This window comes from Acinetobacter sp. 226, from assembly GCF_048147925.1.
GTDB lineage: Bacteria > Pseudomonadota > Gammaproteobacteria > Pseudomonadales > Moraxellaceae > Acinetobacter > Acinetobacter pecorum.
This window is the reverse complement of sequence record NZ_JAYWYX010000012.1, coordinates 1-57,671: the sequence shown is the minus strand read 5'-3', so window position 1 is coordinate 57,671 and position 57,671 is coordinate 1. Positions and strand designations below refer to the sequence as shown.

The following is a 57,671-nucleotide window of genomic DNA, read 5'->3' as shown; positions in this document are numbered from 1 at the left end:
CACCTTATATCTGATCTATATTGTAGATGCACAGCAGCATCTACTGGGTGTAATTTCCTTGCGGCAGATTATCCAGGCAGCGCCGGATGCCACGATTGCCGAAGTCATGACTACGGACGTGGTTGTATGCCACAGTCGATGAAGACCAGGAACAGGTCGCCCGTACCTTGGCCTATTATGATTTTATTGCCTTACCGGTAGTCGATGCTACACAGAAGCTGGTCGGCATTATTACCTATGATGATGCCATGGATATTGCGGAGGCTGAAAGTACCGAGGATATTTTAAAATCTGGTGCCGTCACACCTTTGAATGAACTCAGTCTGAAAACTGCACCGATTTTTAGCCTGTATCAGAAACGGGTATTCTGGCTGGTAATACTGGTTTTCGGGAGTTTATTGTCTGGAATCGGGATTGCGCATTTTGAGGAGATTATCGCCTCCCATATTGTGCTGGTATTTTTCCTGCCTCTACTGGTCGGCAGTGGGGGAAATGCAGGTTCGCAGTCCGCTACCTTGATGGTACGTGCCCTGGCCACAGGCGATGTGCAGTTTAAGGACTGGTTTAGTCTGCTTGGACGTGAATCCCTGGTTGCCTTATGTCTGGGAGGCACCATGGCGATTGCCGTATCCATCTTGGGATATATAAGAGGTGACTGGATGGTCGCTGTGGTGCTGGCCTTAAGTATGCTCGGTATTGTGCTGATGGGCTGTTTGATCGGCATGAGCTTGCCATTTATACTCAATAAATTAAAGCTGGATCCGGCCAGTGCATCAGCGCCATTGGTGACTTCAATCTGTGATGCCACTGGTGTGATCATCTATTTATTTATTGCATCTAAATTACTATTTTAATCTGCAACTGGATACACCTTAAATTAAAAAATACTTTATGCTCAATTACATTGGTTTCATTTCTGGAAAAATACATGCCTGATCCTCAACAAAAAACAAAACTAAGCCAGCAAGAAGTGATACGTCTGGAACGTGATCTGGCCAAGTTTGCCAATATGATGGATTCAGTGGTGCGTATTCCGTTTACCAAGCAAGGCGTGGGGGCAGATGCGGCTTTAAGTACGATTCCGGTTGCTGGAGATATTGCCGGTTTTGTGTTGACCTGTTATGCCATTCATAAGGCCAAACAGATCGGGGTACCGAGTGCCAAACTCAATCCGGTCATGAAGCTGGCAGTAATGGATGCAGTGGTTGGATTTATTCCTGTGGCTGGTACCGTCTTTGATATTTTTATCCGGCCGAGTCGCAAGGCGCTGGATGTCGTGCATCTGCATATCCGTGAGGAATATCAGATTAGCAGCGACCGGCATGTGGTACACCCGTTTCTGCATGAAAGTCTGGAACGTAAACAGCAGCAATCTGCTTTCTGGCAGAATCGTGTCGTGGCCTGGATCTGGATTCATATCCCGGATATTTTGGGCACCATATTCCTGATCCTGTTTGTTTTCGCGATCGGATGGGGCATTATGGCGCTGTATCAATGGATCAGCTGATTAAATTGAGCTAAAGAATACGCGAATGAATCCAATAAAAAAGCCTGCAATTACTGCAGGCTTTTTTGAATTAATATGGGTATTACTTGTGCATGTTTTAGATTAAGCACAATCAAGCTGTTGTAATGCAGCGACACGCTGTTCGATGCTTGGATGCGTCTGGAACAATGCAGCAAGGCTAAAACCTTCCTCTTTACCCGCAGAAATCGCAAATGCTTTCATTTCTTTCGGCATGGCATCTGGCATTTCAGATTCTGCCTGTAAGCGTAGTAATGCTGAAATCATGGCCTGTTTACCAGCCAGACGTGCACCGGCTTCATCGGCACGGTATTCACGGTGGCGCGAGAACCACATCACAATAGACGATGCAAGAATACCGAACACGATATCCAGCACAATAGTAATCACGAAATAGGCAATACCTGGGGCTTCACCTTCTTCACGACCAAAGACATTGCGATCAATAAAATCACCTGCGACACGTGCGAAGAACATTACAAAGGCGTTCACCACACCCTGGATCAGGGCAAGAGTCACCATATCGCCATTGGCAACGTGACCGATTTCATGCGCCAATACAGCACGAAGTTCGTCTTTGTTCATACGCTCAAGCAAGCCGGTTGATACCGCAACTAGAGCATCGTTTTTATTCCAGCCAGTGGCAAAGGCATTGGACTGGTAAGAAGGGAAAATACCCACTTCCGGCATTTTAATGCCTGCACGCTGAGAAAGCTGTGCAACTTCATGGAGTAACCAGGCTTCAGCTTGGTTACGAGGAGCATTCGGGTCAATCAGTTCAGTACCCGTGGTTTTTTTCGCCATCCATTTAGACATGAACAGGGAAATGATTGAGCCGACCATACCGAACACAAAACAGATGACCAACAGGTTGCCTAGATTCAAGCCACCTGCGCCATGGTAACTACCGACACCGAAGAGTGACAAGATAATGCCAGCTACAACCAGTACCGCGAGGTTGGTTAGCAAGAACAAACCAATCCGCATCATTGAGAAATCCTCTTATTACAGAAAAATAATCTGATTATTAAATGTAAATCATTGAAATCAATATGAGGCGAAATCGAGAAGAATTCAAGGAAAAAATAGCATTTGGCTACAAAAAATACAGGGTATTTTTTGTTCGAATTGAAACATAGGTGTTTAAAAACAAAGCTGTTTAGAGATTATTCACTCAAATAGATCTTTGCTGATGCCGTTGCGTTTGCAGTGGCATAAGAGCCTGCAGGCGCATCAGTGAAACTGCCATCGGCCTGTGCGATGATCTGACGCTGATACTTGGCAGCCTGAATATTGGCAGCGGTGGTGGAACCCGTGGAGTAATTGTCGGAGCTGGCAATAATACGCCCCTGACTCGACGCAGGGCTAGGTGAAATACTATTGGTACTCAGGCCTTCGGTATACAGATTCTGATAGCGACTGGTCACACGGCGCACATAGTCCTGGGTTTCACGAAAGGGCGGAATACCACCGTATTTGCTGACATTGCCTTCACCGGCATTATAACCAGCCAGTGCCAGACTGGTATTGCCATTAAAACGTTTCAATAACCAGGCCAGATATTTGGCGCCCGCCATAATATTCTGCTGGGGATCATAGGCATTGCTGACATTAAAACGACGGGCAGTGGCCGGCATGAGTTGCATCAAGCCCTGTGCACCGACTGGTGAACGCGCATGTACATTGAAACCAGATTCAGTATGCATCACGGCTTTAATCAAGCCTTCAGAAACGCCATAAGTTTGGGATGCCTGACGGATAATCGAGTCATAGGCATTTTTATTTCTACTATAGCTCGGCAACACGGAAGCTTCACTAGAGCCCCAGTTGCTATAACTGTGAATATTGCTGTCTGGATAATAAGTCTTCTTTTCTACCTGTAAGTGATTATAGCGACTTTTCTTGTTGGTCAATAAAGTACTGCCATTACTGTCACGTAACTGGTAAATCGTTTGACCGGCATAAACAAAATGACAACAACCTGCCAATAGCAAGCTGCTGATCCCATAACGCCCCAAAACATGTACATTTATTTTCATTGTTTATATTAAGTAAACACAATAGAGAAAAATTTAATCAAGAGTTTAACAAAAAATTACGGAATGAAAAGACTTGTGCGCTGCATTTATAAACGAGTTTGTAAATGCAAGTCATTTTTTACATTTTAGCAGTAGAAAAAAAATATGATTTAATTTAAAACCTTAGGCTTGACAGGTTTAAGTTGTTGATTTTTATATATAATTAAATTGATCAAAAAATGATCAATTTAAAGAAAAGCCTTATCTTTTGAGCCGGACAAGTTGTCAAGCCTGTTTCAATCCACAAAGTTATCCACAGCTTTTGTGGACAACTGTGGAAAAGTCCAAAAGATAAGCATTTCGCCTAAAAAGTGAACGCAATCGTTCAATATATCAATCTAAATAAAACATGAAAATGAAATTAATAAGACATTTTCATGAAAATAAATTCTTTTGATGCGATACGGGGCCGAATCGGCTAAAATTGCGCGGTATTTTTATTTATGGGTTAATCTCGTCTATGTACTCGCCAGTTGAGTCCGAACAAGGATTTAATTTCAAACCTGAATTGCCAACAAGCTCAGCCTACTACCGTTTGTTGAAGAAGCTTCGCCGCCAGGTCGGACATGCCATTCGTGATTTCAAGATGATTGAAGAAGGCGATAAGGTCATGGTGTGTATTTCTGGTGGTAAAGACAGTTATACCCTGCTAGATATCCTGCTGCAGTTCAAGCGTATCGCACCGATCAACTTCGATGTGGTGGCCGTCAATCTGGACCAGAAACAGCCAGGTTTTCCGGAAGATGTATTGCCGCGTTATTTAGAAGAAAATAACATTCCTTATTACATTCTGGAAAAAGACACGTACAGCATCACTAAAAAGCTGACACCTGAAGGCAAAACCTATTGCGCCGTCTGTTCGCGTTTGCGTCGTGGTTCTTTATACGGTTTTGCACAAGAAATTGGTGCGACCAAAGTTGCTTTAGGCCATCATCGTGATGATATCTTGGCGACTTTTTTCCTGAACCTGTTCCATGGCGGCAGCTTGAAGGCGATGCCACCGAAACTGCTGTCTTCAGACAAAAAGAATATTCTGATTCGTCCACTGGCATATGTGGAAGAAAAAGACATCATCAAATATGCAGAAATGCGCCAATTTCCAATTATTCCATGTAATTTATGTGGCTCTCAGGATAATCTGCAGCGCGCAATTATCAATGACATGTTACGTGATTGGGATAAAGCACATCCAAAACGTCTACATAGTATTTTTGGTGCCTTGCAAAATGTCTCGCCATCGCAGCTGGTCGATCGTGAATTATTTGATTTTGAAGTGCTGGACAGCCAGCGTGAATTCGACTTCAAAGGCAGTGATTCGACTGAAGAAGCCGTGGAAGGGGAGAATCGCCGGATCAATATGGTCAATCTGGGCTTTGCTGCAGAATAGTTTGAGAATTTGCAGACATTGGCCTACAGGTTGATGTCTGTGCTGTAAATATAAATAAAACAGAACTACAAAAATTGAACGGGGCGTACAAAATTCGTTAGCCTTTGCGCTAATGATCATGATATAACAAAGCACAAGCATAATAGCTTCAACATGATGTCGTCTGGATAGCCGACACAAATGAACAAATAATTTGAGGAAAGATCATGCCTGCTTTTTTAACTGATGATTGGTTTTCAACTGTAGAAACTCTAACAGCGCAAGCTGGCGATTTGAATCTGCCACCGGCTTTGGCGAACCTTGCGATTAATTTGGTTGTAGCAGACACTACAGGTAATACTGAACTCTCTTTAGATGGTGGGGCAATCAAAAAAGGTTTGTCTTCAAACGCCAAAACCACGTTGAATATGGATGGCGAAACCTTACGTAAAGTTTTCCTGGAATTTGACATGGCTGCTGCAATGCAGGCGTTCATGACTGGCAAAATCAAAGTACAGGGTGATATGTCACAATTGATGGCACTTCAAACTGCCAAGCCAAGTCAGGAACAGAAAGACCTGTTCAAGAAAGTGCTTGAAAATACTACGGCTTAATTCTTGCTGGGATTTGCTCGAATAAAGACGAAAAAAGCTTACCCTAAGGTAAGCTTTTTTTATGGCATTGTGATCAATGTGCAGGGTTAACCTAGATATTCACCAATTGCGGTGTGGTCTTGATATGTTCCAGATAAGCACGAATACGAGTTACATATTGTACTGCTTGACGGTAACGACCATTATTGGCTTTATTCTGATCCAGATAGGCATATAGGTTGACCCAGTTATCCGGGTTCTTGCCTTGTGACTGGATACGTTTTTGCAACTGATTCACTGCACCTGGGCCCATATTATAAGCTACTAGTGCAAACCAGTTCCGATCTGGAAATGGAATATGATCATAGCGACTAAGCATTTGATCATAATACTTGGCACCACCCTGAATACTTTGAGCCGGATCAGTACGGTTACTCACGCCCATGGCTTTGGCTGTACTGTTGGTCAGCATCATCAAGCCGCGAACACCTGTTGGAGAAACCGAATTTGGTTTCAGATAAGATTCCTGATAACCAATGGCGGCCAGTAAATGCCAATCCAGATCATATTGCTGTGCGGTCTGTTTAAAGCTAGCTTTATACATCGGCAGTCGGCTGCTCAAGTCACGTTGAATGGTTGTCCAGGATTCCTCTTTCACCACATTCTGATTATAAAATGAAGCAAGCTGCTTGATGGCACCGCTTTGTTTGCCTTTACAGATAAACGCACTGGCAGTCTGGCTTAAAGGATCGGTGGCAGATTTAAATACCAGATTTAAATTGGTATTCAGGCCATTATTTATCAAAATTGACTGATCTCCACACGTGGCTGAAAATGAGGTCAATTTCTTATTTTCAATTGCACTTAAATCGGTCGTGGTCATGGCCAAGTTGGCTTTGCCCTGCGCAACCCACTGTAGGGCGGTCTGATTGTCAGGAACAATCTTAAAATCGAGCTTTACATTCAGGCTGTTGGCATAGTTGCGAACCAGATCATAACCAAAGCCATGCAGATGTTGCCCATCCTGAAATACAGTAGTCGGATTTGCAATCGCAACTACGGTTAACTTATTGCTGTTTACCACATGATCAAACTGGAGTGTGGTCTTACTTGCATTGATACTGTGTAGTGGAATAAATGCAGTGCTCAGTACAAGTACTTTCAAAGGGAGAGAGGAAATTACAGATCTTAGGCAAAGCCTCGACCCAGTGGATGAACTACTGTGCATGTTGTCTCCGCTACAAAGTAATTTATGCCCTAAAAATCACAGCTAAAACAGCCAGAGATTTTAACAGTTTGATAAATTCAATAAGGGTTGGGCAGTCATGACGTCATTCAAAATGACAAGAGATTTAAAGATAATTATGTAGAAAAACTACATAGTTTAAAAAGTAAGCATTTCCGGAAATTGTTGGCATATTAATGATCTGAAAAACGATTGTCAAATTTTGTACACAAGTTATTTTTAAAAATAATTTTAAGATATTGAAATATAATGATTATTTTTTTTGAAATTTGGCATTGTTTTAAAATGGTAAATAAAATAAGCTGTTTGTGAGTTAAAACAGTGAAAATATGATCAGCAAGATGTATGAAATCTAACTTAATTACTCGTGGCGGACACGATAAATTGGTGGCAGAACTTAAGAATCTCTGGCATGAAGAACGTCCGGAAATTACCAAAAAAGTGAATTGGGCAGCCAGTCTCGGTGACCGTTCTGAAAATGCGGATTACCAGTACAACAAGCAACTTTTACGCAAAATTGACCGCCGGGTTCGCTATTTGGGAAAACGTCTGGAAGAGCTGAGAATTGTCGATTTTTCTCCAGAGCAGGCAGGCAAGGTCTATTTTGGCGCCTGGGTGGGCATTGAAAATGAAGAAGGTGAACAAAAGACTTTGCGCATTGTAGGAGTAGATGAAATTTATGATCATCATCCGCAGCATATTTCGATTGATTCGCCGATGGCACGCGCCTTACTGGGCAAGCAGATTGATGATGAGGCCGAGGTGCTGACACCCTCTGGAAAGAAGCTCTGGTTCATTAATTCAATTCGCTATGAAAAGCCAGAAAATTCAGAAGATTAATTGAATTGATTTTATTTTGTGCAGTTGATTCGGTAAAAGCATAAAAATATTTGCCAAGCATGATTTTTGTTTATATTATGTCGGCCATGGAAGCGTGGCAGAGCGGTTTAATGCACCGGTCTTGAAAACCGACGAGGGTGTGAGTCCTCCGTGAGTTCGAATCTCACCGCTTCCGCCAAATTTTAAAAACCCAGTCAATTTGACTGGGTTTTTTTATGTCTTAATATTTTTGATTGTTGATCCAATTGATGCTGAATGTGATTATTTCTCTCATCATTCTCTACTGAGTTAAATACAACTCAAGATCATTTCAAGATTCAAATCTTTGAATGAAAATACTCAGGTTGGCTTTGATTTTGGATGATTTTTAGCTGAATAAACTGCTTTTTATAGAAGTTTCGCTAAATTTTATTGCCAAAAATCTGATTTATTTATATGATGGCGGCCATGGAAGCGTGGCAGAGCGGTTTAATGCACCGGTCTTGAAAACCGACGAGGGTGTGAGTCCTCCGTGAGTTCGAATCTCACCGCTTCCGCCAAATTTTAAAACCCCAGTCGAAAGATTGGGGTTTTTCTTTTTAAGCTGCAAATACTGAATCTTAAATTCCTCAGTTCTGAAATCAAGCTACCAAATCTTGAAAATTGACACATCAGCCAAATATAGAGTCAGAAGCATCAACGCGCTATCATACGCCCAAGCATCATATGGATCTCATTATGAAAATTGTCGCAGATGAAAATCTGGCATTTACCGATTACTTTTTTTCCGAGTTTGGTGATATTCAACATCGTGCAGGACGAACCTTAAGCGCTGATGATGTCAAAGATGCTGATAGCTTGCTGGTACGTTCAGTGACTCAGGTCAATGAAGCACTGCTAAAGAATAGTTCGATCAAATTTGTAGGAAGTGCCACCATCGGCACAGATCATTTGGATATTGCTGCATTAGAACAGCATGGGATTCAATGGAGTAATGCAGCCGGCTGTAATGCGCAAGCAGTGGCTGAATATGTGATTACCGCGTTATTGCAGGTGCGTCCTGAATTAATCGATGCCAATGCGACATTTACCTTGGGTATTGTCGGTTTGGGTAATGTTGGAATCCGACTGGCCTACATGGCGAAGCTCTTGGGCTGGCGCGTGATTGGCTATGATCCTTTGGTGCAAAGAGAGCAGGTTGATCAAGTTGAATTTCATGAATTATTGCAGCAGGCGGATACAATTTCGATTCATGTCCCTTTAACCATAACAGGCGCATATCCAACCTATCATTTATTTAATGCTGCTTCGCTGGCGCACATGCGGCCTGATGCAATCCTGATTAATTCAGCACGTGGGCCAGTCATTGAAGAAGCCGCGCTGATCCAGGATATACAGGCGACACATCGCACCGTGGTTTTGGATGTTTTTGAGCATGAGCCGCTGATTTCAGCAGAACTTCTGGATCTGGTGACTTTGGTCACTCCGCATATTGCCGGCTATAGTCTGGAAGGCAAGGCACGTGGTACCCAGATGATCTACGAAGCTTTTTGTCACACCTTCGGTTTTGCGGCCAATAAACAGTTTGAATCCCAGCTGCCTGTCTGTGAGCAGTTTTTTCAGGGGCAGGATTTAAAAATGGCATTGCAACAGCATTTATCCCAAATTTATGACATTGCTCGTGATGATGCCAATCTACGTGCCTGTCTCAAAGAAGGTAAAGTCGATCAGCAGGCATTTGATCATTTACGTAAAACCTACCCACTACGTCGTGAGTGGGCAGCACATGGTGGGCCGAAGGCATGATGATGACATATCAACCCACTTGTGACCTTCAAGCCATGCATGCGCGTGCGAATTTATATCGTCAAATCCGTCAGTTTTTTGCTGAGCGCGATGTATTAGAAGTCGAAACACCGATTTTATCTCAAGCCGGTGTGACCGATGTGCATTTGACTTCGGTACAGGCCCAGCGTCATGTGCTGGGTAAAGCGCATACACATTATTTGCAGACCTCACCTGAATTTGCCATGAAGCGCTTATTGGCAAGTGGTTCTGGACCCATTTACCAGATCTGTAAAGTTTTCCGTGATGATGAGCATGGGCGTAAGCACAATAGCGAATTCACCATGCTGGAATGGTATCGCCCGGGGCTTAGTTTAAAAGATCTGATGTTTGAAGTATCTGATCTATTGAATGTGACCTTGAAAGTACGTTTTGGCGAAATCCGTCCGACCATTCTGAGTTATAAGCATGCATTTATGGATCGTCTGGATCTCAATCCGCTTCAGGCTACTTTACAGGAACTGAAAGACTGCTGCCGCCGCGTCGGTCTCAATCTGGATATGGGGAATGACCGTCTTGGCTATATTGACCTGTTATTTTCACATATGGTTGAACCGAGTCTGGGTTTTGATACTGCTGTATTCCTGACCGATTTCCCACCTGAAATGGCCTCTCTGGCCAAAACCCGAATTGATGAAGATGGTGAACTGGTCGCCGCACGTTTTGAACTGTATATTGAAGGTTTGGAATTAGCCAATGCTTATGATGAGCTGATTGATGCCGACGTATTGCGTTCACGCTTTGAAGCAGATAATGCTGAACGAGCCAAGCTGGGCTTGCATGTCATGCCGATCGATAAATATCTATTGGCAGCTTTACCGAATATGCCGGAATGTTCAGGAATTGCCCTCGGAATTGACCGTTTGCTGATGATTGCAACCCATCGTATGAAACTGGAACAGGTGATTACTTTCCCGGCAGATATTTCCTAATCAGACGGATTTAATATTTTTCAATTTCTTTTGATAAAGCCAATATCCAGGATTTGGAAAAAGAGAAATAAGCGCAAGAGAAAAGCACCCGAGGGTGCTTTTTTATTATTCAATCGATACAGTTTGTTGTGCTTTGAGCTCACCCAGTGCCTGAATCCGTCGTTCAATCAGCATCTCGCCAATATCTGGTCCCTGAATATCGGCAGGCAGGTCTTGTGCCTTGATGGCACGTACGGTCTGCATGGCATCAAGAATATACTGTGCTTGTGGATAAGCACGATCTTCCAGACCCAGGCGGCCACGTGAATCACATTCACAAGCCTGTACAAAAGCTTCAACACGTTCAGGGCGACGTAATACATCCAGGCGTTGTAATAATCGCCATAAAGTTCCCGGTTTAAGATTGAAGGCCTGATGACATTTCAGATGTTCTTTGCACACCGCCAAAGCCAGTTGCTTGGTATAAGTCGGCACTTTTAAACGCTCACACAGTTCATTCACTGGTTTAATGCCACGTTCTTCATGCATGATATGTCGCGGTAATTCTTCAAGCGGCGTTAAAGCCTTGCCTAAATCATGCACTAAAACGGCAAAACGAACATCCAGGCTGTAGTTTTGACGGCAAGCCTGCTGCAAGGACATCATGGTATGAATGCCACAGTCAATTTCCGGATGATATTCAGGACGTTGCGGAATGCCATATAAGGCATCAATCTCAGGGAATAGCACCTTCAAAGCACCACATTGACGTAATACTTCAAAATACACATCAGCATGACGTTCCGATAATGCACGCGAAGTTTCTTTCCAGACACGTTCAGGTATGAGCGCATTTAATTCGCCAGATTCAGTCAAGCGCTGCATCAATGCCATGGTTTCATCGGCAATCACGAAACCTGCACTGGTATAGCGGGCAGCAAACCGGGCAATCCGCAGTACCCGTAATGGATCTTCAACAAAAGCGTTGGAAACATGGCGTAGAATCCGGTTTTCCAGATCTTGCTGACCACCATAAGGATCATAAATCTGTCCAGCATCATCCATGGCCATGGCATTAATGGTGAGATCACGCCGGATCAGATCCTGCTCTAGCGTAACGCTAACATCGGTATGAAACTCAAAACCATGGTAACCATGCCCAGATTTACGTTCTGTACGCGCCAGTGCATATTCTTCTTTTGTTTGGGGATGTAAAAAAACAGGAAAGTCTTTGCCTACCGGCTGATAGCCTAGCTCAAGCATTTGTGCGGGAGTTGCACCCACGACGACATAATCTTTTTCGTGATAGGGGTGTCCGAGCAAATGATCTCGAACGGCGCCGCCTACTAAATAAACTTGCATGAAAAAACCTCTATTCTTAGAAGCATCATGCTACAGAATAGAGGTTTTCTCAAGTTAAGAAACGAGGCGAATGCGTCGTTATCTTGTCATTGGCTTAAAGTGCATCTTGTTCCGCTTGCTGGATTTCTGCCACAGTGAGCGCAGTCATATTGATCACACGGCGCGTAGTTGCAGTCGGTGTCAAGATGTGTACAGGTTTTGCCGCACCCAGAAGAATTGGTCCAATGGTCACATTGTTGCCTGAAGTTGCTTTTAACAGGTTAAACGAGATATTGGCAGCATCTAGATTCGGCATGATCAGCAGGTTTGCAGAGCCCTTGAAACGTGAATTCGGGAATGCAAACTGACGAATGTTTTCATCCAGTGCTGCATCGCCATGCATTTCACCTTCAACTTCCAGCTCAGGCGCGATTTCAGACAGAATGTCATACACTTTACGCATTTTTTGCGCGCTGGCATCATGCTGGTCTGAACCAAAGCTTGAATGAGAAAGCAGGGCAATACGTGGTGTCATACCAAAACGGCGCACTTCTTCAGCCGCCAGAATGGTCATTTCAGCCAGCTGTTCAGCCGTTGGATTAGTATTGACATAGGTATCGGCGATGAACAGGTTGCGATCTTCGAGCATCAAGGCATTCAAGGTAAAGAAAGTGTTATGACCATCTTTCTTGCCAATGATGTTGCTGACGAAGTCCAGATGAATATCGTAGCTTGAATAAGTACCACACAGCATACCGTCTGCCATGCCATGTTTTACCAACATCGCAGCGATCAGGGTAGAGCGGCGACGTGCTTCACGCTGTGCATATTCAGGCGTTACACCCTTGCGCTGCATGATATTGTAGTAATCATCCGCGAACATTTCATAGTTCGGGTTCTTTTCCTGATCAATGATAGTGATATTTACACCGTCTTCAAGGCGTAAACCCAGTTTCTTGATATTGGCTTCGATGACTGCCGGACGGCCTACCAGAATCGGTTTTGCCAGGCCTTCATCCACAGCAATTTGTGCAGCACGTAATACACGCAGGTCTTCACCTTCAGCATAGGCAATGCGTTTAGGATCAGATTTCGCCTGTTCAAAAATCGGTTTCATGACGAATGCCGAGTTGTAGACAAACTCAGACAGACGTTGACGATACGCCGAGAAATCCTGAATTGGACGAGTCGCAACACCAGAATCCATTGCAGCTTGTGCCACAGCAGGTGCAATCTCCAGAATCAGACGTTGATCCAGTGGACCAGGAATCAGGTATTCGCGGCCAAATGAAGCTGATTTTTCACCATAGGTTGCCGCATCGGCTTCAATATGCGCCATACGTGCAATTGCATGGACACAGGCAATTTTCATGTCTTCATTAATAGTGGTTGCACCCACATCCAGCGCACCACGGAAGATATACGGGAAGCATAGCGCGTTATTCACCTGGTTCGGATAGTCAGAACGGCCAGTCGCCATGATGACATCATCACGAACTTCATGCGCATGTTCAGGCAGAATTTCTGGATCCGGGTTCGCCAATGCAAAGATGATCGGATCTTTTGCCATGACCTTGACCATTTCTTTGGTCAGAATGCCGGCAGCAGAAAGACCGAGGAACATGTCTGCGCCTGCAATCACGTCACCTAGCTGAGTAGCTTCAATGTCTTGCACATAAGCTTTTTTGGATTCATCCAGACCTTCACGATGCGTAGTCAGCAGACCGCGTGAATCGGCAACAATGATGTTCTCTTTATTAGCACCCAGAGCACAAAGCAGATTTAAGCAAGAGAGTGCTGCAGCACCGGCACCTGAAGCTACAATCTTGATCTCTTCAATTTTTTTGCCATTAATTTCCAGGGCGTTAAGTAAAGCAGAACCGACAATGATCGAAGTACCGTGCTGGTCATCATGGAATACAGGAATATTCATGCGTTCACGCAGTTTCTGCTCAATATAGAAGCACTCTGGCGCCTTGATATCTTCCAGGTTAATCCCGCCAAAAGTCGGTTCTAATGCCGCGACAATATCTACAATTTTGTCTGGATCATTTTCAGCAATTTCAATATCGAATACATCCACACCAGCAAATTTTTTGAATAATACGCCTTTACCTTCCATCACCGGTTTAGAAGCCAAAGGGCCAATATTACCCAAGCCCAGCACAGCAGTACCGTTGGTTACTACAGCAACCAGGTTACCCCGTGCTGTATACAATGCAGCAGTTGAAGGGTCGCGTTCAATCTCAAGGCAAGGTGCAGCTACGCCAGGCGAGTAAGCAAGGGCCAAGTCACGTTGGTTGACCAATTGTTTGCTTGGTGTAACGCTGATTTTCCCCGGGGTAGGAAATTCGTGATAGTAAAGGGCCTGTTGCTTTAAAGATTGTTCGTCCATCAGTCTCTCGATCGTTGTAAAGATTACCCAGTCAGTGGGCAAAGAATTTATTTATGTTCCTGAATATACCATTTGTTAACCAGTTCGGACAGACAAAGACGGCCGTTTTTCCAACAAACTTATTGTGGTCAAATATAGACTTAGACTTGATATGTATAAGATTGAGCTGTCTTGTCTTGCACTAAATAAGCGGTTGCTTCTCGTTCAGGCAGGGCTTTGGAAAATAAGAAGCCTTGGGCTATATCACAGTCTAAATCCCGTAAATATTCTAATTGTTCTTCAGTCTCGATCCCTTCTGCAACCACGGTCATACCCATGGCTTTACCCATGGCCACCATAGCACTGACAATTGCTTCATGTTTGTTTTTTCCAATCTTAGAAACAAAACTGCGATCAATTTTTAAGGTATCGATTGGAAAATCAGCAAGATAGGAAAGGGATGAATAGCCTGTACCAAAATCATCCAGCGCAATATGAATATGTCGCTGTTTAATCTCGTTCAGCAGGTTTTTGACTGCTTCTGAATTTTCAATTAACGAAGATTCCGTAATTTCCAGTTCCAGACTGTTACCTGAAATCTGGTGGTCTGCAATGGCCTGATCCAGATCATCCAGCAACTGACCGCGACGCAACTGCTGGGCCACGACATTGACTGATACACAAATATGATTAAAGCCCAGATCATTCCATTGGCGAATCTGTTTAGCAGTCTGCTGAATGACCAGACGGCCAATATCTGAAATCAGGCTGGTTTGTTCGGCTAAAGGAATAAATAAATCGGGTGCAATAATTCCTTTTTCTGGATGGGCCCAGCGAATCAGCGCTTCAAAGCCATAAATGCTGTGATCACTGAAATTGATTTTTGGCTGATAATAGACAATCAGTTCATTATTCTGGATTGCTTTACGCAGATCCCGTTCCAGGAAGATTCCATTTTTCTGCAAGGCATCATTTTCACTTGAATAAAAATGAATGGTATTGCCGCCTAGGTTCTTGGCTTCTTTTAATGCCTGTTCAGCACAGTTATTTAAATAATCCAGCTGGCGGCCATGATCTGGATAAAATGCCACGCCCATAGACAGGGTAATTACATGATCCTGACCGTAAATATTAAACGCTTGGCTAAAGGCTTGGGCAATGCGTTCACAATGGTGCTGAACAGAAGGACGAATATGTGAAATTTCATAGAGAATGGCAAAATCATCACCATTCAGATGGGCAACAAACAATGCTTCTGCATTGGTCATGCGCAGGCGCTGTGCCACCTGACGTAAAAGTTCATCACCGCCATTATTGGACAGGTATTCATTCAACGGCCGGAAACGGTCGATATTAAGTCGAATCACAGCCATCTGCTTAAGAGAGTCTTTTTGTGAAACCAGATATTGGTGCAGCTGATAGTTATAATAGAAACGGTTGGGCAAATCGGTCAAGGTATCGTAATTTTCCAGATAGGACAGGCGCTGTTCCTGTAATTTGCGTTCAGTCAAATCCGATACGATGCCAATGTAATGGGTAATCCGGCCTTCATCATCGGTTACGGCATTGATATGCAGCCATAAGGTTGACTCTTTGCCTGACAGAAATTTTGCGTTGACCTCTCCATCATAAGAGCCAATTTTCTGGATCTGCTTGACGATGCTGGCTTGAAAAGCGCGTTGCTGGGATTTATTTTTCACCGCAATATCAAATAGGGATTTACCAATAATCTGATGCCGCTCAAAACCGCTCAGGTATTCGTAGTGAGGATTCACATCGATATAATCTAAATCAGGATTTAAAATGAAAATCCCTTCTGCGGCCTGTTCCAGTACACTGGCTACCAGCTTTAAACGCTCTTGAGACAGCCGTTCCTGTTGAATATCACGACGGATACCAACCATTCTTAAGGGTTTGTTATTGTTAGGGTCACGGCTGATTACCCGACCAATGTCATGTACCCAGCTCCAGCCACCTTCACTGAGCCTGATCCGGTAGGTAGCATCGTAGCGTTTAGTCTGACCGCGTAGGTGCTGTTTCATATTGCGTTTAAAATGGTCCAGATCATCCGGGTGGATCAGATGCTGTAATTGCAGATGATGATCTTTGGAATCACGCAGAATCTTTTCATCTTTATGATTGGTGAGGGTGATGTTGCGTGCTTGAATATTCCAGTCCCAAGGGCGGATACCGGCAATTTTATGTGCCAGTTCCAGATCTTGCTGCTTATTCTTCAGATCCTGATTGATCTGCTCGATATCATAGGTACGTTCCCGTACTTTCTGTTCCAGCAACTGATTGCTGAGCTGTAATTGAAGTTCAATATCTTTAGATTTATTGACTTCTGTTTTGAGTTGCTGACAAAGTTCATCTGTCCAGTGAATCTGCTGTTCTGCATTTTTTACCAGAATATCATTTTCTACATACAGACGTGATGTACGGCTATGTATGCGGTAACTGCTTGTTGCGCATAGTAAAATCACAATCATGGAAAAATTTAAAGCCAGTGCAAAGAAAGGATTGGAATCACCTGTCGGATAAATTTGCGACAGTAAAAAGGGCAGTAAAGACGGAAAAAATGCCAGACAGAAATAACTCAGTTTCTGGGTTAAATAGGTTAAACCGAAAGCTTGGGTAACAATCAGCAACAAGGCGGATAAGGTCAGTGCTTCAATATCGTTAAAGGCTGGGTTGGCTTGAGGCAAATAATAGTAAATGGTAAAAATACCTGCCGCGATACAGATCCCCACAGCCAGACTTTGAAACTGTAACCAGCGATGCGCATTCTTCTGGTTATAGTGCTCAGGTTTAAAGTACAGCGTACTCGCCAGCCAGCACATGCTGACAAGGAGCTCTGTCAGAATAAACCAGATATTAAAATAGGTATTAGAAGGTCTGTATTGAATGTGATAAATACAAAAAATATAAAGACAGATCACCATTATGCTGAGCAAAAAATAGCGACTATGACGCAGCGTGTTCGCAATCTGAGCATCATGTAGGTGCTGCTGAATATAATCGTCTGGATTATCAACCATGTGAGTCAATGCCTGTATTCATCCTATACGGTTTTCGTCCTTGTGCATTGTTATTATAAAAACCCCCAGGAAATGTGTGAAAATCAATTAATAAGTAGTTGTTATTCTTTAGTCGAGATTAGTTGTCTTAAAAATAAAAATCAACAAAATTAAAGACAAAATTTTACCTACCCGATGAACTAAAGTACATAATTTAAAATAGACAGGGCTACAACAGGGGCAGTTTCAGTACGCAGTACACGCTCGCCTATACACCAGTTACGAAAACCTTTGTGGTTGGCGGTGTTAATTTCCGCTTCACTGAGACCTCCTTCGGGACCAATCAATAAGGCAAGATCCAGGGTCGCATCTGCCAGTACATCTGTTTCATCTTTATTGGGTGCTAAAACCAGTTTGGTGTCTGGCAATTCATTTTCCAGCCATTTTTCCAGGGAAATGGGTGCTAAAATCTTGGGTACAATGTTTAGACCACACTGTTCACAAGCAGCAATAGCAACTCCTTGCCAGTGATCCAGTTTTTTCTGGTCGCGATCATACTTTAAACGCATTTCGCAACGTTCCGAAGTCAACAGCTGAATCTCGGATACGCCCAGTTCGACAGCTTTCTGAATTGCATAATCCATACGGTCGCCTTTGCTCATGACCTGACCGAGCAAAGCCTGAAACTTGGGCGTGCGATTAGCGGGATGGAATGCATTGACCGAGACCGTAGCTGATTTTTTAGCAACTTCAGTAAGGGTCACGTCATATTCGCCACCCTGTCCATTAAACAATGTTGCGGTTTCGCCCACTTGAGCGCGTAATACCTTCACCCAATGATGAAAAACGGTTTCTGTTAACTCGACCGCAGTATCAACATTTAAGTCTGCTTCAATATAAAAACGTGGCATGGGGTGATTACTCTCAGGTGGAACAAAACAGGACTGCATTGCTGTTTTCCCTCTTTGAATTTCTTCCAGAGAAAGAAAGAGTGGGGAAACTCAATGCAGCCTAGAAACTTATGCGAGACCTAAGTCTTTCACAAGCTGGCGTGTAGGATCAGTAGTATTCATGGTGTAAAAGTGCAGGCTTGGCGCCCCACCTGCAAGCAGGCGCTCACAGAATTTCACCACAACTTCATGGCCGAAGGCTTTAATACTGGCCGTGTCATCACCATAGGTAGCCAGTTGTTTACGAATCCAGCGTGGAATTTCAGCACCGGTACCATCAGCAAAACGAATCAGATTACTGGCATTGGTAATTGGCATGATGCCAGGGGCAACCGGAATATCGATTCCTGCTTTCTGGATACGATCTACAAAATAGAAATAAGCATCTGGATTGAAGAAGAACTGGGTTAATGCCGCATTGGCACCCGCATTGACTTTATCAATAAAGTGCTGAATGTCTTTGTCAAAGCTTTCAGCCTGTGGATGCATTTCCGGATAAGCTGCCACTTCAATCTTGAAATGATCACCTGAATGTTCACGGATAAAGCGGACCAGATCCTGTGCATAAGGTAATTCACCCAAACCGACCTGACCAGAAGGCAAGTCACCACGCAGGGCAACAATACGGTCAATACCTTGAGATTTGTACAGGTCTAGAAGTTCTGCAATACGTGCCTTATCATCGCCAATACAAGACAGGTGAGGGGCGACAGGTGCGCCTTTTCCATTAAAGTCATTGATGGTAGACAGGGTGCGTTCACGGGTCGAACCGCCAGCACCATAGGTCACAGAAAAGAATTCTGGATTTAAGAGTTGTAACTCTTGATGTACAAGCTTGAGTTTTTCCGCGCCTACATCAGTTTTGGTTGGGAAGAATTCAAATGAAATTGGAATCTGTTTAGACATGTTCAAATCCTTTTTTTATAAATACTTGTAATTTTGGATTGCCCTCATCCTAACCTTCTCCCAAAGGGAGAAGGGACTTCCATTATGATAGTTAAGGTCTTTAAGGCTTACCCTCTAACTATTTTCACAATAGAAGTTTCCCTCTCCTTTTAGGAGAGGGCTAGGGAGAGGTAAAACAAAAATTAGTATTTATAAGCATCCGACTTGAATGGGCCTTCAACTTGAACGCCCAAGTAATCCGCTTGTTCTTGAGTCAGTTGAGTCAAGACACCACCGAAACCAGCAACCATCGCAGCAGCCACTTCTTCATCTAATTTCTTAGGAAGAAGTTCTACACGAATTTGTGCAGCTTTTTCAGATTCTGGAAGGTCAGCAAATTTCTCAGCGAATAAATGCATTTGGCCCAATACCTGGTTGGCAAATGAACCATCCATAATGCGTGATGGATGACCAGTCGCATTACCAAGGTTTACCAAACGGCCTTCAGAAAGAAGAATCAGGTAATCATTTTCATTTTCTGAACGATACACTTGGTGTACTTGAGGTTTAACTTCAACCCACTTATAGCCACGTAGGTAAGCTGTATCAATTTCAGTATCGAAGTGACCGATATTACATACAACAGCACCCGCTTTTAATGAATCAAGCATTGCTGAATCACAAACGTGGTAGTTACCCGTAGTCGTTACGATCAGGTCAGTGTTTTGAAGAAGATCAATATTGATGTCTTCTTTCTTGCCAGTTTGCACGCCATTTTTGTATGGAGATACAACTTCATAACCGTCCATACATGCTTGCATTGCACAGATTGGGTCAACTTCAGTTACGCGTACAATCATGCCTTCTTGACGAAGGGATTGAGCAGAACCTTTACCTACGTCACCGTAACCGATTACCAGCGCACGACGGCCAGATAAAAGCATATCTGTACCACGTTTGATTGCATCATTTAGTGAATGGCGGCAACCGTATTTGTTGTCGTTTTTAGACTTGGTTACTGAATCGTTTACGTTGATTGCAGGAACTTTTAAAGTGCCATCACGAAGCATTTCGTACAGACGTTGAACACCTGTCGTTGTTTCTTCAGTTACACCGTGAATTTTTGCAATCACTTCTGGGTATTTTTCGTGAACAAGTAGCGTTAAGTCACCGCCATCGTCAAGAATCATGTTGGCATCCCAAGGTTTGCCATTTACATTGATTTGTTGTTCAAGACACCACATGTATTCTTCTTCAGTTTCGCCTTTCCAGGCAAATACAGGAATGCCCGCAGCAGCGATAGCAGCAGCAGCATGGTCTTGAGTAGAGAAAATGTTACATGAAGTCCAGCGAACTTCAGCGCCTAATTCAACCAGTGTTTCAATAAGAACAGCAGTTTGAATGGTCATATGGATACAGCCGAGAATTTTCGCGCCTGCCAGTGGTTTTGCTGCTGAGTAGCGTTTACGCAGACCCATTAGGGCTGGCATTTCAGCTTCAGCAAGTTTAATTTCTTTACGGCCGTAATCAGCAAGTGAAATATCAGCAACTTTGTAATCTGTAAATGAAGCAGTAACCGCGTTCATCAGGATCTCCTAGGAAAAAATAGATTGGATCGTTCTGTTCGCGGATGCCGTTGTTGATCAGAACGAATGTCTGACCGATGGTCGAGCCTAGCGATTTTACATTTAGTGCCTGTAAAACGTCGCAGCATCCCTCGACTAGCGCAGTATTGTACTTGGAATCTAAACATGAGCCAAGTTGAAAAAGATAATATTATTTATTTTCTGTATTTTGAGCTTTTAATTGATCAAAAGCCTATCAATATAAATACGGTAAATTAAATGTTTTCTTTTAAGATTCTTCTGCATCATGTAGGAGGGAGTATGAGAGTTAAATAAAAAGCCTATCATTTGACGGGCTTTTCGTTTTATTTAGCTTCTTGCTCAGCAGCATCCGCTTTTTGGGTCCAGAACTCAGCTAGTTCCTCATCGCCATCTACACCTAAACCATTGGCATAAATAAAAGCAAGATCGCGCATGGCCTGAACTTCACCCCATTCCGCAGCCTGTTTCACTAAAGAAATTGATTTCTCTACATCTTTTTCAATCACATCACCGCGACGGTAGAAACCCGCCAGCTCTAAAGTCGCAGCAGGGTGCTTCTCGATATTGGCCTTGCTTAACCAGTAATAGGCTAACTCAAAGTGAGCTTTGGATTCTTCCGGATCTTCTTCTGCCAATTCTTTGGCATAAACGGTATAACCTTCACCTAACCAGTACATTGCATCCACCAGCCCGCCGTTGGCAGCTTTCAACGCCCATTCTTCAGCAAGAATGATGTCATCATCATGCTCGCTTTGCATATACAGTTCAGCCAGTTCAAATTGCGCTTCAGCATTGCCGGCTAAGGCAAGATTAGTCAAGGCAGCAGGGGGAGAAACACGCTGGGTCATATCAACATCTCAAAAATATTGTGCGTAGACTAAAAGGTTTAAAGCAAAAAAGCCAATCCGAAGGCCAGCTTTTTAAAGAGATTGGTCAATCAAATGATTAGATCAAGCAAATAATCCCTGAGATCGAAGCGATGAACACACAGAACATTACGATCACTTTAATTTTACTTGCCAGATAGCTCAGACTTAAACCGACCACCAGTGCTGCAAAAGTTAGACTACCCAGCCAGTAACTGATCATATTGCTGGCAAATCCTGTTAACAGACACAGAATCAGGGCAATTATGAGCAATACCCAACCCAGAATAGTCGCAAGTTGTGTTTTTTTAGGGTTGAGTTCTGTGTCAAAAATCTGTTTTTGATGTTTGGACATCGACATTGCAAGTGCAAAGAAACCCAGTGAAGTTAAAGCCCAAATCAATAAGAAGAACATCATGCCTGCTTCTCCTTGAGAGCAGCCTTGGCTTTTTTAGAGGGTAAGCCTTTATGGTTTTTCACTTTTTTAAATGAAAACCAGAACAAGATCGCAAGCACCCACATCGCCAGATCAAAAGAAGTAATGACCCATTGACCATGCATAATGGTGTTCCAGATCGCTTGACCACCCGTCATAAAGTTCACAATTGGCAGCAAGGCAAATGCAGCAGTGGCGAGCAGTAATAGTTCCAGCCAGGCCTGATGATGAGTGCGAATCATGGCATACAGTAAAGTCAGCAACCAGACAATAAAGAAGCTACGAATTTCCCAGTTCAGACGCATGTCCATGTCTGCCGGAATAAAACGGTTGGCATAAAAATAGGCAGCACAGGCAATCGGTAAACCAATAATGGCAGCGATATTGGTGACTTCAACCACGCGATAGCCAAAGGATTTATAGCCTTGCTTCTGTTGCTGTGGTGCACGTTTAACACACCATAGAATCAAACCAGTCGCAATCATCAAGGTGCCGACCACACCTGACATGAACAATAACCAGCGTAAAGCCAGATCCACGCCACGTGCTTTATGCAATGTGGTGAATACATTATAAATACCATTTGCAACCGAAGGTGTTTTCAGTGTGGTTTGATCCGACTTTAATTCACCTGTTACGCCATTGAAAGCAAGGCTCGGATAAACATTGCGATAAGCTACGCTGACTCCGTTTAAAGCACGAAGTTCAATTTCAGCTTTTACGGTATTTGGCTGGATGATAGTTATCGTACCCACTGGATTATTTTTCCATTCTTTTTCGGCTATTGCCAAGATCGGAGTCAAATCGGTTAATGGTGCAGGAGGTGCAGCTTGCATTTCATCACGAGAGTGGCGACCTGTACCACGTGCAGACATTTCACCGCGCTCGTCACGATTTTCTCTCTCAGCTTGCGGTCGACGTTCTTTACTCTCACTACGGCCTTCACGGGATTCAGCTTGAATACTGGTGTTCTGAATCAAACTTTTACGTTGATCTTGAAGGAAAGCACCACGATTTTCATAAATCTGGTTTACGCCCCAAGGCATCAGGGTAAAGAGCAATAGTAATAAACCACTGAAGGTAATCATGATATGAAAGGGCAGGGCAAATACCGCAGTAGCATTATGTGCATCCAGCCAGGAACGCTGACCTTTGCCGGGACGAAAAGTAAAAAAATCCTTGAAAATTTTCTTATGGGTAATTACACCGCTGATGATTGCCACCAGCATGAGCAGGGTCGCAATGCCGACAATCCAGCGCCCCCAGATCCTTGGCAAACCATACAATTCAAAATGGAAGCGGTATAGGAAGGAGCCACCGCGTGTTTCACGCGCTTGCAAAACTTCGCCCGTGGCGCTGTCAATCGTCACGCGGGTACCGCCACGACGGGCACGCGGATCTTCGCCGGTACTACGAATAGTCAGGGTGGTGGTATTTTGGCGTGTGGTAGGAAGCTGGATCGCCCAGCTGCCAGCATTCCGATGGTGCTGTTGCAGATAAGCCAGTGCCACACGGGTTTGTTCGATTTGAGTCTTTGGTGGAACTGACTGATGAAATTCTGGTTTCATCCAGACGGTAATTTCGTTCTGGAAAAAACTTAAGGTTCCCGTTAAAAATATCGCATATAAAAGCCAGCCTAAAATCAGACTGGCCCAAGTATGCAACCATGCCATCGACTGGCGCGGCCCTTCGGGTTTTGCATCTATTCTCATTTTAATTTCCTAAAAGCTTATAGGCGATATAGAGCAAAACACCGGGAATCGCGATCCCGAGCGTAGCTTTGAGCGTTTTATTCACCATAAATACCCAAATAAATGCAGCGGTATTCAAGCTAAAGCCAATCAGGGTCGCGGACATGGCAGCACTGCTTCCACTGTCGATAAAAAGTTGGGCAATCACGATCGTTGCCAGTGTAGCCAGTAGATAACCGCCCACACCCGCCAGAATAAAGCGATATAAAATCATCCCACGGTAAGCCTGCATATTGGCTTTGACTTTATTTTTGCTTGATGGTTTCGGTGCAGTGACTGTTTCAGTCGCTATAGCTTGCATATTCGGACTATTCATCATCGAAAATTCTGTCTGTATACTTAAGAAAGTTATTTTATGAGAATGATAACAATTATTGTTTAGATTTTAAATATAGGTTGCTGAACTATTTATATGAAAAATAAGTAAAACTGGAAGTTGGGTTAAAAAGAGAGAAGGGAATAGAGTTAAAATAGATCAAAATATAAGGCTTAAAAATAAAAACAGCGGCTCGAGGGCCGCTGTCTACACTTCATTTATTCACGATTAGTCTTGCTGAATACCTGCAACCACCCAGTCCTGATTTGAACCTGCTGGTTTGGTGAAATGCCAGATTTCTGCGAACGGTTGCGGCAAGCTGTTTAAGTCTTCGCTTACCGTACCGGTAAAGCGTACGCTGACAATATACTGGCCATTGTCAGTCGATGAGTCGACGACCGTCGCATTCAGATTTGAAAACTCGGCAACATCCTGATCCTGATTGCTCATGATGTCGTTATACATTGACTGATAAAGATCAGGAGTCAGATAACGCTGAATTTCAGAAATGTTGCTTGCTGTATTCATGGACTGAATATGGTTAAAACGCTGACGCGCTACACGCAAGAATGCAGCAGGTTCAGTACCATCCGGTAACTGGCTGCCACTTTGGGTATAAGCTGCACCAAAAGGCGCATTATTTACCGGAGCGGAACCAAGCGGAGCATTATTGCTTGACGTTTGACCACCCACGTTCTGGCCAAAAATATTGGTACTGTCACCACCGCGAGGTGCAGTCGGTGCCTGACCAAAAGGTGCTGTATTACCAGCACCGCTATTTGGTGCAAAAGGGTTAGAAGCTACTTTTTTTTTTGCGCTCATTTTACGGAAAATGAAGAAGGCAACAGCAGCAGCAAGAAGGATCCAGATCCAGCCCGGAATACCACCTTTTTCCTCTTCTGCTTGAGCAGCCTGAGCTTCAGATGCTGCTACACTTTGATCATCCGCCAAGGCATTGGCAGCAACTGCACCAATCGCAGCACCGGCTACACCCGCGGCCACCATACCGCCGACACCCGGACCAGATTTTTGCTGGGTTGCAGCACCGGCAACTGGCGCTTGTTGAGCAGGCGCAGTTTGACGAGGTTGTTGATAAGATTGAGTAGGTTGTGCAGAACGTTGCATGCCGTGACTTTTACCGCCACCGGCACGTTTTGCTTCAGCTGCAAAAGGCGCAACCAATAAAACTGCTGTCAAGAGACCTGTGATCAAACCGCGCTGTCGAACTTCCATTCATTTTTCCTATGAGAATAAAACCTGTTTGTACAGTCTATTTATATAGGCTTTGTGTGGAATTTCAATCAAAAATCTGTATTTTTTTGCTCTTTGTACCAAATAGGCCAGTTTACAGTTAGTTGAGTTCATCACTCAGCGCCATCGCCTCGCTTAAGGCTTCATGTAAACGCGCAACTGCAATAATTTGCACGCCTTCAATGGGTTTTTGCGGTGCATTGCCGCGAGGGACAATAATATATTTAAACCCATGTTTAATCGCTTCTTTTAGGCGTTCCTGGCCGTTCGGCACAGGACGAATCTCTCCAGACAGGCCGACTTCACCAAAAACCGCCAGCTGTTGCGGTAAGGCTTTGCCACGAATGCTGGAGGCGCAGGCGAGAAGTACCGCCAGATCCGAACCGGTTTCGGTGATTTTCAACCCACCGACGATATTGACATAAACATCCTGGCCGGAGGTTTGCACACCACCATGCCGATGCATGACTGCAAGGAGCATATTCAAGCGATTCTGATCCAGGCCAAGCGCTACACGTCTTGGTTGGCCATGTGCATCATCGACCAGTGCCTGAACTTCAACTAGGAGCGGGCGCGTACCTTCCCGGCTGATCATAACAATTGAGCCTGGAATGGCTTCATCATAACGGCTTAAAAAGATGGCTGAAGGATTAGATACTTCGCGTAGACCTTTGTCGGTCATGCCGAACACACCGAGTTCATTAACCGCACCAAAACGGTTTTTGACCGCTCGGATCATTCGGTAACGTGAATCCGACTGGCCTTCAAAATACAGCACACAGTCGACCATATGTTCCAGTACACGTGGGCCGGCCAGTGCGCCTTCTTTGGTCACATGACCGACCAGAAACAAAGACGTGCCGCTATTTTTGGCAAAACGGGTCAACAGGGCCGCTGATTCACGAATCTGTGATACACCACCCGGTGCAGACTGCAAGGTTTCGGTATACAAGGTTTGGATCGAGTCCAGGATTGCCACCGCAGGACGTTGCTGGGCCAGCACTTCACAAATACGTTCGACGCAGGTTTCTGCCATGACTTTGAGCTGGTCGGTCGGCAGATCCAGACGCTGGGCACGTAAAGCCACCTGAGACAAGGATTCCTCACCTGTCACATACAGGGCCGGATTTTTGGCAGATGCCATGTGCGTGGCTGTTTGTAGCAAGATGGTAGATTTACCAATCCCGGGATCACCGCCGATCAGGACCACCGAACCGGTCACCAGTCCGCCACCCAAGACCCGGTCAAATTCGCTGATACCCGTCGGAAGACGGGTTTCATGAGAGACTGAGACCTGATTTAAGGTAGTAATGCTAGACGCCTGGCCGGCGTATCCACCACCAATTTTTGGCTGGGCGCGATGCGTCACTGCCGGTGCAATGGCCACCTCAACCAGGCTGTTCCATTCCCCGCATTCAGAACACTGCCCCGACCATTTGGGATGATCGGCACCACATTGTTCACAACGATACACACTTTTTGCTTTAGCCATATTTGAAGATGAAGCGATTGAAATTGAGTGACAGCATAGCGGTGAATGCTATCGAAAACCAAGCCTTTCACCTGAAAAATCATGGTTTTTACGACAAGGTTTGTCGCTTTTATTTATGCTGATTTGAATACTGTGCGGTAACGCCGTCTATAATGCCCGTCTTGTTATGCTGGAATGGAACAGATCTTGTCACAATTGCTGAAATATATTGATGCGATCGCACGTGAAAAAAACCGTGATGTGTTATTTGTGCATTTTGATCATTATATACATCCAGATCGGAACGCAGACTCGGTTCGCCAAATGTTGATCGGCTGGCTAGAGCAACAGGGGATTGCCTATATGCCGTGTTTAGGTCTGGATCAAACCGTCCATAGTGAAATCTACCTGGGTGGGCTTTATCTGGATGTACCTTTTGATCTGCATCATAAAACCTATCAAAAACTGAGTGGATATCTGGAAGATGAACAGGGCAATATGAAAATTGAAGGCATTCAGTTCTTTGTTTTATCTTTAGGACTGGCACTGGAGCTTGAATCTGAGCGGGACAAGCTCGCCTGTAGTGGTTTACGTTGCTAAAATTTCATAATGAAAAATGGGAAAACTGAAGTATAAAAAAGCCACGATTTACGTGGCTTTTTTATATGTGAATTGAGTATTTACACAACTTATCTATTAATACAGCTCACCAGATTTACGTTTTGCAATGAAGTCTTTCGATTCTTTGACAATGACACCAGACAGTAATAATAATGCGATTAAGTTCGGCACCGCCATGAGGCCGTTAAAGGTATCGGCGAATAGCCAGACCAGATCCAGTGTTGCAATGCAGCCGATAAACACTGAGGCAATATAAATAATGCGATAGGGCAAAACGAATTTTTCGCCAAGTAAATAGCTGGTACATTTTTCGCCATAGTAGCTCCAGCCCAAAATGGTGGAATAAGCGAAGAAAATGATCCCGAAAGTAACCACCCAGCCACCAATACCGGGTAGCAGCTTGTCGAATACACCGATGGTCAATACGGCACCGGTTTGGCCTCCGAATGAATTGCCTGCCATGATATAGCCCATGACCAGAACAATACCAGTGATTGAACAGACAATAATAGTGTCAATAAACGTACCGGTCATAGACACTAGACCTTGACGGGCCGGATGATCAGTTTTTGCTGCTGCGGCCGCAATTGGCGCAGAACCCATACCCGCTTCGTTGGAGAATACGCCACGTGCTACACCATAACGAATCGCCGCACCAATTGCACCGCCTACTGCAGCCTCTCCAGTAAAGGCATAGGTAAAGATGATTTTAAGCGCAGGAACGACCAGTTCGAGATTATTAAAAATAATAATTAATCCCCCTGCCACATAGCCTATAGCCATAATAGGAACAATCAGTGATGCTGCTCTGGAAATTGATTTAATCCCGCCCAAAATCACCAGTGCCGAAAAAGCGGTAATAATAATACCTGTCATCCAGGTTTCGATGCCCAAGCTGTTTTGCACTGCCAATGCTACGGTATTGGACTGTACGGAGCTACCAATACCAAAAGAGGCGATTGCCCCGAAAAAAGCAAAAATCAGCGCCAGCCATTTCCATTTCAGTCCGCGTTCGATGTAGTACATCGGGCCACCGGACATTTCACCTTTCTCATTTTTAATTCGGTATTTGACTGCCAGAACACCTTCACCGTATTTGGTCGCCATACCAAAAAGGGCAGTCATCCACATCCAGAACACAGCCCCTGGACCACCAAGAACACAGGCAGTGGCCACGCCGGCAATATTACCGGTACCAATCGTGGCAGAAAGTGCGGTCATGAGTGAAGCAAATTGGGAAATATCACCTGCGTGGTCTGGATGCTTGCCAAAGACCTGTTTAAAAGCCAGTGGCAACATGCGGAACTGCCAGAACAATAAACGGAAGGTGAGGAATACCCCGGTACCGACAATCAGTACCAGCATATAAGGACCCCAGACCCAACCGCTTAAAGTTTCCATTAAACTTTGTAAATTTTGCATAAAATTCTTCTTATTGATCCATGTTTGCGTCGTTCGAGATATTGATTAAAAAGCAATTGCTATGCCAGATGCCTTCATCCTGAGTGCATAAAATGGCTGAATAGTGTTCCATTTTTTACATAATTTTAGGGGTTTGACAAGAAATTACTGAAATCTTGCAGGTCGAAAATAAGGTAGAAATGGGTTTGGAGGGCGATATAAGAAAAATAAATTAACTTCTTCAATTAATCAGGAAATACAAATGATGTGATTTTTATTTTTGTATTCAGCATTTTTTACGTTAATTTGTCGCAAGTAAAATTCGAAGTTGTAATTAATAATGTCAGAAAACTATAACAATTCGTCGGCGGAGCACGATGAATTAAAGCGGAGTCTATCCAACCGGCACCTACAGCTAATTGCCATTGGGGGTGCCATCGGAACCGGCCTATTTATGGGATCGGGTAAAACCATCAGTCTCGCAGGACCTTCGATTCTGGTGATCTATATGATCATCGGTTTTATGGTCTTTCTGGTGATGCGTGCACTGGGCGAACTGTTACTTTCCAATCTGCAATATAAATCATTTATTGATTTTGCCACGGATCTGATTGGGCCTTGGGCCGGATACTTTGTTGGCTGGACCTACTGGCTGTGCTGGATCACCATCGGGATCGCAGATCTGTCCGCCATCATTTACTATCTGCAATTCTTTAATAATGGCTTGCCCTTTAGTCCTGAAGAGGGGGTAATGATCAGTATTGCCTCGATTGTGTTTATCATAGGCCTGAATCTGGTCACGGTAAAACTGTTTGGTGAAATGGAATTCTGGTTTGCCCTGGTCAAGATTATTGCCATTGTGGTGCTGATTGCCGTCGGCCTCTGGATGATCTTTACCGGATTCACTTCTGATGCTGGAACGGTCGCTTCATTTAGTCATATCTGGGATCATGGTGGGATATTCCCTACAGGTGCCATGGGCTTCCTTGCCGGTTTCCAGATTGCCATCTTTGCCTTTGTCGGGGTGGAGCTGGTGGGGACTACTGCGGCTGAAACCAAAGATCCAGAAAAGAACCTGCCAAAAGCGGTGAATTCTATTCCGATCCGTATCATTATTTTCTATGTTTTGGCATTGCTGATTGTGATGTCAGTGACACCCTGGAACCAGATTGACCCGAATGTTTCGCCCTTTGTAAACCTGTTCAGTCAGGCTGGCATTGCAGCGGCTGCGATTATCATGAATCTGGTGGTGTTGTCCTCGGTAATGTCATCAATGAACAGTGGCGTATTCTCGACCAGTCGTATGCTGTTTGGCCTGTCACGTGAAAAGCAGGCACCGGTGGCTTTTGGTCGCCTGAACCGTCGTGCGGTCCCTGCCAACGCCCTGTATTTCTCAGCGGTATGTTTGTTGCTGGGAGCAGCACTGCAGTATTTTGTTCCAAATACTGTCCGGGCATTTACCTTGGCCACGACTTTGTCCACGATTCTGTTTATCTGTGTCTGGATCATTATTATCTGGAGCTATATCGTGTATTACAAAACACGTCCGGAACTGCATGCCAAATCAACCTTTAAGTTGCCGGGCGGTCTGGTGACATGCTGGATGGTAATTATCTTCTTTCTCAGCATGATTGTGGTCTTGGCGCTGGAAGAAGATACCCGCCAGGCCCTAATGGTCAGCCCGATCTGGTTTATTTTGCTAGTCATTGGCTATTTTGGCTTCTATAAACAGAAACATAAATAAACCTTATCAATAAAAACGTCAGCGATCTGCTGGCGTTTTTTTTTGTCTAAAGATACTCTCTAGCGTTTAACGCTTGGGTCATGCCGAATGATCGCGTTATACTTCATCGAAACTATTACATTAGGTGGTCAGATGCGCCAAGTCATTTGCTACATCAGTATCTTAGCGACAGGTCTCGTTCTTGCAGGTTGTGGACAGTCAGGTGCTTTGCACTTGCCAAATGATCCGAATTACGACAAGCGGGCCAAGTATCTGTTATACAAAAATACTGAAAATGAGTCCAAAGCGTCCGATGAAGAACGCGAGATACCCATGCCACAACAGTTTGCTGTGCCTGCCGATTCAGACGTTAAAACCACACCATAACGCTTTCACAGAAAGGATACCTTCATGAGTTTCACCCGCATTAATGGGGTATTGCACGCTGAGCAATGTTCATTACAACAGCTCGCGGAGCAATTTGGCACACCACTCTACGTTTATTCCAAAGCCACTCTGGAAAAACATTTTTTAGATATGGACCGTGCTTTTAACTTTATCGATCATCAAATCTGTTTTGCGGTAAAGTCCAACTCTAATCTTGCGGTATTGAATGTATTGGCAAAGCAAGGTGCAGGTTTTGATATTGTGACCGGTGGTGAATTGGCCCGTGTGCTAAAAGCCGGTGGTGATGCATCGAAAATTGTATTCTCCGGTTTGGGTAAAACTGAAGCAGATATCAAAAAAGCTTTGGAAGTCGGGATTGCGTGTTTCAACGTGGAATCCTATGCCGAGCTGGATCGTATTCAAAAGGTGGCGGCTGAATTGAATGTCAAAGCACCGATTTCATTGCGCGTGAATCCGGATGTGGATGCCAAAACCCATCCTTATATTTCAACCGGCTTAAAAGAAAATAAATTCGGTATTCCATCGGATAGCGTGTTTGAAACCTATCAATATGCGGCGTCATTGCCAAATCTGGATGTGGTCGGAATTGACTGCCATATCGGTTCACAGCTGACCGAAACCCAGCCATTTGTGGATGCACTGGAGCGGGTGATTGTCATGATTGAGCAGTTAAAAGAGCTGGGCATCCATCTTAAACACATTGATATCGGTGGCGGTCTGGGCGTGACGTATAAAGATGAGACCCCGCCGTCGGTTGAAGAATATGCCAACGCACTGCGTCCAGCTTTAGAAAAACTGGGCTTGAAGGTGTATATGGAGCCGGGACGCAGTATTTCTGCCAATGCGGGGGTGCTACTGACCAAAGTGGATCTGCTGAAGCCAACCAGTCACCGCAACTTCGCGATTATTGATGCAGCGATGAATGACCTGATTCGTCCAGCTTTGTATGAAGCATGGATGGACATTCAACCTGTTAGGCCGCGTACTGATGTCGAAAGCAAAGAATGGGATGTTGTGGGTGCCATCTGTGAAACTGGTGATTTCCTGGGTAAAGAGCGCGAGCTTGCGATCAAGGAAAATGATGTGCTGGCAGTGCTTGGTGCGGGTGCATACGGCTTTGTCATGAGTTCAAACTATAACAGCCGTGGCCGTGCTGCTGAGGTGATGGTCGACGCCGATCAGGCGCATCTGATTCGTGAACGTGAAACGATTGAATCCCTCTGGGAACGTGAGCGTTTATTGCCTTAAGGAGTAAATCAGAATGTTATTAGAATTTACCAAGATGCATGGCTTGGGCAATGACTTTATGGTAGTGGACCTGATCAGCCAGCGTGCTTATCTGGATACCCTGACGATTCAACGCCTGGCCAACCGTCACTTTGGGGTTGGTTTTGATCAGTTATTGATCGTTGAGCCGCCTGATATTCCGAGTGCAGACTTTAAATACCGGATTTTTAATGCTGATGGTTCGGAAGTGGAACAATGTGGCAACGGTGTGCGCTGTTTTGCCAAGTTTGTGCATGATCGGCAGTTGACCGCCAAAACCAAAATCAAGGTACAAACCAAGTCAGGTATTGTAGTACCAGAATTGGGCGCGAATGGCTGGGTGCGTGTGAATATGGGCTATCCAAAATTCCTGCCGCAGGAAATTCCATTTGTGGCTGATGCACCGGAAAGCCTGTATGACATCGATCTTGCCGACGGTGAAAAGCTGACGATTGATGTGGTGAATATGGGTAATCCGCATGCGGTGACGATTGTACCGGATGTGATTACTGCAGATGTCGCACGTATTGGTCCGCAGGTCGAGTCCCATGCGCGTTTCCCGGCACGGGTCAATGCCGGATTTATGCAGATTATTGATGAGAAACAGGCACGTTTACGTGTATATGAACGTGGTGTAGGCGAGACCTTGGCCTGTGGTACAGGTGCCTGTGCAGCCGCAGTGTCTGGTATGCGCCGTGGTCTGCTGTCGAGCAAAGTCGAAATCGAACTTGCAGGTGGAAAGTTGCAGATTGAGTGGAAAGAAGGTGATGTGGTCTGGATGACTGGACCAACGGCTACCGTGTATGAAGGTCGTCTGGATTTACGTTATTTCCAGAGCTAGATTTCGTGCCGCTTGAGAAAAAGCACTGTCTGATCGATGGTGCTTTTTTTATGCTAGGATGGGAAAAACCGTAGAATTTGAATGAGATGAATAAGCTTGTTTTCCTGCCAGGTGCTTCAGGAAGCCAGCACTTTTGGCAGCCATTAAGAGCAGCATTAACCGAATATACAGATCAGCAAGTCATTGCCTATCCAGGCTTTGATGGTGTAGCACCAAATTTAGCTATTCAAAACCTGCATGATCTGCAAGAATTCGTGAAAAAGCAAATTGAAGATGATTCCATTCTGATTGCCCAGTCTATGGGCGGGGTCTTGGCCATTGGGTTGGCACTTAAGCATCCACAGAAAGTCAAAGGGTTGGTATTGTTGGCGACATCTGGTGGTCTGAATTTAAAAACATTTCATTGTGCAGACTGGCGAACAGATTATCGTGAACTGTTTAAAACAGCGCCGGACTGGTTTGAACAAGACCAAACTGAATTTAGCCGCCTTCAGCTCGCAAGTCTGGACGTTCCGATCTTGCTGATCTGGGGCGATCATGATCCTTTAAGCACTGTTCAGCTTGGACAATACTTGGCAGGAATTTTTAAAAATGCAAAATTGCATATTATTAAAGGTGGAGATCATTTCTTTGCTAGCACTCATGCAGATCAGGTTGCAATGCTGATTCAAGATTATCTGGAGCAACTCTAAATGGAGCAAGCAGTGATTGTCCCACCTCAACTCTTGCTCAACATGTGGCTGAAAGAACGTGAAATTCAAAACCAGTCCAAACATACCTTGCAAGCTTATGGGCGTGATGTCTCGGATTTTTTAGAGTTTTGCCAGCGTGAACAGCTCAATTTAAACGATGTGGAAGCCACCGATTTACGCCAGTTTCTGGCTGAGAAAGTCGAACAGCATCAACTGAGTCCCAGCAGCATGCAACGTATGCTTTCAGCCATTCGCCAGTTTATGAAATGGGCCGAGCAGGCTCAGCATATGGCTTTTAATCCTGCGGATGATTTTCAGTTAAAACGTCAATCGCGCCCTTTGCCGGGCATGGTGGATATTGAAACCGTTAACCAGATTATTGATCAGCCTGCGCCTGACAATGAAATACAGCAGCAAATGTGGCTCCGGGACAAAGCGATTTTGGAATTGCTTTATTCGAGTGGGTTGCGTCTGGCAGAACTGCAAAGCCTGAGAATTAAAGATATTGATTTCAACCGGCAGTTATTACGCATTACTGGTAAAGGCAATAAGACCCGGATTGTGCCTTTTGGCTCCAAGGCCAAAGACAGCGTGATGGCCTGGTTGCAAGTCTATCCCTTATGGAATGGTGATTTTGTGCCGGAGGCGAACGTATTTATTACCCAGAAAGGCAATCCGCTCGGTGCAAGACAGATTGAGAATCGGGTCAAATTTCAGGCGCAGCGTGCAGGCGTCAATGTGGATCTGCATCCGCATTTGTTAAGACATTGTTTCGCGAGTCACATGTTGTCGAATAGCCGGGACTTACGCGCCGTGCAGGAAATGCTGGGACACTGCAATTTAACCACTACGCAAATTTATACCCATGTCGATTTTGATCATCTGGCTCAAATTTATGATCAGGCTCATCCGCGTGCGCAACATAAAGAAGATTGATCATGTGCCAGGTTTTGAGGAATAGAGATCATAAAAAATGTATTTTTGGCATAAAACTTTCATATATAAACCTTAAAATAGAATTCAACTGAACATTGGCGTTGGGATGGGCATTTCACTATTGTCTTATTCGTTAAATGCGCCATTTCAGGTATAACAATAAATACTATTTAATATTTAAAATGAAATATTACTGAGCAGAGTCTCAGTATTTGACCGATGGGAGGCAATATGGACACACTGGTAATTGCGGACATAGAACAAAAATATGCACAGTTAAGTGAGGCTCAAAAAGAAATGTTTGCCGGTTATGGTTTGCGGCAAATCAAGCATTTTGTGGACATTAGCTTACCCAATCTTGAAGCGACTTTGCCTGAAGGTGCCATTATTCAAGGCATTAATGCCGATGGTAAAGTTCAGGCATTTAACGCGAGCACCGGACAATACTATTTATGGATTTCTGACCTGCAATGGCAATTGTCGAATCGTGCGACCCAGGCAGTCGACTTAAAAGAAGATGCAGTTGCGATTTGGCAAATTTTTGAGTTGGCTAACTATGAACTGGTGGATTTAAGCCATGTACATCGTGATTTTTTGGCACAAGAAACTCATTAAATGTTCCAACAGCTACCATAATATAAAAAATTAAGACTCGGGCTGTATTCTGGTTTTGCTCAAGAGGAGTGGGTTGTCTTTAAGCATATAAGCCCAGGCAACCTCACTTTTATCTTTTAATAAAACTTGCAGCTTAGTTAATTTCAGTCCAGCTCAGGGTTGAAGATACTGTTCAGAATTAAAATTAAACCTATGCCAGCGTCGCTACTTATAATGAATTCTTTTATAGATCTTCTAAAGGCAGCTGGAAACTCTGTTTGATAATCTGGCTGGGTAAATCCGTTTTGACACTGGTAATGCCATTTTTTTTGGTCAGATGGGTCGACTGGAATTTCCGGTAACTTTCCAGATCAGGCACCACGACTTTCAGCATCGCATCACTTTCCCCCAGAATAATGTAGCACTCCATCACTTGCGGCAGTTCTTTCATTGCTTCAATAAAAGTGTCAATGGTTTCGGCATCCTGACCGACCAGCCAGATGCGCGAAAATAGGATCAACTGAAACCCAATTTTTTGTTGATCAACGATAGTGGTGTAATTCTGAATGACACCTGCATCTTCCAGTAATTTTACCCGGCGCAAACAGGATGATGGTGAAAGTCCGATTTCCCGTGCCAGATCATTATTCTGAATACGGCCGTTGGCTTGTAAGTAACGAATGATATTTTTATCAATCCGATCAAGTTTTACCCGCACAGACTTGGTGGATATTTTCATAAATTAGAATAATATTCGAAAAATGAAACTTATTATAGAATAAAAAGAAAGCCAATTTTATAAAAAATCACAGATACTTATTGCATTTTCTGGAGTTTGAAAGGAAAAGGAAATGTCTGTATTTGTACTCTTTGCACTGACCGTGCTTCCCCTGGTTTTTACGCCTGGACCCGATATGTTGTTTATCCTGTCTCAAGTGATGGGTAAAGATGCAAAAGCAGGCATGATGGCAACCGTAGGAGTGTGTTGCGGTTATCTGGTGCATTCGATCCTGGTAGCGCTAGGTATTGCCGCCATCATTGTTTCTTTTCCTGTACTGTTTGAAACCATTCGCTGGCTCGGGATCGCGTATCTGTTGTATCTGGCTTTTGGTTTGCTTAAATCGGTATTCAGTAAAAATGCGCTAAATATTGAGAAAAAAACTTCGCCCAATCCGATTCAAAAAGGATTTTTTACTGCCCTGTTAAATCCAAAAGGCATGCTAATCTATTTTGCAATTTTACCGCAGTTTATTGATAAGTCGGCCAATACAGTGAGCCAGGGTTTGATTCTTTCTTTTATTTTTATCAGTCTTATTTTTGTGGTGTATTGTGGCTTAAGTATTCTATTCAGCAAAATCAGCCAGAAAACTCAAATAGATGAACGTAAACAAAAATGGGTGGATGGAACTTCTGGTGGTTTACTGGCACTTGCAGCAAGCTGGCTCATCATCAATTAATTGGATCCCGAAAAGCATACTGTTCGCAGTATGCTTTTTTATGATTGAGAAAATTTGAAAAGAAGTAATTACTTTTGTCAGAGTCGGATGAATGTACTGGTTTATTATTTATTCAATTTGTCTATATATTGGGTTTAATTCGCTCTCAATAAGATTTCTGTCTAAAGTGACAAAAGCTGACCTATCTATATTCCGGCTGTTTTGCTTCAAGCGCCTTTAAATCAATTTAAATTTAAAATCATCAATCAAAACTTCTGATGTGATTAATCAGATAAAAAAATAATATAAATCAATGGTTAAATTTTAAGTAAATATCGATAAATTTCATTGTAATAAAACGATAACAATTAATTGTGAACGCATCGTTCAGGGAAAATTACGCATTTTTACAGCTCTTTGTTGAATTGTGACTTGACCGAAATGCCGTACACATTGCAAGATAGGGCACCTAAAAAAATTTAAGTGAAGAGTTACACTAACTTTTCTCAACATTTACATTTGCTAAAACAGCCGAGGATTACATGAAGGCTCTTGTTGCTGTAAAACGTGTGGTTGATGCCAACGTTAAAGTTCGTGTTAAACCGGACAACAGTGGTGTTGACTTAACTAACGTTAAAATGTCAATTAATCCATTCTGTGAAATCGCAGTGGAAGAAGCGGTTCGTTTAAAAGAAAAAGGAACTGTTTCAGAAATCATTGTTGTTTCTATTGGTCCTAAAGAAGCTCAAGAACAAATCCGTTCTGCAATGGCGCTTGGTGCTGACCGCGGTATTCTGGTTGAAGCTGATGACAGCCAACTAGGTGCGCTGGAAGTCGCTAAAATTCTGAAAGGCGTTGTTGATGCTGAGCAACCACAATTGATCCTTCTAGGCAAGCAAGCGATTGATGACGACTCTAATCAGGTTGGTCAGATGCTGGGTGCTTTATTGGGTGCAGGTCAGGGTACATTCGCTTCTGAAGTGAAAGTAGACGGCGATAAAGTACAAGTAACACGTGAAATTGACGGTGGTTTACAAACTGTTGAGCTGACACTTCCAGCAATCATTACCACTGACTTGCGTTTGAATGAGCCACGTTATGCGGCACTTCCAAACATCATGAAAGCGCGTAAAAAACCGCTTGATACCAAGTCACCTGCAGATTTCGGTGTAACCACTACAACTAAACTGAAAACAGTGAAAGTTGAATCTCCTGCAGAGCGTAAAGCTGGCGTACAAGTGAAGTCTGTAGACGAACTTGTAGAAAAATTGAAAAACGAAGCGAAAGTGATCTAATACAGAAGGATAAAAATCATGAGTATTTTAGTTATCGCTGAGCACGACAACAAAGCATTAAACGCTGCTACTCTAAACGTTGTTGCTGCGGCGCAAAAAATCGGTGGTGATATCACTGTATTGGTGGCTGGTTCTGGCGCTCAGGCAGTTGCTGACCAGGCGGCTAAAGTTGCAGGCGTAAGCAAAGTATTGCTTGCTGATGATGCGGCTTATGCAAATCAGTTAGCGGAAAACGTAGCAAAACTGATTGCAGAATTGGGCAAAGATTATAGCCATATCCTTGCTGCTTCTACCACGACTGGTAAAAACATTTTGCCGCGTGCTGCTGCGCTTCTTGATGTAAGCATGATTACTGACATCATTGCGGTAGATGGTCCTAAGACTTTTAAACGCCCAATCTATGCCGGTAATGCGATTGCGACTGTAGAATCAGGCGAAAACATCGTATTGGCGACTGTTCGTGGTACGGCATTTGATGCTGTAGCTGCTGAAGGTGGTTCTGCTGCGGTTGAAGCTATTGCTTCTACTGGTGATGCCGGTATTTCTAAGTTTATTAACGAAGAAATCGTAAAATCTGAACGTCCTGAACTGACAGCTGCACGTATTGTCGTTTCTGGTGGTCGTGGTGTAGGTTCTGGCGAAAACTATCACAAAATCCTTGATCCGCTAGCTGACAAGCTTGGTGCTGCTCAAGGCGCGTCACGTGCTGCAGTAGATGCCGGCTTCGTACCAAACGATATGCAAGTGGGTCAAACTGGTAAAATCGTTGCACCTGACCTGTACATCGCTGTCGGTATTTCTGGTGCGATTCAGCATTTGGCTGGTATGAAAGAGTCTAAAGTGATCGTTGCGATCAACAAAGATGAAGAAGCACCAATTAACGCAGTTGCTGACTACTGGTTAGTAGGTGACTTGAATGCTGTTATTCCTGAATTGGTTTCTAAAATCTAATTTCTGAATTAGCTTCAAAAAAACGCTTTTGTGCGAATAGTGAAAGTAATCTTTTACTGTTTTGTGCAAGGGCGTTTTTTATTGATTTTTTAAAAATACTCGGCAGTCGAAACTAGAGTATGTCATTTGGATGAAAAGTGATAAAATCCCGGTTTGATTTTTCTCCTGTTTCTCATCATGTCCTTTTCTAAAACCGCACATATCCTGTTCATTAGTTTCCTGCTGATCGCGCTTTATCTGGGGATCTGTATTCATACCGCCTTGAATGCACCGATTCCGGTGACCCAGTATTTGTTTAGTGAATCAGGTGCTTTTGAAGTTATGAGCCCATGGCTCTGGTACTTGCTGGCAGTGCTATGTTTGCTGAATGTTGAAATCAAGCCTGATACCCGGGTGTTTGCAGCTTTAGCGGCAGTATTGCTGGGGTTACGGGAAATGGATTTTCACAAGCGCCTGTTCGACATCAGCTTCATCAAAACGAATTTCTATCGCAGCGCTGAAATTCCGCTCATGGATAAGCTGCTTGGATTTATTTTGTTGCTCGGAATTATTTTTGTCTTTCTGGTGCTGGCGAAAAAACTGGTACAAACCGTACGAAGTATGAAAGATTCCTTAAATATTGCACATTTTTTTATCTTTCTTACCATTGCCTGTGGTGGACTGAGCAAGGTGCTGGATCGTACGACCTCAACCCTGAAAGAAGAGTTTGGAATCGAGTTGCTAAAACATAGTCAAGTCATGATTATGACGATCGAGGAAGGGGTGGAGATGTTGTTGCCAATTCTATTGATTGTTGCAGTTTTAAGCTACCGTAGAGTATTGAATCAGCCTCACTAAAAAACATATAAAAAAACGCTAAAGATACGCCAGTAAATTGGCGTATCTTTTTTTGTATTATTCTATTTTTGCACAATTTAAAGATTAAAAAGAAGTGGATCGGACTGACTGATTTTTGCTTTTTAAATAATAAGAAAATGATCACTAAAATGAAGATAATTAACAAGGTTAAGCCGAATATTTCGACACAAAAATACAAGTGTGTATGCTATAATTTAGGGCTGTATTTTAGTTTTTAACTCAGTCGTTTGAGTTAATGATTTTGCTAGTTTTACGACATATAAATACAAGCCAAAATTGGCTTGTAGAATAAGGAGTATGCATGAGCGTATCGGAAATTAGACCGATTGCCATTGAGGATGAACTTAAAAGCTCATATCTCGATTATGCGATGAGCGTGATTGTGTCACGTGCATTGCCCGATGTACGAGATGGTTTGAAACCTGTTCATCGTCGTGTGCTTTTCGCAATGCACGAATTAGGCAATGACTATAACAAAGCTTATAAAAAGTCTGCACGTGTAGTCGGTGACGTCATCGGTAAATATCACCCGCATGGTGACTCTGCCGTATATGAAACGATTGTACGAATGGCGCAAGATTTCAGCTTGCGTTACCAGTTGGTAGATGGCCAGGGTAACTTTGGCTCAGTCGATGGCGATAGCGCAGCAGCGATGCGTTATACCGAAGTGCGTATGCGTAAACTGACCCACGAACTGTTAGCGGATCTTGAAAAAGATACCGTCGAGTGGGAAGACAACTACGATGGCTCTGAGCGTATTCCTCAGGTCATGCCAACCCGTGTTCCGAACTTGTTGATTAACGGTGTGACCGGTATTGCAGTCGGTATGGCGACCAATATGGCGCCGCATAACATGACTGAAGTGGTGAATGCATGTCTGGCCTATGCCAATGATCCCCAGATCAGTATTGAAGGGTTGATGGAACATATTTCTGGTCCGGATTTTCCGACAGGCGGCATCATTTACGGTAAATCAGGTATCGTCGATGCTTACCGTACCGGTAAGGGCCGTTTGCATATCCGTGGGAAGTACCATTTCGAAGAAGATCCGAAGAATGGCCGCACCACGATTGTCTTCACTGAAATTCCGTATCAGGTCAATAAAGCAAAAACTATTGAGCGCATTGCTGAACTGGTCAAAGAGAAAAAGCTCGAAGGCATTTCAGAGCTTCGTGATGAGTCTGACAAAGACGGTATGCGTATCGCGATTGACCTGAAGCGCGGTGAAAACGCAGAAGTGATCGTGAACAACCTGTTCCAGAACACGCAACTTGAAAACTCTTTCAGCATCAACATGGTCTGTCTGGACAATGGCCAGCCGAAGTTGATGAACCTGAAAGACATCATTGCGGCATTTATCCGTCACCGTCAGGAAGTGGTCACCCGCCGTACCATGTTCGAATTACGCAAAGCGCGTGAACGTGGTCATATCTTGGAAGGTTTGACAGTTGCACTTGCCAATATCGATCAGATTATTGAAACCATCAAAACATCTGCAAACCCGGCTGAGGCGCGTGAGCGTTTACAAGCGGGCGAGTGGGCAGCAGGTGGTGTAGCAGCTTTACTTGAAAAAGCCGGTGCTGTTTCTGTACGTCCTGACGAAATTGAAGGCGAAGATCCTAGCCGTCCATTCGGTATTGATGGCGATGTATATCGCTTATCACCGACGCAAGTTAACGCGATTATGGAACTGCGTCTACATCGCTTGACTGGCCTTGAGCAAGATAAACTTCAAGCTGAATATTCTGAAATTCTTGCGCAGATTGCTGAATACACGGCTATCTTGAATGACTTTAACTTATTGATGAACGTGATTCGTGAAGAGCTAGCCTTGATTCTGCAGCAGTATGGCGATGCTCGTAAAACGTCAATTGTCGAGTCACGTATCGATTTCTCTCGTGAAGATCTGATTCCTGAAGAGCAAATGGTGCTGACGGTTTCAAAAACAGGTTATGCAAAAACTCAACCATTGTCTGACTACGCTGCACAGCGTCGTGGTGGCCGTGGCAAGTCTGCAACCAGCATGAAAGAAGATGATTACATCCAGCATATGGTGGTCACTTCGAATCATGCAACCGTGCTTTGCTTCACCAATGTCGGTAAGGTTTACCGTCTGAAAGTCTACGAAGTGCCACAAGCCTCACGTGGTGCCAAAGGCCGTCCAATGGTGAACTTGTTGCCACTAGACGAAAACGAGACGATTACAGCCATCTTGCCTGTGATTGATGCACCGAAGAAATTTAAAGAACGTCTGGCGGACTTCAAGGCATTTGTAAAAGCAAATGCAGCACAATTGCAAAGTAATGAAGTGATCAATAGTCATTTTGCTGCACTTGAAGCTGCATTGGCTGAATCTGAAGATGGCGCAGATGATATTTCTGATGCACTTCGTGCGCAGCTGAAAGAGTTAGGACAAGCACTTTCAACAACTGATCTTGATGATGACATCATCAATGAGTTTGTACAGCAGGTGGAAGCTGTACGTAAGAATTTCTATGTGTTTATGGCAACCGAATACGGTACGATTAAACGTGTAGAGCTTGAACAGTTCTCGAATGTTCGTTCAAACGGTTTACGTGCGATTGAACTTAATGGTGATGACACCCTGATTGGTGTGGCGATTACTGACGGCGAACAGCAAATCATGTTGTTCTCAAACGAAGGTAAAGCCATTCGCTTCGCAGAAACTGACGTGCGTTCAATGGGTCGTTCGGCCAAAGGTGTACGTGGTATGCGTGTGACCATTGGTGCAGCAGCGCAGCTTGAAGATCAGGACGATAATGACGTTGATTCTGATGATGAAGATGGTTCAGATTCAGCAATTGTCAGCCGTATTGTGTCACTGGTAGTTGTGCCTGAAACAGGTGAAGTGCTGTGTGCTTCTGAACATGGTTATGGTAAACGTACCCCAGTAGATGACTTCCCAACCAAAAAACGTGGCGGTAAAGGTGTTATTGCACTAAAAACTTCTGAGCGTAATGGTCAGTTAGTCGGTGCAGTGGCAATTGATGCGACTAAAGAATTGATGCTGATCTCTAATGGCGGTACGCTGGTTCGTACACGTGCATCAGAGGTTGCGCAAACAGGTCGTAATGCACAAGGTGTTCGTCTGATCCGTTTAGGTAATGACGAATTGCTGGTGGGTGTAGTTTCTATTGAAGCTGTGGAAGAAGACGAGTTTGTTGAAGCGATTGAAGGTGAAGACGCTTTAGTGGCAGAAACAAATTTAGTGACTGAAGCTGAACAGCTTGAAAAAGACGGTGAAAATTCAGTAGAAGAATAATTTTCCTACTGATAAAAAGGGCGCTTCGGCGTCCTTTTTTATAAACCTTGACGAGATAGAGGTAAGCGATGAAAACCAAATTAATGTCATTAGCAGCAGTGCTTGCATTGACTGGCTGTAATTCAATGGAGAATATTCCAAATCCGAGTCCTGAGCAGGAAAAGGCGGCACAGCTGGCTTATGAGGATTTGCGTGACGGGAAGTATGATGAGTTTCTGGATCAACTCGAACCACAATTACAGGCTTATTTTAAGGACAATGAAAAGTTGATGAAACGCTTTTCACGTTCAATTCCTCAAGGTGAATACAAGTCTAAAACCTTAATGACCAAGCAGATTGAAGAAGCAACCAATCAGCCGAGCCAGTATAAGGTCAGCTATGAAATTGCTTATCCGAATAATCTGGTTCAGTATGATGTGAGTTTTGACAAGCCGAATGGCAGTGCCAAGATCCGTAATTTTAATATTCAAGTGTTTGGCGAATCCAATCCTTAAAATCTGAACAGGCCTTAATGGTGATGCCGGTCAGTTTTTAGGAAGCTGAATCAGGCGTTGATAGCCCAGCAAGAAACACAAGCTACCGAATACTCCAAGATAAATTAGTTTGGGTACCACTAGTGCGGTAGGAACCCCCATCTGGTTAAGCTGAATGAACATCTGCACAATTTGGGTAGAGGGCAGGATTTCGGCCAGGATTTGCATCCAGACTGGCATAGAAGAGTGGGGCCATGCGATACCCGAGAGTAAGAACAGAGGAATTGAAGTAAATACAATCACATGGCCTGCCCGTTCTGGCATATCCAGAAAGCTGGCGAGCAACCAGGTCATACCAATAATACAGTAGATAAATACTGGAACGGCAATGAGCATGCCTATAAAATTACCGCCACGCGGATAATCAAATAACCAGAACGTAAAACCGAATAAATAAAGACAGCCCAGACAACCGATCGTAAAGATTGCCAGACAGATCCCGATAAAAGCATTGCGGTTTAACTCTACTTTTCTTTCCCGGTACATCAAAATCAGCATGCTCAAACCTAATAAAATAGTTTGATGAATAATTAAGGGGGCAACTGCAGGAAATACATAACTGCCATAACCAGACAAAGTATTAAACAGGGGAATCTGATGTACGGAGAGTGCAGGAGAAAATTCCGATATATGTTCAAATTGTGCAATGTAGTCGGATAGGGTTTGCTCAACTGAAGCAGCCAGGCCCAGACCAATCTGTTTGGTCGCCAAAAAGTTTGCAGCATTTAAATATAGGCCAATTCCTCCAGATTCACCGTGGATCACAGCTTCAGATAAATTGCCCGGCAGCAGTAAAATGCCGTCTGCCTGTTCAGATTCGACCCATTGCTTGGCTTCCGCGAAATTGCCTGTAATCGCTTTAACGTTGACATTTGGGCTTTCCTGCACTTTTTGGATGATCCGCGTGCTTAAATTGCTTTGTTCTTCGTCGACAATAATAATGGGCAAGGATTCTGCTGTCTGAGCCTTATATGCAGTAGGATAAAAAAAACTGTAAAACAGTACAGAAAGAATCAGGGTGGTAAGAATACTTTCGTGCGAAACAATATCTTTAAAGCTGCGCAGATAATAAGACCAGCAGGATTTCATTGGACTATTCCTTTAGCAACTCTTTTTAAAAAAAGATAGGCTAGCAGGGCAAAGATCACGACAAACATGAGCAGGATAAATAAGGGCTGTAGTGAAATATTAACGGGACTACCCATCACCCACTGTTCGGTCTGTAACCTGGCATAGGAAGTATAGGGAATAATATGAGCCCAGAAATGGGTAAACAAGGGTGCATTATTTAAGGGAAGCGTTACCCCTGCAAAACTTAAAGATGAGCCACCATATACTGCAATTAAACCGAACGATTTGGTTAAATCCTTGGTCACTAGTACGATAACACTACTCAAGAACGCATAGGCACTATAAAACAGCAACTGCGCCAATAAAATCAGACCAAGAGAACCAGCTATAAACCAGCCGCGGATCTGAATCAGCCAGAACATCCATATCCAGGTCCATATGCTAAAAATAGCTACATAAACCAGATTTTTCGATAGTAAAGCCATCCAGAGTGACTGATGGCTAATCCAGTCTTGTAAGGTTCGCCGTTTGAGTTCCTGACCCACTGAAAATGCAACGCAACAACAGAGCAGTAAATGTAGAACTGCCGGAATGACAAAAGGTTCTAAATAAAATTCATAGTCAAGATCTGGATTATACAGCGGGGATAGTTTGATCTGGGGGATGGGGAAGTCGAGATAAGGCAGCCGGTTTTCCAGATAATGCTTTCCTAAAAAATCAGCTATGGCTTCAATGGTGCTGATCAGCATGGCAGATGAAATAGTATTACCAATACTAAAATAACTCTGATTATAAACAATACTGATGCCCGCATCCTGAGCACGAACCAGACGTTGCTCGGCACCCTGCGGAATATGAATATAGCCCCAAATTTTATTTTTATTTAGCAGAAGTTCAGCTTCTTCAGTTTGTCCAGTGACAAGGTCTACTTTAAGTGTCTGATTGAGTGAAATATAGGTATCAATATTCTGGCTGAGTGCACTTCGGTCCTGATCAATAATCGCAATAGGTAAATGCTCTGGTTTACCCTGAAGAAACATGCTACTGAATATAATAATGACGAAGGCGGGTGCAAGCGTGACCAGACAGAGATCCCATTTTTCCCGGAGCAGATAGCGCAGTTCGCGCCCTATCCCCCTCCACATCAGGAACCCTCTTTTAATTTAAACAGGACGCTCATGCCAACTTTAAGTCCGGGTATGGCAGGTACAGGCACAAGATGGACTTTAAAGCTTCTGATATCATACCCACCAGTCTGACGTGTCGTTTTAATGGTCGCAAATTCACCTTCAGCACTGATATTCTGGATTCGGAATTCAGATTTCTTATCCAAGGCTGGAATATAACCTTCAATTGTGGTCATGTGCTGGAATGGCGCATACTGGTCTTCGCGAATATTCAGACTCACACGCATATCATCTTTAATCAGGCTCACCACAGGGACCGCAGTTGCTACCAGTTCTGACACTTCGCCATAGGTTTTAGAGACCGTGCCATCGATTGGAGCAAGCAGTTTTGTTTCTGCGACCAGTGAATTGGCTTCTTCCAGTGCAGCCCGAGCAATTTCAACCTGTGCATCCGCAGAGGTTTTCTGTTGCGGAGTGCTGCCCCGGTTAGCGCGTAGATACTGTTGATAGGCTGCTTCGGTCATTTGGGCAGCAGACTGACTGGCAGCATAAAGTTCATCACGACGTTGACGGGAAATGACGCCTTCTTTAAACAGATTCTCACCACGTTGAAAGGAGACTCTGGCTAAATTCTGTTGGGCTTTCAACGCTTGCCAGTTGGCATACAGGCTGGCGATATTCTCCTCTTGAGAACCCCGATCAACAGTCGACTGTAAGGCCAAGGCAGATTGCAGGGCAGCAGTAGCCTGCTGTTTTTTGGTTTCCACTTCCGGACTATATAAGCGGACAAGAATCTGACCTTTCTTGACATGCTGGCCTTCCTTTACATAGATTTCTTCAATCCGGCTAGGTACCTTGGTGGCGACCTGTATCGTTTCCGCTTCTACCTGTCCCTGTAATTCAAGTGTCGTCGGGTGATAGCTTTTCCATAGACCAAAGGCAATGATGGCCAGTAAAACAGGTATTGCCGCCAGTAACAGATATTTTATGGGTTTAGAAAGTCCAGAGGATGGTTCATGCTCTGCAGAAGTTGCAGCATTTTTTTCTTTTGGCGATTCGGATTCAAGCTGTGAGGTGGAGGGGCTACTTTTATTGTTTGAGGAGACTGAGCCATTCACAGGATCATCTGGTTTTTGATCTTCGTTCATGTCCGTCTCCTAGCGAATATAGTGGGTATTGGTATGTTGAATATAGTTAGAAAACTCGTTAATCGAGCCATAACTTTGTAACAGGGTGGCGAGGGACATGACATATTTATAGGCATTCAAGGCAGTTTCTGCTTTTAATCCACTCAATATATTCTGTGCATCAATGACCTGTGTCGCCGTACCCATATCTTCTTTAAAGGATAATTGCTGGATACGTAGATTTTCCTGGGCCGCCTTCATATTTTGTGCCAAAAGCGTATCGCTCTGCTGCGCACTCACTGCTTCGCTATAGGATTTGTAAATCAGGTTTTCAATTTCTTGCTGAGTACGTGCAGTGAGCAGTTCAGCAGCATAACGTTTAAGTTCAGCTGCCTGAATGTTTTTGTTTTTATCAATCCCGGAAAACAGGTTATAACGGGCAGCCACACCTACAATCCAGTTTTCCTTACGATCCAGACTGTATTCTCCAAAAGCAAAGACACTCGGTTTTTTTGCCGCTTCCTGAATTTTTACATTGGTTTGTGCCAATTGAGTATCTAACTGCATTTTTTGAATTAATGGCGAGTTTTGGCTGAAAGTCTTCAGCAAATGATTTAAGTCCTCAGATTCGGTCTTATTCACAAATAAAGGAGTGGTCAGTTCAGTCAGGTTGCTTTGCTGAAGCAGGTTATTCAGCTGAAATAGACTCGCATTTAGATTGGCCTGAGTATTTTGCTGGGCACGTTCGGCATCATTGCGTGCCACTTCAAACTGCATGCGCTGGCCTTTGCTGATAAAGCCCTGCTGTTGCATTTTTAAGGCATTCTGATAATGCTGCTGCATGGCATTCAGGTTGAATACAGCCGCTGCATGAAGCTGTTTTTGAAGTTGAACATTAAAATAACTCTGAATGAGTTCAAAACGCTGTATATCTTGCTGTTCTTTGTTGTTTAGCGCACTACGGTTCGCCTGAATGTTGGCAACTTCCTTGGTATTGGCAGTCAGGCCTCCTGTATAAATAGGCATGATGACTGACACTGTAGGGCGAATGACCTGATCTTCAAGGACTACATTGGAGGTGTCCGGAATCAGGCCGACGCCGCTATGAATAGCATTGTTGACTCCTTCCTGAAGAGGGCCGGTAATGTCAGGAGGAAGTACGTTCCCAAGATTATCTTCCCACTGGTTGATCTGCCCCGTGACACCTTGGGACAGTACATTTTCCAGATTGTTTTTAAACTGCTTCAGGGGAATATCTACTTCACTGTGGAAAGCATAGGCACGAACATTGAGATCGACACGAGGCAATCCCAAACCTTTGCTGGCTTCAGCTTCAAGTTGCGAGGCCTGTTCCAGACTTTGATAGGCCTGACTACTATAAGAAGACTGTAATAATTGTTTTTCGGCTTCTTGAAAACTCAAGGCTTGGGCATATAAATTCAGACTCGTACACAACAGTCCTGAAAATAATCCGCACCCCAAAAATAATCTGCTTATATCGTTTATCGTATTCATGAAAGCAAGTTGCCAATTTGAATAAAGTGAAATTTATTTACTGACATTATAAATCAGTGCCTTATAGCTCAGTCAGTGGTATGGTTGTAATATTGTTTATTTTACAGTTGTCTAGGAAAAGTGCAGGTTAGTAGGACCTGAATTAATGTGTTGCTAAACTTTTTAAAATTACTATGATTGATATAAAACGCTCATTACGACTATTTGGCCAGTTTTGCTGAGTTACAGGTTTAACATGCGCAATAGCCAATCTGAAACGATGAACGAAATGATCCATTTTTATCTCACTCATGATTTTCTAATTATTGTGGTTTTATCATAATAGTTTTATTTTTAAACTCAAACATTTAATTAAAATATGCATCATCAGCAGGATTATTCTTATAAATGGTCAACTTATCTTATGAATCTACATTGTTTTTTTGACTGTAATTACAGTTTTGTATTGAAATAATTTTGTGCAAGACCCTGCCAGATATGGTTAAATGCCATCATTTGATTGTGTTTCACTCTGAAAGGAAAAATCATGCGCGCGTACAACTTCTGTGCTGGTCCTGCTGCATTACCGACTGCCGTACTTGAAAAAGCTCAAGCTGAAATGCTCGACTGGCATGGCAAAGGTCTTTCGATCATGGAAATGAGCCACCGTAGTGCAGACTATGTTGCTGTTGCTGAAAAAGCGGAAGCAGACCTACGTAAACTCATGAATATTCCTGAGAACTACAAAGTATTGTTCTTGCAGGGTGGTGCATCACTACAATTCTCGGCAATTCCATTAAACTTGCTCGGCAAAAATAACAAGGCAGACTATATCGATACTGGTATCTGGTCTGAAAAAGCCTTGAAAGAAGCGCAACGTTATGGCGATATCAATGTTGTAAAAGCCGGTATTAAAATTGAGGGCAAACATGCTATCAGCGCACAAAGTGAATGGAACCTGTCTGCAGATGCTGCCTATGTGCACTATGCGGATAATGAAACCATTGGCGGTTTGCAATTCGCATCTATTCCCGAAACAGACAAGCCTCTAGTTTGCGACTATTCATCTAGCATTTTATCTGCACCACTGGACGTATCGAAATTTGGTGTGATTTATGCAGGTGCACAAAAGAATATCGGGCCTGCCGGCTTAACACTTGTGATCATTCGCGAAGATTTACTTGATCAGGCCAAACCTGAAATTCCAAGCATCCTAAGATATGCAGATCAGGCGAAAAACGGTTCAATGGTGAATACACCATCGACCTATGCATGGTACTTATCGGGGCTGGTATTCGAGTGGTTGCTGGACAATGGCGGTGTAGAGGCCATCCACAAAGTGAACCTTGAAAAAGCTAACTTACTTTATGGTTATATTGATCAAAGCGATTTCTACGCTAATCCAATCGCAAAAGCGAACCGTTCGATCATGAACGTGCCATTTACCTTGGCCAATGCAGAGCTAGAGAAACAGTTCCTGAAAGAAGCCGAAGCACAGCATTTATTGAATCTTGCCGGTCACCGTTCAGTAGGTGGTATGCGTGCCAGTATTTATAACGCTGTTCCACTTGAAGGCGTACAGGCACTGGTGAATTTTATGGATGACTTTGCCAAACGCAATGGTTGATTCATGAAACGGAAAAACCCAGCATATGCTGGGTTTTTTATGAATTGAATTACTTTAGAAAATAAAAGTATGCAGGATGAATCCGCAGATGATCATCCCCAACATGAAAAAAAGGCACGACATCATATCAATATTGTAGCGAGAGCTAAGATGATGCTCGGCCTGTTGTAATGTTTCTTCTTGCACGATTTTCATAGATATTTATTGTCCGATCTATTTATCGTTAATACTATTTGTTGTGAGTATTTTTATCATAAAAAATTGATTAAATAAAGTACATTCTTGATTAAAGGTCATAAAGTTTCAATTTTTTTAAAATGTCAGATTTGCACGACAATAAATTATATTGATGATAAATCAATTGCTTATTTTTACGGAATTTTAAAGGTTATTTAAAGATTTAAAATAAGTTATTTGAATTTAAAAATGTGGATAACCGGATTTTTAATCAGTTTAAATAACGGACAGATAAACGAGTAAATCTGTATAAAAAATAGTCAGAAATTAAAGTGACAAATAAAAATATAAATAGATTAAAAGAAGATACGCATCTAAATGAGTATCTCCCTTATAGAGTGAATTCAGGTTACTTTGCTATAGATACTGGCCTGGATCCATAAGTTGCCACGGATATACTGGCCAATTTCAAAATTCTTATACTCTGCGTTGCGTGTTGCAATGCGGATCAGGGTTGCAGGCTGGCCTTCATCATGAATCAGGGTGACATCATACAGGGTATAGTCCTGATCCATAAACTGCATGCTAGTTTTACCGACGATATTGCCCTGGAACCAGGCTTCATCTTCCTGTCCCAGGGTTTCGCCATAAAGATAGGCCACCATTTTAGAAAAATCTACAGTGACAGGTTCTTTATCTTCTTCTGATTGCGGCTGCCAGGCATCAATCTGTTCCTGCAAATTATCAGGGGCTATGCCATTATTGTCGGCCAGAATAGCATTCAAGGCACGGTGATGTTTGATCGAAGCCGGATCATCAACCACCAGATGCTCATGATCTGAGACTGCTTCAAGTTCATAGGCCCAGGCATTCAGGTTTACCACATAGAGCTGATCTTTTTCATAACAGAGATGATTAACGCTATACAGGTTATCGAAAGCATAAATAATGTTGTTAGCACCCAGATTCAAGCGTAATACAGCTTGAGTATTGGATTTACAACTAATAATCCGGTCAATCGTGGCTTTCACCTGATAAGGGCTATCAAAACAGGGGAATGCAGTTTTTACGGCTTGAGGTTTATTATTTTCAACGGCAATCACTTGACTTAATTGTACGGGTGCTTTGCTCGGTCCCTGGATCAGCCAGGTCTCTGTATCCATATCACATTCTTGTGTACAAAGGCCCATCGGCATGATTGGTTCATCAAGAGCTTTGCCTAACCACTGTGGTACATCTGTGCCAGGATTGTCGGTGAGCAAGGTCCAGTGTTCGACATGACTACCGAAATTTTGATCATCAATGGTGATGATCTCTGGGCTATTCTGATTTTTCATATGCACAATTGATCTTGGATGATATATCTGTAGTTAATCGAGGGTCATTGCAATTTTTCAAGTCAATTGAATGAATTTTAAAATAAAATAAGCATCTGATGAATTCAAGCTTTTCCCATATGAATTACAACAGTCTTACCAATCATATACTTATTTAAAATACACAAACCAGATCTCAGGAAAATGAAGTGATTTAATCATCAACCTGACCCTTCCAATTTGCTAGAATAACCATGATTAATACCTTAATGGGAAGCCCTGTGTTGCCATTCAAACTTTGGGTCGATGCCGATGCATTGCCCCGTATGCTGCGAGATGTGATTATTCGTGCTTCGGACCGTTATCAGCTGGAAGTCACTTTTGTTGCCAACCAACCAGTCGGAATCACACCTTCGGTCAGAATCAATTCAATTCAGGTGATGAGTGGGGCGGATGCGGCAGATAAAGAAATTATTCTGCGCATGAAAGAGCACGATATCGTCATGACCCAAGATATTCCCTTGGCTGCAGAAGTGATTGAAAAAGGCGGAATTGCGATTCATCCCCGGGGGGAAATTTATACCACCGACAATGTCAAAGCGCGTTTACATCTGCGTGATTTTATGGACAGCTTGCGCGGCGCTGGCGTGCAGACTGGCGGTCCGCCACCGATTTCAGAACGGGATAAACGCGAATTTTCCAGCGCACTTGATCAGACCATTCAAAAACAAAAACGTAAAACTTCCGCGCTTTAAACCTTATTCAGAGTGACTCGCATGCCCACACAAACCAATATGATTGCCACCTATCTTTTATTGGTTTTTATCTGGGCAACGACGCCACTTGCGATTGTCTGGAGTGTGACAGACCTGCATCCGCTCTGGGCTTTGGCACTGCGCTTTTTTCTGGCTTTGCCTTTTGCATTTGCCTTGTTGTGGCTATTTAAAACCCGTTTTCCCTTAGATAAATTATCCATGCACAGTTATCTGGCTGGTGCATGCAGTTTTATCGGATCACAGATTTTCACCTATCTGGCCACGGATTATCTGAGTTCAGGCATTATTGCCCTGATGTTCGGACTGGCGCCAATTATTACCGGTTTGATTGGACGTTTTGTGTTTCAGCTCAAGCTGTATGCTTCGCAGTGGGGTGGCATGGCAATTGCGCTGCTAGGTCTGGGGATTATCTGTGTGGGTGGTAAAGACCAGCATGTTCAGCCGATCGGGATTGGCTTGATGTTGCTCAGTGTTTTTATTTACTGTATTTCGATGTTCTGGGTGAAAAAAGTCAATGCACCTCTTGAACCTATGGCGCAAGCTGCCGGTTCTATTGCAGTTTCAGCAGTCATGGCCTGTGCCATGTTGCCATTTATCTGGCAATTTGCACCGACCCAGATTCCGCAGGCTAAGTCGCTGATTGGACTTGGTTATGCTGTCATCATGGCCTCCTTAATTGCTATGTTCTGCTATTTTAAGCTGGTACAGAAAATCAAGGCGACGACTTTGTCATTGACCACCGTGTTGACGCCGATGCTGGCATTAGTTGTCGGCGTGATTTTAAATAGCGAGAAATTATCGGGTGGAGCGGCCTTTGGTATAGTCATCTTATTGGCTGGTTTGTTGCTATATTTTTCCAGAGAAATTAAAGCGAGCTATAATGCTCGCCTTACATCGTCTCATCGTACTGACTAAAGTAACTGACCTGATGATTTAAGCGAGGTGAGCTTTGACGCATTCGCCCAGCTTGACGCGGTCTTGCGGATGCATGGTAATAAAATAAGCACCGATCCGATATTTGCCATTTTCTTCTTCACGACTGTAAACCACCTGGGCAGTGACAGCAATATGGAAGAAATTTTCTGGATGGCTTAAAGTCACATGCAGATAGGTGCCTTCAGCGATAGGGCGGTCATTAAAAAAGCTAAAACCGGTTTCTGAAAAATTCACCTGTTCTGGCACAGGTAACATGCTTTGTACAATTGCGTCATACAAAGACCCGGTAATAAGGTTTAATTTTTGATTAAATAAGGATAAGATTCGAGCAATTTGTTGATCTTTTTCAGATAATTGTTCTAATTCGTAGTTAACCGCATGATCAAATTGATCTAGTTCTGCAAGTAGTAGAAAATAGCGGGGCAAGACGAAATTAGGATCGTAAGGATCATTCAAGGCAACATCATCGGAAATAATCTGATAATTAATTCGTAAGGCAGCATCGATTCGAGACATGACGCGTCTTTCCGCAAATCCGTTTGGATGCTGTACATTTTCCATAATTTATTACCTCGGACTAGATGGTTATGTTCAAACCAATCTCGCTGTATATAGGGTTGAAATATACTCGCGCACGGCGTAGTAACCACTTCATTTCTTTTATCGCATTGGTCTCAATGATCGGCCTCACACTCGGTGTGGCAGTTCTCATTACAGTCTTGTCTGTGATGAATGGTTTTGACCGAGAATTAAAGAATCGTGTCTTAGGAATGATTCCCCAAGCGACTGTTTCCTCAACACAAATTTTAACAAATTGGCCAGAACTTGCAAAGCAAATTGAAGGACATAAACATGTCCAGGGGGTTGCACCTTTTACCCAGTTACAAGGAATGCTGACTGCCCAAGGCCAGGTTGCCGGCATTATGGTCAGCGGGATTGAGCCCGAGTATGAGAAAAAAGTATCAATTATACAAAACCATATGGTTGAGGGCAGTATTGACAGCCTGAAAAAAGGTGAATTCGGTATTGTTTTGGGCAAGCAAATGACTGATGCCATGGGCGTCGGTTTAAACGACAATATTACCTTGGTTCTGCCAGAAGCGACTCCTTCACCAGCCGGTGTGGTCCCGCGTTTTAAACGTTTTAAAGTGGTGGGAATTTTCAGTATCGGGGCTGAAGTTGACTCGATGATGGGTTATATCGCTTTAAATGATGCGTCAACTTTACTACGTCTGCCGGATGGTGCGCAGGGGGTGCGTCTGAAACTGGATGATATTTTCCTGGCACCACAAGTGTCTCAGGAAATCGTGCGCGATTTACCGGCGAATTTTTATGCTTCGGACTGGACTTATACCCATGGTAATCTGTTCAGCGCGATTCAGATGGAAAAGGCCATGGTCAGCCTGCTTTTATTCCTGATTGTGCTGGTAGCGGCCTTTAATATTGTGTCTTCACTGGTGATGGTGGTGACGGATAAGAAATCGGACATTGCTATTTTACGGACTTTGGGTGCTTCACCTGCCACGATTACCAAAATCTTTATGGTACAAGGTACCGTGATTGGGGTGATTGGCACTTGCGCAGGGGCAATCCTCGGAATTATTGCAGCAACCAGTATCAGTAGCTTTATTGGCTGGCTCAACAATACTTTCGGTCTGAATATGTTTGATGCCTATTTTATTAACTATCTACCTTCTTATCTGCGCTGGCAGGATGTTCTGGTGATTGTTGGTTTATCACTGGCCTTAAGTTTTGTCGCAACGATTTACCCCGCTTTACGTGCAGCAAAAATTCAACCGGCAGAGGCTTTGCGTTATGAGTAATCTGATTTTAGATGCCCAGAATATTCACAAGTCCTTTACCGATGGTAAAGCCACGGTTGAGGTGATTCGTGGCTTGTCACTACAGGTCAAAGCAGGTGAGTTTGTCTCGATTGTCGGTTCCAGTGGATCGGGGAAAAGTACCTTATTACATGTTCTGGGCGGATTGGATCGCCCGACGTCGGGTCAGGTCATGGTGAATGGCCGTCGTTTTGATACCTTGTCTGAAGCAGAACGCGGTTATGTACGAAATGAGCATTTGGGTTTTGTTTACCAGTTTCATCACCTCTTGCCAGAATTTACGGCACTGGAAAATGTAGCGATGCCGCTGATGTTACGCGACAGCATGAAATTCAAGGAAGCCAAACAGCAGGCTGAATATTTACTGGAACGTGTTGGTCTTTCACATCGTCTCACCCACAAGCCAGGTGAATTATCTGGAGGTGAACGTCAGCGTGTAGCCTTGGCGCGCGCAGTAGTCGGTAAACCTAAACTGATGATGGCCGATGAGCCGACCGGTAATCTGGACCGTAAGACTGCAGCAAAAATTTTTGAACTGCTGACTGAATTACAACGTGAGTTTAATATGGCGATGCTGATTGTGACGCATGATGAACAGCTGGCCCATGCTGCAGACCGGATTTTGCACATGCAAGATGGTTTATGGGTTGCATCCTAAATAACGAGAATATTCGCATTTGATTGAAGCTCACTCCGGTGGGCTTTATTATTGGGCAAAATAATAATAAAGAATACGATTCAATGTTGCAGTGGCTATGTATCGGCTGGATTTTAGGCCTTGCCTGTATGGGGAAAAATTTCCTGTCTGTCCAACTGAGCGGGACGGCAGTTTTGATCGTTGCGCTGCTCTGGTATCTATGTTGCCATAAATTAAAGCTCATCTTGAATACACCGCTGCGAAGCCTGTTGATCACTGGATCCGGCCTGCTTTTGGGACTGTTGTTAGGCCATGCTTATGCCAATCTGCAACTGGCTGAACGTTTATCCAAGCGGGAGCATGAGGTCTCTGAAAAAGAAATCGTGGTGTATATCAAAGAGCTGAATAAACTGGGTGATCAAAATATCCAGCAAGCCCTGCATGTGCTTAATCCTGATGGTACTACAGTTAAGTGGATGGGTTTTCTGCCAGTTTCAGATACTGCTACTTCATCTAGTTTAATTTCTGCTGAGACCAAGCAGCGAACCCTTAAGTTAGGACATTATTATCTATTACAAGGCCAGATTCGTCCGCATCACAGTTATGCCACACCAGGTACTTTTGATGCAGAAAAGTGGGCATTACAGCAAAATGTCATGGCCGGGTTTAGGATTAAACATATCCAAGAGTTGCAACCGCAACAACTCTATGCACTAGGTCATGCTAAGTATCTACGTCAGCAGAAAAATTTGAATCAGCGATTTTTGCTATGGGTAGAACAGCAGCGACTGGCCTTAAGAGAGTTTGTGGCCAGACAACCCGTACAGCAGGAAGGCTTGTTACTGGCTCTATTAAGTGGTGATGAAAGTCTACTGGATCAAGCGACGGAACAGCAATTCCAGCGTTTTGGCATGAGTCATTTACTGGCGATTTCCGGACCGCATGTACTGATCTTTGCCTTTATCGTTTGTGGCACGTTGCAATATTTGATTTCAAGATACGCACCGCAGATTTACCTGAAATGGCCAAGGCAGTATTTTTTGAGTCTGCCTTTTTTATTATGTGTACTACTGTATTGTGCCTTCGTCGGTTTTGAAATTCCGGCGCTACGCACTCTACTGATTTGTGTGATTGTGACTTTTACACTGTTGCTCAGGCAAAGTGTGCAGCCATTAAAATTGCTGATTTTAAGTGCTGCCTTATTGTTGCTCTTTGATCCTTTTAGCATTTTGTCGGCCGCATTCTGGCTGTCTTATGGAGCCTGTTTTGTGTTGCTACGAATCTATCAAACCATTCAGCAGCAATCGAATCAAACAATACAAACAGCATTACAACGGCTGTATTTTGCAATGAAAGTTTTAGTAGAGTCGCAGTGGAAAATTTTTCTGGCCCTGTTTCCCTTAATGATGCTGTTTTTTAAGCAGGTGGCCTGGATTACGCCGCTGAGTAACTTGGTGGCCATCCCGTGGATTGGCCTGCTGATAGTTCCAGTAGATATTCTGGCAGCTTTACTGTTTTTCGTTTCTGAGCCATTGTCAAGTCTGTTGTTTCAGCTCAATGATATTTTTATTCATATGCTGCTAGCATTTCTGAATTTGCTTGATCGGTTGTTTGCACCGCAACTGATTCCAGTCGCGATGAATGTCTGGATGATTGCTCTATGCATTTTGGGTTTGTTAATTGTCTTTTTACCGCGGGGCTTAGTACCCAAAAGCTGGACAGCACTTGCCTGTATACCGCTATGCATTCCTCAGCTCAATCAGCATGCATTTCAGCTGTCTATTCTGGATGTTGGACAGGGACAGGCCATCTTCATTCGTGACGGACAACACAGCATGATGATCGACATGGGTGGTTATTATAATGAGGAAAAATTCAGTATTGGCCGGCAAGTGATTATGCCATTTTTATCTGTGCAAGGAGTGAGAGAGCTGGATCAACTGATTTTGACTCATCTGGATCAGGATCATAGCGGTGCTTATAGTCAAACTACTTTATTATTCATACAGGATTCGAAAAAAACTCGAAATAACTCATCGACTGAGTCGATCAACCA

The 57,671-nt window shown here is 43.6% G+C and carries 49 protein-coding genes, 2 tRNA genes and 1 pseudogene (1 of these 52 running past the window's edge); 29 read left to right on the top strand and 23 right to left on the bottom strand.

Annotation, left to right across the window (positions count from 1 at the left end; genetic code table 11):
* Together mgtE and VXP95_RS07445 are read left to right on the top strand one after the other, a co-directional pair.
* Window positions 1-854, top strand: a pseudogene (gene mgtE, locus VXP95_RS07450) (magnesium transporter); it begins 482 nt to the left of the window's first position.
* Window positions 855-928: 74 nt separating this feature from the next.
* Window positions 929-1,507 carry a DUF4112 domain-containing protein gene (locus VXP95_RS07445; protein ID WP_416711785.1) on the top strand — a complete coding sequence of 193 codons (579 nt, stop codon included), beginning with the start codon at window positions 929-931 and terminating at the stop codon, window positions 1,505-1,507.
* Between the two features lie 102 nt (window positions 1,508-1,609).
* On the opposite strand, the gene htpX is transcribed toward VXP95_RS07445, so the two are convergent.
* Entirely contained in the window at window positions 1,610-2,515 is a 906-nt protein-coding gene (gene htpX / locus VXP95_RS07440; RefSeq protein WP_191730774.1) for a protease HtpX, read from the bottom strand.
* Window positions 2,516-2,691: 176 nt separating this feature from the next.
* Window positions 2,692-3,564 carry a lytic transglycosylase domain-containing protein gene (locus tag VXP95_RS07435; RefSeq protein WP_064096312.1) on the bottom strand — a complete coding sequence of 291 codons (873 nt, stop codon included), beginning with the start codon at window positions 3,562-3,564 and terminating at the stop codon, window positions 2,692-2,694.
* A gap of 499 nt (window positions 3,565-4,063) precedes the next feature.
* On the opposite strand from VXP95_RS07435, the gene ttcA reads away from it, so the two are divergent.
* Both ttcA and VXP95_RS07425 read left to right on the top strand, forming a co-directional pair.
* Window positions 4,064-4,990, top strand: a complete 927-nt coding sequence (ttcA, locus tag VXP95_RS07430) for a tRNA 2-thiocytidine(32) synthetase TtcA (RefSeq protein WP_064096311.1) — start codon at window positions 4,064-4,066, stop codon at window positions 4,988-4,990.
* A 206-nt stretch (window positions 4,991-5,196) separates the two neighbouring features.
* Window positions 5,197-5,583 carry an SCP2 sterol-binding domain-containing protein gene (locus VXP95_RS07425; RefSeq protein ID WP_004280536.1) on the top strand — a complete coding sequence of 129 codons (387 nt, stop codon included), beginning with the start codon at window positions 5,197-5,199 and terminating at the stop codon, window positions 5,581-5,583.
* A gap of 91 nt (window positions 5,584-5,674) precedes the next feature.
* Here VXP95_RS07425 and VXP95_RS07420 read toward each other — a convergent pair whose 3' ends face one another.
* The gene (locus VXP95_RS07420; RefSeq protein WP_416680778.1) at window positions 5,675-6,790 is read right to left on the bottom strand and encodes a transglycosylase SLT domain-containing protein; all 1,116 of its coding nucleotides are present in this window, start codon (window positions 6,788-6,790) and stop codon (window positions 5,675-5,677) included.
* A 363-nt stretch (window positions 6,791-7,153) separates the two neighbouring features.
* Here VXP95_RS07420 and greB point away from each other — a divergent pair, with 363 nt between their 5' ends.
* The 5 genes from greB to epmA all read left to right on the top strand — a co-directional run bounded on the left by greB (window position 7,154) and on the right by epmA (window position 10,404).
* Window positions 7,154-7,648, top strand: coding sequence for a transcription elongation factor GreB (gene greB / locus VXP95_RS07415; protein WP_064096309.1), 495 nt, complete (start codon window positions 7,154-7,156; stop codon window positions 7,646-7,648).
* Between the two features lie 88 nt (window positions 7,649-7,736).
* Window positions 7,737-7,826: transfer RNA gene (locus VXP95_RS07410), tRNA-Ser, on the top strand.
* A gap of 271 nt (window positions 7,827-8,097) precedes the next feature.
* Window positions 8,098-8,187, top strand: a tRNA-Ser gene (locus tag VXP95_RS07405).
* Window positions 8,188-8,365: 178 nt separating this feature from the next.
* On the top strand, window positions 8,366-9,433 hold the full coding sequence (locus VXP95_RS07400; protein WP_416711784.1) for a 4-phosphoerythronate dehydrogenase: 1,068 nt from the start codon (window positions 8,366-8,368) through the stop codon (window positions 9,431-9,433).
* Window positions 9,430-10,404 (top strand): EF-P lysine aminoacylase EpmA, encoded by a 975-nt coding sequence (gene epmA, locus VXP95_RS07395; RefSeq protein ID WP_416711783.1) that lies wholly within the window; start codon window positions 9,430-9,432, stop codon window positions 10,402-10,404. The genes VXP95_RS07400 and epmA overlap by 4 nt, the downstream gene beginning before the upstream one ends.
* Before the next feature lie 105 nt (window positions 10,405-10,509).
* On the opposite strand, the gene VXP95_RS07390 is transcribed toward epmA, so the two are convergent.
* From VXP95_RS07390 to radA, 12 genes are all read right to left on the bottom strand, one after another.
* Window positions 10,510-11,745, bottom strand: a complete 1,236-nt coding sequence (locus tag VXP95_RS07390) for a multifunctional CCA addition/repair protein (RefSeq protein ID WP_416711782.1) — start codon at window positions 11,743-11,745, stop codon at window positions 10,510-10,512.
* 94 nt (window positions 11,746-11,839) lie between these two features.
* Window positions 11,840-14,119: an NADP-dependent malic enzyme gene (locus VXP95_RS07385; protein WP_416680782.1), complete on the bottom strand. Its 2,280-nt coding sequence runs from the start codon at window positions 14,117-14,119 to the stop codon at window positions 11,840-11,842.
* Between the two features lie 140 nt (window positions 14,120-14,259).
* Entirely contained in the window at window positions 14,260-17,136 is a 2,877-nt protein-coding gene (locus VXP95_RS07380) for an EAL domain-containing protein (protein WP_416711781.1), read from the bottom strand.
* A 179-nt stretch (window positions 17,137-17,315) separates the two neighbouring features.
* Entirely contained in the window at window positions 17,316-18,026 is a 711-nt protein-coding gene (locus VXP95_RS07375; protein WP_416711780.1) for a 16S rRNA (uracil(1498)-N(3))-methyltransferase, read from the bottom strand.
* A gap of 108 nt (window positions 18,027-18,134) precedes the next feature.
* Window positions 18,135-18,971: a methylenetetrahydrofolate reductase [NAD(P)H] gene (gene metF, locus VXP95_RS07370; RefSeq protein ID WP_416711779.1), complete on the bottom strand. Its 837-nt coding sequence runs from the start codon at window positions 18,969-18,971 to the stop codon at window positions 18,135-18,137.
* 182 nt (window positions 18,972-19,153) lie between these two features.
* The gene (gene ahcY / locus VXP95_RS07365; protein WP_416711778.1) at window positions 19,154-20,536 is read right to left on the bottom strand and encodes an adenosylhomocysteinase; all 1,383 of its coding nucleotides are present in this window, start codon (window positions 20,534-20,536) and stop codon (window positions 19,154-19,156) included.
* Between the two features lie 344 nt (window positions 20,537-20,880).
* Window positions 20,881-21,405: a tetratricopeptide repeat protein gene (locus tag VXP95_RS07360; protein WP_213687532.1), complete on the bottom strand. Its 525-nt coding sequence runs from the start codon at window positions 21,403-21,405 to the stop codon at window positions 20,881-20,883.
* 97 nt (window positions 21,406-21,502) lie between these two features.
* Window positions 21,503-21,841, bottom strand: a complete 339-nt coding sequence (locus tag VXP95_RS07355; RefSeq protein WP_005103916.1) for a DUF3325 domain-containing protein — start codon at window positions 21,839-21,841, stop codon at window positions 21,503-21,505.
* Window positions 21,838-23,571, bottom strand: coding sequence for a PepSY-associated TM helix domain-containing protein (locus VXP95_RS07350; protein ID WP_416711777.1), 1,734 nt, complete (start codon window positions 23,569-23,571; stop codon window positions 21,838-21,840). Before VXP95_RS07350 ends, VXP95_RS07355 begins: the two co-directional genes overlap by 4 nt.
* A 1-nt stretch (window position 23,572) precedes the next feature.
* Window positions 23,573-23,929, bottom strand: a complete 357-nt coding sequence (locus VXP95_RS07345) for a hypothetical protein (protein WP_416680787.1) — start codon at window positions 23,927-23,929, stop codon at window positions 23,573-23,575.
* Between the two features lie 225 nt (window positions 23,930-24,154).
* The gene (locus tag VXP95_RS07340) at window positions 24,155-25,159 is read right to left on the bottom strand and encodes a Tim44 domain-containing protein (RefSeq protein WP_416711776.1); all 1,005 of its coding nucleotides are present in this window, start codon (window positions 25,157-25,159) and stop codon (window positions 24,155-24,157) included.
* Between the two features lie 118 nt (window positions 25,160-25,277).
* Window positions 25,278-26,669 (bottom strand): DNA repair protein RadA, encoded by a 1,392-nt coding sequence (gene radA, locus VXP95_RS07335; protein WP_416711775.1) that lies wholly within the window; start codon window positions 26,667-26,669, stop codon window positions 25,278-25,280.
* A gap of 174 nt (window positions 26,670-26,843) precedes the next feature.
* On the opposite strand from radA, the gene VXP95_RS07330 reads away from it, so the two are divergent.
* On the top strand, window positions 26,844-27,248 hold the full coding sequence (locus tag VXP95_RS07330; protein ID WP_416711774.1) for a hypothetical protein: 405 nt from the start codon (window positions 26,844-26,846) through the stop codon (window positions 27,246-27,248).
* A 96-nt stretch (window positions 27,249-27,344) separates the two neighbouring features.
* On the opposite strand, the gene VXP95_RS07325 is transcribed toward VXP95_RS07330, so the two are convergent.
* Window positions 27,345-28,691 carry an alanine/glycine:cation symporter family protein gene (locus VXP95_RS07325; RefSeq protein ID WP_064102830.1) on the bottom strand — a complete coding sequence of 449 codons (1,347 nt, stop codon included), beginning with the start codon at window positions 28,689-28,691 and terminating at the stop codon, window positions 27,345-27,347.
* 319 nt (window positions 28,692-29,010) lie between these two features.
* Between VXP95_RS07325 and VXP95_RS07320 the strand changes: the two genes are divergently transcribed.
* The 7 genes from VXP95_RS07320 to VXP95_RS07290 all read left to right on the top strand — a co-directional run bounded on the left by VXP95_RS07320 (window position 29,011) and on the right by VXP95_RS07290 (window position 35,151).
* Window positions 29,011-30,414 carry an amino acid permease gene (locus VXP95_RS07320; RefSeq protein ID WP_064102829.1) on the top strand — a complete coding sequence of 468 codons (1,404 nt, stop codon included), beginning with the start codon at window positions 29,011-29,013 and terminating at the stop codon, window positions 30,412-30,414.
* A 132-nt stretch (window positions 30,415-30,546) separates the two neighbouring features.
* Window positions 30,547-30,780 (top strand): LPS translocon maturation chaperone LptM, encoded by a 234-nt coding sequence (gene lptM, locus VXP95_RS07315; RefSeq protein WP_416711792.1) that lies wholly within the window; start codon window positions 30,547-30,549, stop codon window positions 30,778-30,780.
* 24 nt (window positions 30,781-30,804) lie between these two features.
* Window positions 30,805-32,049, top strand: a complete 1,245-nt coding sequence (lysA, locus tag VXP95_RS07310; RefSeq protein WP_416711773.1) for a diaminopimelate decarboxylase — start codon at window positions 30,805-30,807, stop codon at window positions 32,047-32,049.
* Window positions 32,050-32,062: 13 nt separating this feature from the next.
* Window positions 32,063-32,908 carry a diaminopimelate epimerase gene (gene dapF, locus VXP95_RS07305; RefSeq protein WP_416705849.1) on the top strand — a complete coding sequence of 282 codons (846 nt, stop codon included), beginning with the start codon at window positions 32,063-32,065 and terminating at the stop codon, window positions 32,906-32,908.
* 86 nt (window positions 32,909-32,994) lie between these two features.
* Window positions 32,995-33,600, top strand: coding sequence for an alpha/beta fold hydrolase (locus VXP95_RS07300; protein WP_064096290.1), 606 nt, complete (start codon window positions 32,995-32,997; stop codon window positions 33,598-33,600).
* Entirely contained in the window at window positions 33,601-34,536 is a 936-nt protein-coding gene (xerA, locus tag VXP95_RS07295; RefSeq protein WP_416711772.1) for a site-specific tyrosine recombinase/integron integrase, read from the top strand.
* 231 nt (window positions 34,537-34,767) lie between these two features.
* A complete protein-coding gene (locus tag VXP95_RS07290; protein ID WP_064096288.1) occupies window positions 34,768-35,151 on the top strand; it encodes a hypothetical protein in 384 nt (127 codons plus the stop codon).
* Between the two features lie 223 nt (window positions 35,152-35,374).
* Here VXP95_RS07290 and VXP95_RS07285 read toward each other — a convergent pair whose 3' ends face one another.
* Window positions 35,375-35,869: an Lrp/AsnC family transcriptional regulator gene (locus VXP95_RS07285; protein WP_064096287.1), complete on the bottom strand. Its 495-nt coding sequence runs from the start codon at window positions 35,867-35,869 to the stop codon at window positions 35,375-35,377.
* Between the two features lie 112 nt (window positions 35,870-35,981).
* Here VXP95_RS07285 and VXP95_RS07280 point away from each other — a divergent pair, with 112 nt between their 5' ends.
* From VXP95_RS07280 to VXP95_RS07255, 6 genes are all read left to right on the top strand, one after another.
* Window positions 35,982-36,587 (top strand): LysE family translocator, encoded by a 606-nt coding sequence (locus VXP95_RS07280; protein WP_416711771.1) that lies wholly within the window; start codon window positions 35,982-35,984, stop codon window positions 36,585-36,587.
* Between the two features lie 521 nt (window positions 36,588-37,108).
* On the top strand, window positions 37,109-37,861 hold the full coding sequence (locus tag VXP95_RS07275; protein ID WP_064096285.1) for an electron transfer flavoprotein subunit beta/FixA family protein: 753 nt from the start codon (window positions 37,109-37,111) through the stop codon (window positions 37,859-37,861).
* An 18-nt stretch (window positions 37,862-37,879) separates the two neighbouring features.
* Window positions 37,880-38,812, top strand: coding sequence for an FAD-binding protein (locus tag VXP95_RS07270; RefSeq protein ID WP_064096284.1), 933 nt, complete (start codon window positions 37,880-37,882; stop codon window positions 38,810-38,812).
* A gap of 177 nt (window positions 38,813-38,989) precedes the next feature.
* Complete coding sequence (locus tag VXP95_RS07265; protein WP_416711770.1) at window positions 38,990-39,649, top strand: hypothetical protein; 660 nt, start codon at window positions 38,990-38,992, stop codon at window positions 39,647-39,649.
* 322 nt (window positions 39,650-39,971) lie between these two features.
* Window positions 39,972-42,953 (top strand): DNA gyrase subunit A, encoded by a 2,982-nt coding sequence (gene gyrA / locus VXP95_RS07260; RefSeq protein WP_416680795.1) that lies wholly within the window; start codon window positions 39,972-39,974, stop codon window positions 42,951-42,953.
* 68 nt (window positions 42,954-43,021) lie between these two features.
* On the top strand, window positions 43,022-43,447 hold the full coding sequence (locus tag VXP95_RS07255; RefSeq protein WP_416680796.1) for a DUF3887 domain-containing protein: 426 nt from the start codon (window positions 43,022-43,024) through the stop codon (window positions 43,445-43,447).
* A gap of 30 nt (window positions 43,448-43,477) precedes the next feature.
* On the opposite strand, the gene VXP95_RS07250 is transcribed toward VXP95_RS07255, so the two are convergent.
* Genes VXP95_RS07250 through VXP95_RS07235 form a run of 4 tightly spaced genes read right to left on the bottom strand, consistent with a single transcriptional unit; the run spans window position 43,478 to window position 48,326 of the window.
* Window positions 43,478-44,575 carry an ABC transporter permease gene (locus VXP95_RS07250; protein ID WP_416711769.1) on the bottom strand — a complete coding sequence of 366 codons (1,098 nt, stop codon included), beginning with the start codon at window positions 44,573-44,575 and terminating at the stop codon, window positions 43,478-43,480.
* Entirely contained in the window at window positions 44,572-45,702 is a 1,131-nt protein-coding gene (locus tag VXP95_RS07245; protein WP_416711768.1) for an ABC transporter permease, read from the bottom strand. Before VXP95_RS07245 ends, VXP95_RS07250 begins: the two co-directional genes overlap by 4 nt.
* Window positions 45,702-46,832: an HlyD family secretion protein gene (locus VXP95_RS07240; RefSeq protein ID WP_416711767.1), complete on the bottom strand. Its 1,131-nt coding sequence runs from the start codon at window positions 46,830-46,832 to the stop codon at window positions 45,702-45,704. The genes VXP95_RS07245 and VXP95_RS07240 overlap by 1 nt, the downstream gene beginning before the upstream one ends.
* A gap of 9 nt (window positions 46,833-46,841) precedes the next feature.
* Entirely contained in the window at window positions 46,842-48,326 is a 1,485-nt protein-coding gene (locus tag VXP95_RS07235) for a TolC family protein (protein WP_416711766.1), read from the bottom strand.
* A 526-nt stretch (window positions 48,327-48,852) separates the two neighbouring features.
* On the opposite strand from VXP95_RS07235, the gene serC reads away from it, so the two are divergent.
* A complete protein-coding gene (serC, locus tag VXP95_RS07230; RefSeq protein ID WP_144724610.1) occupies window positions 48,853-49,932 on the top strand; it encodes a 3-phosphoserine/phosphohydroxythreonine transaminase in 1,080 nt (359 codons plus the stop codon).
* Window positions 49,933-50,513: 581 nt separating this feature from the next.
* Here serC and VXP95_RS07225 read toward each other — a convergent pair.
* Window positions 50,514-51,446, bottom strand: coding sequence for a hypothetical protein (locus VXP95_RS07225; RefSeq protein ID WP_416711765.1), 933 nt, complete (start codon window positions 51,444-51,446; stop codon window positions 50,514-50,516).
* 248 nt (window positions 51,447-51,694) lie between these two features.
* Between VXP95_RS07225 and VXP95_RS07220 the strand changes: the two genes are divergently transcribed.
* Both VXP95_RS07220 and VXP95_RS07215 read left to right on the top strand, forming a co-directional pair.
* The gene (locus tag VXP95_RS07220) at window positions 51,695-52,180 is read left to right on the top strand and encodes a YaiI/YqxD family protein (RefSeq protein WP_416711791.1); all 486 of its coding nucleotides are present in this window, start codon (window positions 51,695-51,697) and stop codon (window positions 52,178-52,180) included.
* A gap of 21 nt (window positions 52,181-52,201) precedes the next feature.
* A complete protein-coding gene (locus VXP95_RS07215) occupies window positions 52,202-53,116 on the top strand; it encodes a DMT family transporter (protein WP_416711764.1) in 915 nt (304 codons plus the stop codon).
* 18 nt (window positions 53,117-53,134) lie between these two features.
* Here VXP95_RS07215 and VXP95_RS07210 read toward each other — a convergent pair whose 3' ends face one another.
* Window positions 53,135-53,698, bottom strand: coding sequence for a PilZ domain-containing protein (locus VXP95_RS07210; RefSeq protein ID WP_416680804.1), 564 nt, complete (start codon window positions 53,696-53,698; stop codon window positions 53,135-53,137).
* A gap of 26 nt (window positions 53,699-53,724) precedes the next feature.
* On the opposite strand from VXP95_RS07210, the gene VXP95_RS07205 reads away from it, so the two are divergent.
* The 3 genes from VXP95_RS07205 to VXP95_RS07195 form a co-directional block, all read left to right on the top strand.
* Window positions 53,725-54,960: a lipoprotein-releasing ABC transporter permease subunit gene (locus VXP95_RS07205; protein WP_144724614.1), complete on the top strand. Its 1,236-nt coding sequence runs from the start codon at window positions 53,725-53,727 to the stop codon at window positions 54,958-54,960.
* Entirely contained in the window at window positions 54,953-55,636 is a 684-nt protein-coding gene (lolD, locus tag VXP95_RS07200) for a lipoprotein-releasing ABC transporter ATP-binding protein LolD (RefSeq protein ID WP_064102813.1), read from the top strand. The genes VXP95_RS07205 and lolD overlap by 8 nt, the downstream gene beginning before the upstream one ends.
* A gap of 83 nt (window positions 55,637-55,719) precedes the next feature.
* On the top strand, window positions 55,720-57,671 hold a 1,952-nt coding region (locus VXP95_RS07195; RefSeq protein ID WP_416711763.1), incomplete at its 3' end, for a DNA internalization-related competence protein ComEC/Rec2.

Excerpts from the sequence above, each read along its gene's own strand:
- VXP95_RS07445 (WP_416711785.1), top strand. The coding sequence starts at position 929 with ATGCCTGATCCTCAACAAAAAACAAAACTAAGCCAGCAAGAAGTGATA.
- htpX (WP_191730774.1), bottom strand. The coding sequence starts at position 2,515 with ATGATGCGGATTGGTTTGTTCTTGCTAACCAACCTCGCGGTACTGGTT.
- VXP95_RS07435 (WP_064096312.1), bottom strand. The coding sequence starts at position 3,564 with ATGAAAATAAATGTACATGTTTTGGGGCGTTATGGGATCAGCAGCTTG.
- ttcA (WP_064096311.1), top strand. The coding sequence starts at position 4,064 with ATGTACTCGCCAGTTGAGTCCGAACAAGGATTTAATTTCAAACCTGAA.
- VXP95_RS07425 (WP_004280536.1), top strand. The coding sequence starts at position 5,197 with ATGCCTGCTTTTTTAACTGATGATTGGTTTTCAACTGTAGAAACTCTA.
- VXP95_RS07420 (WP_416680778.1), bottom strand. The coding sequence starts at position 6,790 with ATGCACAGTAGTTCATCCACTGGGTCGAGGCTTTGCCTAAGATCTGTA.
- greB (WP_064096309.1), top strand. The coding sequence starts at position 7,154 with ATGAAATCTAACTTAATTACTCGTGGCGGACACGATAAATTGGTGGCA.
- VXP95_RS07400 (WP_416711784.1), top strand. The coding sequence starts at position 8,366 with ATGAAAATTGTCGCAGATGAAAATCTGGCATTTACCGATTACTTTTTT.
- epmA (WP_416711783.1), top strand. The coding sequence starts at position 9,430 with ATGATGATGACATATCAACCCACTTGTGACCTTCAAGCCATGCATGCG.
- VXP95_RS07390 (WP_416711782.1), bottom strand. The coding sequence starts at position 11,745 with ATGCAAGTTTATTTAGTAGGCGGCGCCGTTCGAGATCATTTGCTCGGA.
- VXP95_RS07385 (WP_416680782.1), bottom strand. The coding sequence starts at position 14,119 with ATGGACGAACAATCTTTAAAGCAACAGGCCCTTTACTATCACGAATTT.
- VXP95_RS07380 (WP_416711781.1), bottom strand. The coding sequence starts at position 17,136 with ATGGTTGATAATCCAGACGATTATATTCAGCAGCACCTACATGATGCT.
- VXP95_RS07375 (WP_416711780.1), bottom strand. The coding sequence starts at position 18,026 with ATGCCACGTTTTTATATTGAAGCAGACTTAAATGTTGATACTGCGGTC.
- metF (WP_416711779.1), bottom strand. The coding sequence starts at position 18,971 with ATGTCTAAACAGATTCCAATTTCATTTGAATTCTTCCCAACCAAAACT.
- ahcY (WP_416711778.1), bottom strand. The coding sequence starts at position 20,536 with ATGAACGCGGTTACTGCTTCATTTACAGATTACAAAGTTGCTGATATT.
- VXP95_RS07360 (WP_213687532.1), bottom strand. The coding sequence starts at position 21,405 with ATGACCCAGCGTGTTTCTCCCCCTGCTGCCTTGACTAATCTTGCCTTA.
- VXP95_RS07355 (WP_005103916.1), bottom strand. The coding sequence starts at position 21,841 with ATGATGTTCTTCTTATTGATTTGGGCTTTAACTTCACTGGGTTTCTTT.
- VXP95_RS07350 (WP_416711777.1), bottom strand. The coding sequence starts at position 23,571 with ATGAGAATAGATGCAAAACCCGAAGGGCCGCGCCAGTCGATGGCATGG.
- VXP95_RS07345 (WP_416680787.1), bottom strand. The coding sequence starts at position 23,929 with ATGATGAATAGTCCGAATATGCAAGCTATAGCGACTGAAACAGTCACT.
- VXP95_RS07340 (WP_416711776.1), bottom strand. The coding sequence starts at position 25,159 with ATGGAAGTTCGACAGCGCGGTTTGATCACAGGTCTCTTGACAGCAGTT.
- radA (WP_416711775.1), bottom strand. The coding sequence starts at position 26,669 with ATGGCTAAAGCAAAAAGTGTGTATCGTTGTGAACAATGTGGTGCCGAT.
- VXP95_RS07330 (WP_416711774.1), top strand. The coding sequence starts at position 26,844 with ATGGAACAGATCTTGTCACAATTGCTGAAATATATTGATGCGATCGCA.
- VXP95_RS07325 (WP_064102830.1), bottom strand. The coding sequence starts at position 28,691 with ATGCAAAATTTACAAAGTTTAATGGAAACTTTAAGCGGTTGGGTCTGG.
- VXP95_RS07320 (WP_064102829.1), top strand. The coding sequence starts at position 29,011 with ATGTCAGAAAACTATAACAATTCGTCGGCGGAGCACGATGAATTAAAG.
- lptM (WP_416711792.1), top strand. The coding sequence starts at position 30,547 with ATGCGCCAAGTCATTTGCTACATCAGTATCTTAGCGACAGGTCTCGTT.
- lysA (WP_416711773.1), top strand. The coding sequence starts at position 30,805 with ATGAGTTTCACCCGCATTAATGGGGTATTGCACGCTGAGCAATGTTCA.
- dapF (WP_416705849.1), top strand. The coding sequence starts at position 32,063 with ATGTTATTAGAATTTACCAAGATGCATGGCTTGGGCAATGACTTTATG.
- VXP95_RS07300 (WP_064096290.1), top strand. The coding sequence starts at position 32,995 with ATGAATAAGCTTGTTTTCCTGCCAGGTGCTTCAGGAAGCCAGCACTTT.
- xerA (WP_416711772.1), top strand. The coding sequence starts at position 33,601 with ATGGAGCAAGCAGTGATTGTCCCACCTCAACTCTTGCTCAACATGTGG.
- VXP95_RS07290 (WP_064096288.1), top strand. The coding sequence starts at position 34,768 with ATGGACACACTGGTAATTGCGGACATAGAACAAAAATATGCACAGTTA.
- VXP95_RS07285 (WP_064096287.1), bottom strand. The coding sequence starts at position 35,869 with ATGAAAATATCCACCAAGTCTGTGCGGGTAAAACTTGATCGGATTGAT.
- VXP95_RS07280 (WP_416711771.1), top strand. The coding sequence starts at position 35,982 with ATGTCTGTATTTGTACTCTTTGCACTGACCGTGCTTCCCCTGGTTTTT.
- VXP95_RS07275 (WP_064096285.1), top strand. The coding sequence starts at position 37,109 with ATGAAGGCTCTTGTTGCTGTAAAACGTGTGGTTGATGCCAACGTTAAA.
- VXP95_RS07270 (WP_064096284.1), top strand. The coding sequence starts at position 37,880 with ATGAGTATTTTAGTTATCGCTGAGCACGACAACAAAGCATTAAACGCT.
- VXP95_RS07265 (WP_416711770.1), top strand. The coding sequence starts at position 38,990 with ATGTCCTTTTCTAAAACCGCACATATCCTGTTCATTAGTTTCCTGCTG.
- gyrA (WP_416680795.1), top strand. The coding sequence starts at position 39,972 with ATGAGCGTATCGGAAATTAGACCGATTGCCATTGAGGATGAACTTAAA.
- VXP95_RS07255 (WP_416680796.1), top strand. The coding sequence starts at position 43,022 with ATGAAAACCAAATTAATGTCATTAGCAGCAGTGCTTGCATTGACTGGC.
- VXP95_RS07250 (WP_416711769.1), bottom strand. The coding sequence starts at position 44,575 with ATGAAATCCTGCTGGTCTTATTATCTGCGCAGCTTTAAAGATATTGTT.
- VXP95_RS07245 (WP_416711768.1), bottom strand. The coding sequence starts at position 45,702 with ATGTGGAGGGGGATAGGGCGCGAACTGCGCTATCTGCTCCGGGAAAAA.
- VXP95_RS07240 (WP_416711767.1), bottom strand. The coding sequence starts at position 46,832 with ATGAACGAAGATCAAAAACCAGATGATCCTGTGAATGGCTCAGTCTCC.
- VXP95_RS07235 (WP_416711766.1), bottom strand. The coding sequence starts at position 48,326 with ATGAATACGATAAACGATATAAGCAGATTATTTTTGGGGTGCGGATTA.
- serC (WP_144724610.1), top strand. The coding sequence starts at position 48,853 with ATGCGCGCGTACAACTTCTGTGCTGGTCCTGCTGCATTACCGACTGCC.
- VXP95_RS07225 (WP_416711765.1), bottom strand. The coding sequence starts at position 51,446 with ATGAAAAATCAGAATAGCCCAGAGATCATCACCATTGATGATCAAAAT.
- VXP95_RS07220 (WP_416711791.1), top strand. The coding sequence starts at position 51,695 with ATGGGAAGCCCTGTGTTGCCATTCAAACTTTGGGTCGATGCCGATGCA.
- VXP95_RS07215 (WP_416711764.1), top strand. The coding sequence starts at position 52,202 with ATGCCCACACAAACCAATATGATTGCCACCTATCTTTTATTGGTTTTT.
- VXP95_RS07210 (WP_416680804.1), bottom strand. The coding sequence starts at position 53,698 with ATGGAAAATGTACAGCATCCAAACGGATTTGCGGAAAGACGCGTCATG.
- VXP95_RS07205 (WP_144724614.1), top strand. The coding sequence starts at position 53,725 with ATGTTCAAACCAATCTCGCTGTATATAGGGTTGAAATATACTCGCGCA.
- lolD (WP_064102813.1), top strand. The coding sequence starts at position 54,953 with ATGAGTAATCTGATTTTAGATGCCCAGAATATTCACAAGTCCTTTACC.